Raw genomic sequence first — 57,671 nt, forward strand, 5'->3', positions numbered from 1 at the left:
TCATATTCAAGCAGCGGCTCCGTTGGAGCCTCGGTCTGCGAGGTGGATTTCGAAGAGGCATTTCAGCAGACAACCCCTTCGGGGTTCATGAATACCGAAACGTTATCCGAAAGACTTACAATACTACATTTGAGGATAGAGGTGTAAGTATGTTCTTTTTACAGATGTCAGGATTCCCAGGATAAGGAAAATCAACATTAGCAAGACAGATTAGCCAAGCAACTGGAGCTGTCATTGTCGATCATGACATTTCCAAAACAACAATTTTAAAATCGTTATCATCACAAGGAAACACGATGGAAGGTAAAGCAATAGGACAACTATCCTATGATGTAGATTGGTCGTTGGTGGATTTTCATTTATCGAATGGACACAGTGTCATTATGGATAGTCCTTGTTTGTACAGAAATTTATTAGAAACCGGACTTGAATCAGCGAGAAAACACAAAAAGAGATATAAGTATGTGGAATGTTATATAGAAGACATTGAAATAATACGAAATCGATTAAAAAATCGAGAAAGACTTCTGAGTCAAATCGAAGCACCATCATCAGAAGAAGGATTTTATAGGACTATAAAAAACAGTAAAAAACCAGAAGAAGAGAAGTATATAGTAGTAGATTCATCGAAACCAATCGCAGATTACTTTCCAAAAGTTCTTGGATATATAAATGAATGAAAATAAAAGTATAGATAATGAAAGTAAATTCAAGGTGGCAAGTCCATCGGATAACAAAACATTAACGCATTGGGACATCCGTCCCTTGGTCAGCAGAGGTATTGGTAGAGAAGTAGATCCTGCTGACAACCCTGCGAGCCTAAGTCTGACGACCCGTTGCGCTTCGCTCCACTGAAGGCTCTCGGGTTCATGAATACAGGAACGTTATATGATAGAAATGATGGGCTGAAAATAGAATAAAGGAATAATACAAAAAAATAGATAAGAACACTTGTACGGAGATGTAAACACAGGTAAAATATAGATACAATTGAATCTTGGGTGGGTATGGTTTCCCTTCGAAAGGAGGTGAAACCATGGAAGTGAAAGATGCGATGACTCTAATGCTATTATTCGGTACATTCATTCTTGCACTTTTGACGTATATCAATAACAACAAGAGAAAGTAAAAACCCACCCCAAGGTTGACAGCCGAAGGTGGGTTTTTATCCTGACTTGACTTAAGAAGGGGTAGACCATCCAAGCCAATTGTACTGACCAAGTGTTGACCGCACTTGGTCTTTCTTTAAAAATATGATAACACATGAGAAAAGATGAATCAAAGCTAAAATAATAATGGAAGCGAGTAAAGACATGTTGGTAAGCAATCTCGAAGAAGCATTTCCATCATATAACAATATATTCAAGCGGCGGCTCCGTTGGAGCCCTGGTCTGCAGGAGGTATTTCAAAGAGGTATTTCAGCAGACAACCTCCTTGGGGTTCATGAATACAGGAACGTTATACGACAGAACCTGAAGGGAGAATGGAATGAAAGAGTATTACTACAAAAATTTTAAGTGGTTCGGTTTAATTTTTTCTATTACATTAAGTTATCTGGTTACGTTTACAGCCTTCAATCCGTCAGAATACCTAGATAATGAATATGTTCGTGGGTCATTAATTTGTGCATTTATAGTTTTCATTTTAGCCATTGTCTTTTTTGTTTTTAAATATCTTGTTATATATCCAAGCACATCGGTAACTTTTAGGTTTTTTAATATAATGATTGATTTGTATTTTATTTACTCTTCATTCTCACTGATATCTATAAATTCGATTCAATTTCATATTAATTGGATTGAAGATCTTAGCTATATTTTTTTATTAATAGAATTCTTCGGGATACTTTTATTTAGTCTACTTTTTGTATATTATAATTTCTTTATGTTAATGAATAAATTGCACCCAAAACAAAATAAATCTCATATTAATTCAAATAGACTTATAAAAATGTTTATTTGTTTTGTTGTATTTACATTATTATTGATATTCCTTTTTACATATCACGGAATGATGTTTGATGGAATTCTTGGTGATAAATTGTTGCGATTTATTGATCAGAACAAAAACGAAATTGATCCTGGATTTTGGGAACGTTTTTATTTCCATTTTGTAATATACATGGGGCTAGGTAGTAGTGATCTTATTGCTGTTAACCCAGTAATGAAGATTATCGTCGCATTAGAACTGATGCTAAGTTTTATTAACACTGCTTTATTTCTGGTTATTATCTTAGATAAAACTATCAATTTTATACCATTACGAAAATCGAAAAATGAGAAACTATTTAAAAAACTATTTTTTATAACATCCTTAATTATTTTGATAATGACAATATTGGTCTACATTTTCAATCACTTAAAACCAGCTTGGGCAAGTTCAATGTAGTAGGTTCCGTCGTATAACATAATATTCACGCTGCGGACATTCGTCCTTGATCCGGCATTCGCCGGACACTCGACATGCGTCGGGTCGTGAATACAGGAACGTTAGGCGAAACCATCCAGGAGTAATTGTATAATTGTATAATTGTATGCGGATCAAGGAAGGAGATAAATTGAATGATATTGAATTTGGAACTTGCAGATACTTTAGAAAAATCTGAAATTAATTATATGGTTGATCGAATGACTGCAATCAGAGAACGGGAAGGAAACCCTGAGGGAATTGAAATAAAACGATTCGGGGAGAGCACGGCGTTTTATAGTAAAACCATGCCATGGGGTCTTTTTAATAATGTAAAGGGAAGGATTTCTGAAGATGTCATTGAAGATATCCTAGACTTTTATAATGAGCGGGAAAGGAATTTCGAGATTCAAGTCATCCCGGGTAATATAAATCAAGAAGTTATGAAAAAACTCCATAATAAAAGCTTTTATCAATCAGGATTTCATACAACGCTTTTTTGTGAACCTGGAAATCTAAATTCGTTTGATCATCATAAACTGGAAATTCGTGAACTACTCGAAGATGAGTTCGATACATATGCAGAAATTCATTGTTTAGGTACAGGATTATCTCTTGATGGGAAAGAACACGTAGCTGCAAATAACCGAGTACTGTTTTCCCGTCCTGGATGGCACTATTATTTGGGGTTGGATCAGGGCTATCCAGTTGCAGTAGCTGTAATGTATATAGAGAACAATGTTGCTTCATTAACATTTGCGACAACACTACCTGAATATCGAAATAAAGGATTTCAAACAAATTTATTACTTAGACGAATTCATGATACCTACAACATTTGTAATCTCGTTGTGAGTCAGTGCTCATTTGGCTCGCAAAGCCATCGGAATATGGAAAGAGTGGGTATGAGAATTGGATATACCCGGGCAACATGGACAAGGAATTAATTGTGAAGGGAAATTAAGGTTGGCATCGCCTAACATAATATTCAAGCAGCGGCCCTTCGGAGCCTTGGTCTGCGAGGTGGATTTCGAAGAGGCTTTTCAGCAGACAACCCCGTTGGGGTTCATGAATACAGGAACGTTATGCGTAACTACTGTTAGATCATTGGAGGAGAAGAAGTGGATATAAATAAAGCTCATATACTTTATTCCTTTATTATGGATAATCTCGAAGAATTGGAAGAAGACGGGTCAGGCGGTACAAGCTTTGACATTCCCAGTTTTGATTTACATGCTCGTGACTATTTAGAATTTGCTGAAAATCAACTAAGCATTGGGAATACAGAGTCGTTAATAAATTGTATTTCCAACCTAAAGCGGGCAATTGATTGTCAGGTCGATACCTTTTTAGCAACCCTTAACTTGTATTCAAATTATAAAAAGAAAGGCTTAAAATTCGATAAAAAACTTGAATTCATCGAATCAATAGGAATCTTCAGTTCCAAAGCTCTTTCGAAACTAAATACAATTAGAAATAAAATGGAACATGAATATTCAATTCCGGAGATTAATGAACTGGATCTTTATTTTGATTTAGTTTCGGCTTTTATTTCAAATATTGAATCCGCAATCACTGTATTAATTTGGGATGAAAAGAATTTTGTGAAGAATAGTGAAAATGAAACTGAATATATTTATTTCACAATTAATCTAGATAGAAAAACTAGCCCGTACATGATAGCAAGCTGGAGGAATAGAAAGTGGGATACTATTGAAGAGATCAAAATTAGTTATGAAGATTATAAATTGTTTGGATTCTTCTTGAAATGCCTATATATGTTAAATATTAAAAATGCCTTTGCAAGCAATAAATATATTAAGTTACAACTTACGAAATCTTATAACAAATTAATTGAAAGATAATTCAAAGTTGGCAGTAACTACGCATCGGGACATTCGTCCCTCGGTCCGGACCGGAGTTAGAAGCGGATTCAGGGTGAGATTCCAGTAGCGAGGAAGCAGATTCAGCCGGACACACCCGAACCACCTAACCGCATCGCGGCCGCTGACTTTCGTTCGCTTAAGGTGGTGGGACGTCGTGAATACAGGAATGTTATATGAGACCGGTGTAAAAACCATTATTACAATAAGGAGATAACCCTACTATGATTTTGAAAGAACCTGAGAGTATTCTATATGAAATACTTGAAGATATAAAAACTACTTTCGGGATAAGTATATTTGATGCAGAACCGATATCTTTTGGTTATGCCAATTTAAAGTGGAGGATAAGTACAACTTCAGGAATGCTATTTGTAAAGCAATATCATTATGGCAGATACCCTGAGGAATTATTAAAGCTAGTTGCTGTAGCTTTGGAAGTACAGAACATGTTGTCGCAAAATGGAATACCCTGTCCAAAGTTATTGAAAACAAAGAATGGTTTCATTAACAGAACAATGTCTGGCGAACGGTATGTACTGACTGAATATTGTGAGGGTAAGATGGTGACCCCTGGTAATGTTAGTGCAGATCAGATGAAGCATTTAGGACAAGCAGTCGGTAAGATGCACGATATTCTTAATCGTAAAGCTCCTCAATCTTTACCTTTACATTGGCAACCTAATTCTAAGGAAGTAACTTTGTCTAACTGGGAGAAGAATTGGCAGAAAGCAGTCTCAGTTGGTTCTAATAAATATATAAATGCATTAGAAGTTCAAAAAAAGATTATTGATCAAATTAATTTAGATATATTTTCATCATGTGAGGAAGGGTGGGTTCATTGGGATCTCTTCGTAGATAATCTGCTCTTTCATGATGATAAATTATCGGCAATTCTTGATTTCGATAGACTGAACTATATTTATCAAGAATTTGATATTTCACGTCCACTCTTATCAGGGGCGATTAATAATAATAAGCTGGTTTTCGAATCTGCGAAAGCATTTTTAGAAGGATATAAGGAAAATATGCCGCTCTCGTTAGAGAAGCTGTTAAGATCAATAAAACTAACTTGGTGGAAAGAAGCTGCATGGGTAAATGTTAATTCAGAAAACATTAGGACTCTAAGTAGATTCGCTGATGAATTAATGTGGATTGGAGAGAATTGGACAATATTAGACGATATCTTTAATGACATGAAAGTATTCCGATGAAGCCACCGGCATCATATAACAATATGTTCGCGCTTCGGGACATTCGTCCCTCAGTCGCCAGAGGAATCTCAGGAAGCAAATTCAGCCGGACACACCCGCACCACCTAACCGCATCGCGGCCGCTGACTTTCGTTCACTTAAGGTGGTGGGACGTCGTGAAGATGGAAACGTTAACTGAAATTGCATTACAAACAATTAAAATTAAATATTCGGAGGTACACATTGATAGAAAGACTTATTGAAATATTCGAGAAGGCAAATAGAGATTTTTTAAAAAGTGATCTTGACTTATTTATATCTAAAGTTTCTGAGAGGACGCTTTGTGGTGCACTAATGTTACATATAAATAACATAATAAAAAGAACTGAATTTGCAGAATACAAGGTAGACGTGGAATATAATCGGAATAAAAATGGAAAATTCAAAACAATTGTAAAAACTATTTATGGACCTAAGGATGTTGGAGTTAAGATAAATTGCGATCTTATTGTTCATAGCCGAGGGAATAACATGAATCAAGATAATTTAATAGCGATTGAGATGAAAAAATCCGATAGAACAAAAGAAGAGAAAGAAAGTGACAAAATAAGACTAATTGCTTTGACCAAAGACAGTTATGATGATGTTTGGTCCTTTGATGGAAAGAGATTTCCGGAGCATGTATGTAGATATGCATTGGGCGTTTACTATGAAGTGAATTATAAGAAAAGAAGGATTAACATTGAATATTATAAAGAAGGACATATATTTGATGAGAAGGAAGTCGAGTTTTAAGATAGTATTTTCAATGTATATGTAGCTCAATGATACATACAACTTCAGTTAACAATATTCAAGCTGCGGCTCCGATGGAGCCTGGTCTGCGAATGGATTCCGGAGAGTGATTTCAGCAGACACCCCCTGTGGGGTTCATGAATACAATAATGTTAGGCGAAATCATTGTAAAGAAGGAGTATTTAAAGAATGAATATCAGAGGAATAATTCTTGAAGGGTATTCTAATGCTGGAAAAACATCGGTACTAAGAGCAATAAAACAGTATCAATCGCAAGATGAATCCGCAGAACGGAGTGTAGTTGTTCTTGGAGAACATTACTCACAAATACTAAATAACAATCATGGGGAGTATGTGAGTTTATCTCGAGATGAACATTTGAATTTACTTAAGGAAAGAGTAGAAATGCTAAAGAAACTTAATGATTGGGCAGTACATTTAGGACCAGCATCCAGAAGATCTCGGGGGCTTTTCTTCGTCCTAGAAAGATTCCATCTAAACCATCGTGTCGCTTTCCCAGAATATGATGCTACTGAAATCATCGACATTGAAAAGCAATTAACTGAACTAGGAGCTAAATGTATTCTGCTTACAATATCGGATGAAGTTGTAGAAGAAAGAATAAAGAGTAGAAATCCAGATGAATGGCTCAATAAGTCGAAGTCGGATATTGGACGAGCATGTAATGAGCTTATCGGTACTCAAAACAAGCTAAGATATAATGTAACAAGATCAATAGTGCCTACCTTAGAAATCAACACTGATAATAAAGAATGGAATGAATATGCAAGATTAATCATGAAAGACAATGACTCCGCCTAACATCGTTTTCACGCTTCGTCGCCTGTCGGCTCCTTGGTCTGCTTGATGCATTTCGGGGAAGTGTGGTCAGGCAGACAACTCCTGTGAGGCTAAGTCTTCGACCCGGCGCGCTGCGCCTTAAGCCTCTCGGGTTCGTGAATACAGGAACGTTATATGAAAGGGACGCTAGCTAATATTAAGGGGGAATCAGGGAATGTTTAACTTTTTTCGTAAGAAATCGAAAGAAACAAAGATCTCACTAGAAAACCAAATAGAAGTACTCAAAGATATTGGTATATCTTTCACAACTGATGATAGTGGTGTTGTTAAAGAGTTGTTGCATCATTTTGATCGAGAAACTTACGAAGACGATCCCTATTCTCTCTTACTTTCGATGATCGGTTCAGATCTTATTGATGAAAATGACAATGAAGTTAGATTGTCGAAGGATGTTTGGAGCTTTGATACCGAATGCGTTGAGAACGAAGAGATTTATTCGACAATCATTAATGAACTCGTAAGTTTAACTCGTGGTAAATTGCAAATGCAACAGGTTAAAAGCCATGTAGATTTTGATAATGAAGATGCTAAAGTATCGTTTATTTTAGATGATCAGAAATATGAATGGGAAATACATTTTGAAGATGATTGGATTGACTTTAATTTGCTGAGGAAGATTGGGGAACTAGCTATCAGAAGTGACAAGGAAAATTATTTTATTCATTTTAATGATGGTCAGAATCTTACAATACTATATACAAGTAAAGTCAAACACAAATTAATTAATGGTTTAATAAAAGATCGATTTTCTAAGTTAGTGTAGTCGAGGAAGGCGTCAACATTATATAACAATGTGTTTACGCATCGGCGGACAAGCCGCCTCGGTCGCCAAGAGATAAGTCAGGGAAGTGGATTCAGGCGACACATCCTACCACCCAACCACGGTCGCGACCAGTCGATCGAACTAGTCGTTCGATGAGCAGTTTAGGGTGCCAGGACGTCGTGAATACGTGAACGTTATCCGAAATTCATGCAGGGTATTTAGATAGAGCACTTGGTCCAGAATTAAATATGGAATATGTAGAAGATGAAGATTGGTGGAATTATAACATTAATCAAATCTCTAATCGTATAGAGAGTGGATGGGATCTGCCCCCATTAATTGCTGAAAATAGAGAAGGCTCTTTAAGTGTGAGGGATGGTAATCATCGACTTGGCGCTCTTCAAAAGTTAAATAAAGAAAAGTGTTATGTAATTATTTGGGATGATAGAAGTGTGGGGAATATATTAAAAGTTATAGAAAAGAAATCTAACAAGTAGTATTTGTAAGCTATTCACGAAGGCATGAACATCGGATAACAATATATTCACGTTTGGGGGCATTCGCGCCTCGGTCCGGCAGAGGTTTTTCGAAGAAGAGGAAGCAGCTGGACACATCCATTTCCCTAAGATAAGAGCTTTCTAAGGGGAATGAATGTCGCGAATATCAGAATGTTATAAGAAATCAGTGAAAAATATACAAGTCAAAACAAAAAGTGATTTAAGTTCTACAAGGTATTACATTCCATGAATTAAAAACAGGAGAGTAGTAATGGAAAATAATAAGTATCCCGAGAATTACTTTGAACACTACATTTTTAGTTTTTCAGGCATAGGTTATATGCCAAATGAAGCTGGATTTGAAAAACTAGCAAAGTTGTACATAGATATAGAAGGAATTGACGAATTTTTGAATCTAATAAAAGAGATACAGATCATAAAGACAAATAACGATTGGTTATACTTTAAAAGCATAGCTGAAGGTTTTGAAATAGAAGGCTTAGATATTGTTAAATTAAAAGAAATGGCCGAGGTCGCCATAAATATATTCAACACTATATCTGAAAGCCATGGATCTAGTGGAAATTAAATTGGATGTGAATACTTCAAAGAATGTAAAGTAATTTAAAAGCTATATATACCTTAATGAAGTGCGAAGTGAAGGGTTAAGGTAATTCAAAAAGAACACGGACATCTTATAACAAAATATTCACGCTGCGGACATTCGTCCTTGGTTCGACATGCGCTGGGTCGTGAATATAGGAATGTTATCTAAAACTACTCGAAAGCTGGTGAAAAAATGAACATAAACGAAACGATTGCTTTTATAGATAATGAATTAACTCAAACACTAATTGACTATCAAAACTGGTTTACTTTGAAGTTCGATTTGCTATCCTTCAAGCCTCAAGTTGGATGGAGTATTGAACAAGTATTAGAGCATGTAACATTAACTAATCACTTCTTATTGATTCTAATTAGAAAAGGGAAGAGAAAAGCAATTGAACTATCTGAAAAGAAAGATTTGAATACAATAATTGAATCATATCAAATCAACTTACAAGAGCTCGATGCAATAGCTAAACATAAATCTTTTAATTGGAATAGGCCAGAACATATGGAGCCTAAGGGAGATAGAGAACTAGGACAAGTAAGATCATTACTTAAAGATCAAATTAACGAATGTAAAGAGTTTTTGAAAGAGATGGAAAATGGAGAAGGAATATTGTATAAAACAACAATGACGGTAAATAATTTGGGGAAAATTGATGTTTATCAATACATCTACTTTTTGAGCCAGCATGCAAAACGACACATTGAACAAATGCAAAAAGTAATGGACGAGTACAGCAAATTCAAAGAAGCCGAGTAGCATTAGATAACTTTATACCCACGCATCGGGCCTGGCGGCCCTCAGTCCGCGGGAAGTGGATAGCATTGGAAGATAGTCAGCGGACACATCCGACTTCGTCGGACGTTGTGAATATAGGAAGGTTATCTGATAGGTCAAAGATTATAAAAGAGGTGCGAAATGGACTATATCATAGAGAAGTTCTCAAGTCTTCTTAATGAAAGATTATTATATAACGATATTCGTACAACTGAAGACACAATAAGATATACTTTTTTTGCCTCGCTTATTCTGACAGAACACATTAAACCTCATGAAATCATTTTAGAATATCCACATCCAGGAATAATAAATAAAGAAGTGGATGCTTATATTCCCTCTGTCAAAGAAAAGCAAGGTATTATTGTTGAAATTAAATATGATAGTAATACTCTGGCTCTAACTAACTCTTCGAGAACTATGAAGGCTGGAAAAATAGTTAACGACTTATTTCGATTAGCACATTTTAATATTGATCCTCATGCAAAGAAATGGATGATTTATGTAACAGATGAAGAGATGAACGGGTATTTTTCAAATATTAAAAACGGATTGAATGATTTTTATAGTTTGTCTTTGAGAGAACGCCTTAAAATAGATAAGGCTACATATCTAGCAAAGCTATGACTTTTCAAAAAGCTATTTTAATGAATGGAATAAGAAGCGTAGAAGTTAAAATTGTATATAGTACCTCATTGCCTAGAAAACACCGTTTAAAGATCTTTGAAATTTTAAGTAGTGAGTTCGAAGAAGTCTGACCAATCAAATAACATCATATTCAAGCTGCGGAGGTACGTCCTCGGTCCGGCATTCGCCGGACAACCAGCGTTCGCTGGGGTCGTGAAAACAGAAATGTTATCTGAAATAGGCAGTGAGGAATAATACAAACATAGAAATGAGGAAGACCTATGAAGTCAAGATTGATACTGATAGATGGAATGCCAGGCTCCGGTAAGTCAACGATTGGAAAAGTAATAGGTGCAAAGTTGAATAAAATGAGTATTCAGAATAGGTTTTATCACGAATTAGAAGAGAACCATCCATTGCGAATATACGATAAGACGTTTACTTCCTTTACTATTCAAGATGAAGCGGAGTGGTTTACTACAAAAGTTGAACAGCTATTCACTGATTTTGTCAATGAAAGAGTAGAGCGAGACGAAGTTACAATTATGGAAAGTTACGTTTTTCAGAATACGCTTGGTTTTGCCTTTAATATGCAAATGGACGAACAAAGAATATTAGATTTGACCAAGAAAGTACAACTTATTTTAAGTCGTCTCGACCCGATCCTCATTTATTTTTATCAAACTCATGTAGAACAACATTGGAAATGGATATGTAGTGTTCGTGGACCTGAGTTCACACAAGATCGTTGTGGACTTTATACGGATAATGATTTTATTGAAGCGGGCCATTTTTGGACGAAAAACCAAGATTTCATTTTCAATATCGTTCAGGAATGGGAGATACCAAAATTGGTCATAAAAAACGAAAAGTACAATTGGGAAGACTATGAGAATAAAGTGGATCATTTTTTGGAGAAATTTGAAGAAGATACTGACATCCGATAATTTAAGCAGACAACCCCGGGGTTCGTGAATACAGGAACGTTAACTAAAATTGATAGAAAGAGGAATGAAAATGGAAAACCAAATAAGAATAAGGCACCTTTCAAATCATGAAGAAGTATCTTTATTAAATTTTGAATTTTCAAAAAGATTTCCATGGTACACCTCGAATGACTATTTCTATAAGTGCTTGGAAGAAAATATAGAAGGCAAGAGAGTGACTTTAATGGCCTACTATGGAGATACATTGGCTGGGTGTTGCCACTTAATGTTTACTTCGGATTATCCGTATTTTAAAACAGGTAATATCCCAGAAATAAATGATTTAAATGTTTTTCCAGAGTTCAGGAGGAAGGGAATCGCAAGTAGAATGTTAGATGAACTTGAAAGAATAGCATCCAAGAGATCCAGACTAATTGGCTTAGGAGTAGGGCTCTATAAAGATTATGGTAATGCTCAAATGATGTACAACAAACGCGGGTATTACATGGATGGTCAAGGAATCGTCTATAACAATATTGAAGCAAAACCCGGAGAGAAAGTGATGGTAGACGACGACTTACTGATATATCTAACTAAAGCATTGGATAATGAGCTGTGAATGTAAATTAAAGAAGTGTCGAGATCAATTAACATTCTATTCAAGCTTTGGGCATACGCTGAGGCCGTGATTACAGGAACGTTAAGTAAAATTACCAAAGAGGAGTGAGCTTTTGATCCTGGAGTACTTAAAGAAGTATGCTCAAAAAGCATACGGAGAAGTTCATTCGATAACGACTTCCCCCGTTTTTTATTTGCTAATGATCCCAAGTTAAGGGAGAAGGAACTTTATCATAACTATTTCTACATCCATGGATTCAACCGATTGATAAAGCATAATCGAATATCATCAGAGAAATTAATCGAAACCTTTTTTATCTAGAGGAAGAGATTGAGCAGTATCTTAAAACATATTATAAGAGTAAAAACTTTATTTTGTATTTGAAAGCGGATTCCTTAGTGCCTGCATTTACAGTGACATTGCTTTCTTATTATGAAGACGAGGGTTTGAAGGAAAGTTGCTCCTTGCCTGAACTAATGGATTGGTATAAAGAAAATGCTTGTTTTGATGGATTGAAAATCATAGAGAATGAAACAAGCGAAGACCATGTAGAAGTACAGTCTGAAGATGTTTTTCCTATTGTTGAAAAGACATATATAAAGATCATAAGGACCTAGTCGGGTCGTGAATACGGGAACGTTATGTGAAATTACTGAAATGAGGTGCAGTAAATTAATTCCAAAAGCTTAATTGAATGGGCAGAGAAGTATGCGGTTATAGAGCGGACTAAAGAAGGATTTATAGCATATATGGAAAATTGGAAAAAAGAAAATAGAGGTGATTTCTGGGACACTTTTAAGGGAAAGTCAAATTTAAAGTTAATCCATTCAGAATTTTATTCTTTGCAACTGACATACATTAATGAATCTAATGACTTTGTGTATTGTAATTTAAATATCATGTACATTGGAGAGTATGTAGGGTGCTATAGAATGGTCTTTACAATGGATGGTGAAGTCGCAGACGTTTTAATTGATTTCGACAGATTTATGGATAAGACTATCAATGAAGGTACTACAAGAGTAGAGATTATTAAAAAAGCTATACAACAAGGATATTCAATAGATGAAATAGCTGTACTTGTAGAGCTAGATAAAGATTTAATAAAACCGTTATTTAAAAGTTAATCAAAACGTTAGACGAAATAACCTTAACCCCAGAAAGGATGATAAAAATGAAATTAGAGATTTTAAATGTACCTTCATTTTGGGGAGTGGAGATGAAGCAAAAATATTATCAAAATCACGAGGGAAATAAAAAGTTAGTTGTTCTTTTTCCTGGGCAAAATTATCCGTGTAATAAACCAACCTTGCATTTTGCAGGAACTTCCGCTATACAAAGTGGTTTTGACCTCCTGATCTTGGAGTATGGATATCAAGCTGCGCGAGCAGATCTTAATCGTGATGAGGTGCGAAGAGTCGTAGAAGACAGCTATGTGTCAGTCAAACAAGTCGTACATGAATATAATCAAGTTGTTTTTATTAGTAAGAGTCTAGGAACAATAATAGCTGGAGAAGTTCATGAAAAACTTGACGTGCCAATTAAGCATATATTTTTAACACCTATTAAAGAGACTATTCCTTACGTGAACAAGTTCAACGGAATTGTAGTATATGGGACGAAAGATCAAGCATTTAACGAAGAGCTGGCAAGTGAAATTAATAAAGAGAATGAAATCATTGCAATCATTAATGCCAATCATTCTTTAGAAACAAATGATGTCGAAGAAAGTATTGGAATTCTAAAAAAACTTGTAAAAATCTACATGCATTTTTTGAAATAATAAGTATTCAAGAAATTAAAAGGTAATTCCGTCTAACATAATATTCACGCTGTGGGCATATGCCCCAGGGCCGGCATTCGCTGGACACACAGCATACACTGTCGTGAATACAGGAACAATACAGTAACGTTAGATGAAAAGGATGTAAAGAATATAAAAAAGAGGTGTCATTTCAAATGGATATTGAGATTACAAAAATAACAAAAGATCAAGCAGATACTTTTTTGAATTTGTATAATTTATATTTGTATGACTTATCAGAATATAACTTTGAAGATCCAAAAGATGATGGGAAATTTGATCCAACAAATACTTACTTATACCTAGAGAGAGAAGAGTTGCATCCATTTTTTGTTATGCATCTAGGTAAACCAATTGGCTTCATATTAGTTTGTTCCCCTCCCTTTGTTCCAGAAGGAGTTGACTTTACAATACAGGAATTATTTTTATTAAGGAAATATCGCGGTACTAGAATTGCTTCGTTAGGAATAGAGAACATATTTAAGCAATTCAAAGGAAAAATAAGTATCGGTCAACTGGTGGAAAATAAACCAGCCGTGAGATTTTGGAAGAAATATTATGAAGAACATAATATTGATTTCTTCGAAGAACAAGAGACTATTGAGATTGATGGCATAGGATTACAAAAAGTGATTTCACAAACTTTTGAGATTCCAAAAAATTGCTAAGTAATTCAAAGCACGCGGACACATCCGCACCGACTAACCGCATCACGGCCGCTCCCGTTGGTCCGCTTAAGGAGGTAGTGAATACAGAAACGTTATAGTAATCAGCGCTAATTCAGAGACACATCCCATACTTTGTTTTTTATTAAACTAGTTGCTTAGTTGAGAAGAAATTCAAAATAAAAAATTAGCGAAAATACTGCCAGTAACATTAGAGATTAACATAAAAATTAAAGGAGAATGCTTGATGTTTTATGTTAATGCAAGAGCAATTGTTGAACGTAAAGGAAGCGATAATACAGAAATAATTATACAGACCCGAAATAAAAAGAATGAGGAATCAATAGAATTGCCAGGTGGAAGATTAGAATTATTCGAATCAATATTAGATGGCCTGAGACGAGAAGTATTTGAAGAAACAGGTTTAACTGTTATAGAGGTGGAAGGTAGTCAAAAGCGCATAGATACACGTGGGATTAACTCCGATTTTGAAGTTGAGTGCCTAGAACCTTATTGTGTATATCAAACAATAAAGGGTCCAGTTGATTCTATGGGTATGTATTTTATATGTAAGGTTGACGGCAATCTGTTAGAAACAGGAGATGAAACTACAAATATCAGATGGGAAACTGTTGAAGAAGTCTATAAATTGATGATAGAAGACCAAAAACAGTTTTCTGATGTGGATCGCGCGGGGTTAAAGTACTATTTAAAACACAGATTTGGAAAGCAAATCTAGGCAGGCAGCATTACATAACAAAGTATTCACACGGTGCCTACCCCTTAGTAAGCAGAGGGGTTTAGGATGTTATCGCTGATTGATGTGTATCAATATATTTATTTTTTGTGTCAACATGCAAAACGTCACCTAGTACAAATACAAAAAGTAATGGATGAGTATCGTTTGATTGAGTCAGAGTCACATCAGATAACATAATATTTACGCAGCGGCTCCTGTGGATCTTAGGTCTGCTAATTGGATTTCGAAGAGAGATTTCTGCAGACACCCCCGTCGGGGTTCATAAACACAGGAACGTTAAAGGGGTTCAGCAATACAAATTAAAAAGTAGGAAAAGAGTCATAAAATGAATGATTCCTATCATTTACAGTTTGGAAAATTGTGTGAGAAATTAGGGCTTGGTGAATTGGTGACGACTCCGAAACCGATATCAGGTGGTCTTTTACATCGGATATTTGCAATCAAAACGACCAAAGGGAAATTCGCAGTTAAAGCATTAAACCCACAAATCATGGCAAGACCTACTGCACTGAACAATTATATAGAAGCAGAAAGAATTGTGAGTATTTTATCTTAGCGAATATCTGTTCAACCCGCTAATGTATACGAAGACACATTTTTGCAGGAGCTTGATCAACAATTTTATATGGTATTTGATTGGATTGAAGGGAGAAGTTTAGAGCCTTTCGAAATTACGGAAGCACACTGCAAGAAGATTGGTTTTATGCTTGCGGAGATTCATCAAACAAAGTTTGCGCAGGTCGAACGTATTCCAAGCACTCCTAAAGGCGAAAAGCAAATTCCCTGGGAGTTTTATCTACATAATGGTGTTGCGGAAGGGGCTGTTTGGACAAACCACTTATCTAATAGTATCAAGCAGCTGTCATTCTGGACCGAACAAACTAACCGATCAGTCAAGCTGTTTGAGGCCGAACAAGTATACTTAGTCATCGTGATCTGGAACCTAAGAATGTCATGTGGGGCCAAAATAAACCCATAATTATTGATTGGGAGTCGGCTGGAGAAATCAATCCCAAACATGATCTCATAGAAACGGCAATTTATTGGTCGATCGATGAGTTGGGCCAACTAAACAAAAGCAAGTTCAAAGCCTTCTTAAGCGGATATCGGTCAGCTTTATGGAAATCTAGAAGCAGATTGGAAAGCTGTGTTGGAACTGGGCTATTTAAGCAATCTGAACTGGTTAGAATACAGCCTTAAGCTTTCATTGTGGATTGAATGTGTAGATGTTATTGAACAAGAGATGGGAACCGAACAAGTGATACACACCCTTAGTGCACTTGAAGAATATCAAAAAATGACTGTTGTGCTAGAAAACCGGCTGAATGATGAGGATGTTTCGAGGATTTATTCGAAATAGGCTGACATCCTATAACATAATAAGCACGCTTGCGGGAATACGTCCTTGGCCTCTGCATTCGCTGGACACTCGGCATACGCTGAGCCACGAATATAGAAACGGACCGTAAATTAAAACATGATTTGGGGGAACTCATGGAATATCAAATCATTGACTTGAGAGATCATTCAAATCTTCTAAAAGAAGCTATCGAGTATGTTGTGAAAAGATGGGGATTACATAGAAGAATATTCGAGGAATGTATAACTTCCAGTATGACAACAACAAGTCCATTACCTCGATGGTATTTTATGATAAATGGAGATGAAATCATTGGTAGTTACTCGTTAATGAATAATGATTTTGTGAGTCGACAAGATTTATGGCCGTACTTATCAAATCTATATATTAGTGAAAAGGAACGAGGGAAAAATCTTGGGTCAGTCATGATGGCGCATGCAAGACACGAAGCTTATAAATTAGGATTCAGTAAATTGTATTTATGTACAGATCATATTGATTATTATGAGAGGTATGGCTGGCTTCATTTATGTAATGGGTATCACTCTTGGAATAGGGAGTCAAAAATTTATGTAATTGATACAGATCAGAAATCCAAATGAAGGGTGGACCAAAATGCATATTGAGTTTAATGAATTTCTTATTTCTGATAACAAATCCTTATTAGATTATGAAACTATATGTGGCTTCTTATCAAGAAGTTACTGGGCTAGTAAAAGACCTAAAGAAAAGATTATACGATCATTCCAATCATCAGAATGTGTTGGTGTATATCATGACAATAGGCAAGTCGGCTTCGCGAGGTTAGTTACTGACTATGAGACGGTTTATTATTTATGTGATGTATATATAGACGAAGATTATCGCGGTAGAGGTATAGGAAAGAAATTAATCGAAAGTATAACGACGTCGGATAAGTATAAGAATTTATCTGGTATTCTCAGAACGAAGGATGCTCATGGATTATACGAAGAATATCAATTTGTAAAAGACAATGATAAATACATGGGGCGAATGCCTGATTTTTTAAGGGAAAAACCATAAAGTAGATTGTGAAAGTACACAGGAACAAACATAAGGAAATATAACTGGTCAATAGGAGGTTGTAAAATGGGATTTCCAACACATATCGTATCAGCGGGTGGAATTGTAGAGGACGGAAACGGAAATATACTTTTGGTAAAAGCTCATGATGATGGATGGGTATATCCTGGTGGTATTACTGAGGTTGGGGAAAATCTGATTGATGGTGTGATTCGTGAAATCAAGGAGGAAAGTGGAATAGATGTGACAGTAAGTCATTTAATTAACATTGTATCCAGCACGGGAGTACATAAGTGGTATGACGGAGTGACTGATGTTCCTACGAAGGTTATGTTTGATTTTGTATGTAAAGCTGAGGGAGGAGAGTTAAGTACTTCTGAAGAAACAAGTGATTGTCGTTGGGTTTCAAAGGACAGGGTTTTGGATTTTATTACTCTGCCAGCCATTCGAACGCGTTACGAAGCTTATTTAAATTATAGTGGATCGGTGAATTATATTGAGTATATTACCCCGACCACGACAGAATGTAATGTAAAAGTTCAAAGGCATCTATAATTTCTAAAGCACATCTTGTTTAGATTTATGAACGATGGGAATAGGAAGTATTTAACTTAGTATATCAAAAAAGGCGCTGACATTTTAATATAGCATCGTATCTTATTGCGGGTCTTGCCCTTGGTCTGCAAGAGGGAGTTCAAAGAAATGATTCTTGCAGACTATCCTGTGTGGCTAAGTTCATCAGCTCGGCGCGCTGTGGCTTAAGTCTGTCGAGGTTTATAGATACAAAGGCGTTATATGCAATCATAGCAATATATTTGAGTTCTATTCAAGGAGGAACAATGAATACAGAACTTAGAAACACAATGCAGAATACAATTGATCGTTTCGTATCGCCTAATGCTGAAATATTGAGTATTAAAGATTTTGACCTGGCTTACGGTACCTCAGCTGTAGAACTTAAAAGACATGAAATATTACTTAGAAATGATATTCATGATTGGAGTATCAATCTTATTTCAAAGAAAGCGTCACTCATTGAAAGGCGTACATTAAATTATCTTAATGATCAATCAGCAAATGTTCCATTTAGTTTTACATTAAATATGACAAGTAACAGCCGAGAATATCTTTGCATGCAGGATGTAGATTATGAAACAGATTACAATAATTTAGATATCGAACTGCTTCAAAAAAATGAACAAGCTGCTCTGGCAGATATACATGCGTTCAACTTTAAAAAATATTATAAATTGAAATGGCTTCCATTGCTTGATTCAGAATATATTCAATCCGTACTCAACGAGAAATGGGGACCGAATTGGAACAATGCAAAATCTGATCCGGATTTTATAAGTCATTTTGGTGATCTTATTCCAGAGATTGATAAGATTGCGGACCATATAGTTAAAGACATGGATAAAGTTCTCAAGGATGAACGTTCACATACCCTTATACATAACGATCTACATCCGGGTAATACATTAGTTTACAAAAATAGAAAGGTGTATTTCATTGATTGGGAAGAAGCACATTATGGTTCCTTATACTTTGATGTAGCACTTAGATACAGAGCGTTTTCTCAAGCCGAGAACTACAGAATCTTGCTGAATTCGAGGGGAATAAATCTATCAGAGGATAAATTCAAGCTGAATTATACAATTACGTCCAGATACTTGGGGTTACGATATATGTCATGGTTTTTATCCAAGTGGAAGGATGATAAGATAATGCTGGATGAATTAAATAAGTATATAAACATGACTGTATCCTAGATAAGAGATGAAACGACTTTAGTGAAGGGATATAACGTAATATTTATGTTGAGGACATTCGTTCTTGCTTCGCATTTGCTGGACAATTAAGATTACTGAGCCGTGAATACAGGAATCTTATACGAAATACCGAAAACGGTTTTTATTTTATCACTGATGTTAACTCAATAAATTTCATTGAGGTGTGTTTACATGATAGTTGATAATTTACTTGAAATAGTAGAAGAAAGTGATGAACGATACAAATGCTACGCTTTTAGTATTCCTATACAGATTTTTAAGAATATTATGAAAGGTGAGGAATTAGAAGAAGTACGAATATATTTATCTATTGATCTCCAGTTCGAAACGATAAAAAATATGATTGAGAGTTATATTCATTGGTTTACTATGTGTGAGACTGTACTACGTAACTATTATGAGAATGAACTTGGAGAAAGGTCGGCTCCTGCCTCGTGAATACAGAAGAATTATTATAAATCTCTATTTTGAAACCTCTCCAGAAAAACTTAACACCTAAAATGAATGAAGAGAAGAGGGTTAACTGATGACTTATAAATCCATTTTAATAGATCAAATATCGGCATGTTATAACGATAAGAGCTGGTTTATTCCGCTTGAGGACATATTGGAAGACGTAACAATGGAAGAAGCACTGACTGAGGATGACAATAAACAAACCATTTGGTCCATCGTGAATCATCTTATTTATTGGAATGAGAAATGGCTTGAGCGTTATAAGACAGGGGAATTTGTATTAAATCATGGGATCAACAATGATGAAACTTTTGCTTTGAATAAAGATCAATTGAATGATACTGGCTGGAAGGAAACATTAAATAGACTTGAGAATGTTTTTATCAGTTGGAGAGTTGTTTTAGAAGAAACAGATGAATCTAAACTCACGAAGCAACTTCCAGAATATTTTAATGCTCCTTGGTGGGGAGTTGTTTCTAATCTAAGCATTCATAATGCATATCATATAGGACAAATTATGTTATTAAAGAAACAAATTCGAGCTGGAAATAAAAATTATCGAGAATAATAAACAACGAGAAACTCGTATCTTCTTCATATGGATTTAACGGTTGGGTAAAAAGGATAGGTGAGATGACATCAAATTACTGTTTATTTGCAGCCGGAATAAATGGCGTAGCTTAACTGCTGAGAAAATTTTTGAAGGATACAATGGATATGAAGTAAGGTCGGCAGGAACCGAAACGGGAGCAAGAATCAAGGTTACGGAAGGGCACATTGGATGGTCAGAATTAATTTTTGTTATGGAGAAGAAACATGCGAGAAGATTAAAGGATAAATTTTCAACAATTCTAAAAGATAAACGTTTAATCTGTCTGGATATTCCAGATGATTATCAATTTATGGACGAAGAATTAATAGAAATGTTGAAAGCAAGAGTATCTGAATATATTGAAGTGCCTATCTAAATAAGGAGTTGATTATTTTGGACATTGAATTGGCTATATCTGTCGCGTTACAAGCTCATAAAGGGCAGCTTGATAAAGGTGGGCACCCGTATATTTTACATCCCTTAGCTGTTATGAACAGAGTGGAAAGTATGGAAGAGAAGATTGTGGCTGTTCTCCATGATGTCATTGAAGATTCAGAAGTCACAATTGAAGAGTTAAGAGGGTTGGGATTTTCGGAAGAAATTTTAACAGCCATTCAGTTGTTGACGAGATCAACAGAGGATAGTTACGAAGAATTTATTGAGAAGACAACAACGAATCGAGTTGCGAGAAATGTGAAAATCGCTGATATTAAAGAGAATATGGATATATCAAGAATAAAGAATCCGACGGAGGAAGACGTTCATAGACTTGAGAAATATAGAAAGGCATTGGAAAGATTAGAGCGTGAATAACATGTGAAAGAAACTAAAAAGAGGTACGTTATGTCCCAGACGATGACAATTCGTAGAATACAGATAAAATTCCAAAGTTCTGTTTTCACAGCAGTAGCCTTAAGACAGAAGGATATAAATATCAAAGTAAGAGAAGAGCTGGGTCATCTACTGTTAGTAGATGCTAAGGACTGTTCTGAAATGTTTTTATTAGCGAGTTTATTTCAGCACGCTATGTGTACTCACGACATTATCTATTTTGCGAGAGAAGATGAATCAAGTTGTGATTTACTGGTATTTAACGGTGCGATAACTCCAATAAATCAAAAAGATATAAAACATCTGAAAATAGCGATAAAGTATACTCAGCCAGGAACTTATACAATTCCGTTGATAGATTCTCACGATGAATCAATATGGATGACGTGGCAACATTGAAATACGATGAACAATTGAGAGTCATGGCGAACAAAGATTTAGCCGTGATTAATGCATAAGGCCAAATCAATAAAATGAGGTATGTCATATGACTGAGCCAGTGCAGTTTTTTTATATTGATGATCTTATAGGAGTGTGGTCTTCTGAAGCCTTTTTTTATGATGCATTTGAAGATACACAGTTAGAATTTCATGCGGATGGCACAGGATGTCATGCCTATTTAAGACCTGATGGTCAAGAGATTACCTTATTCAAATGGAAGTTAATGAATGATCGAATTGAATTTGAAGAATATCTCAGGGTATCCATTGAAGTGAGTGAGGTTATAGGAGAAGAAATATATTCGGCAGATCGATTTGAAAATAAATATTCAGCAAGGTTTTTCAAAGCTAAGGGATTAGATGTGGCTAATGAAGAGATCAATGTGATCGTATTCTATTCTCCTTTGATTGAAGGAATTAATTCACAATCATTTGGAAGGATATCAAAAACATTGGATAGATCACTTATTGATGTAGCCATGAGGTATGAGCAGGATATGTAATAGATACTGGAAGCTACGCTGCTCAGAGTAACATATACAAATACTCGATAATTGGAGTTCAGGATGAGTAAATTAATTGTTATATTGATAGGTATCCTTCTACTTATAACTGGTTGCAGCACTACACATAAGATCAATACCGATTCAACCAAAGAATTAACAAAAGAGCTGAAGGAAATTTTTCCGTCGATTGAAAGAGTTCATTTTACGTTTACCCGCCCAAATCTCTCTTGCAGAATAGACATGAGCAAAGAACCGAGTAAAGAAGAACTGGAAGCAATTCTTACAGAAATCGAGAGATTTACAACAATGGATAACATGAATGAGATTGCTCGCAGCGTTAAATGGGGACTGGAAATATCCAAAATTTATCTGGATATGAATACGGACAAGGATAAGAAAACAATTGAACATGCTTATTATGCGAGATATTTCAAAACATCCAACGCTAGTGACCATTCAGAATCAAACATTGAGGGCTATAAAATTTGGTATGAAATAAATGAAAAATAGTGGCGATTGTAACCTATTAGATTTCCAAATTGAGCGGAGGGTAATCTTGGGAGCGTTATCAAATGGGTCGATGATTCTTTTGGAATGAAGTAGTCCAGTCAATCACTGTACTACTTTTTATTATTTATGGGTTCAGAAATGGAACAAGTTGGGTTATATTAATTACAGTTGGGATTAGGAGGGAGAAAAAAAGAGTACAGAACAAAAGATGTGACAGTTTAACTCGAATTCAATTTTACATGGTCATAAGGAGAGAAAATGAAGAAAAATATTGGAAGCATTGTATTAACGGTTGGTCTGATTATAAGTTTGTTTTATAACTTTCAATTGAAAGAATATAAGGAAGTTCAACAGCATAATTACAATCTAAAATTAAATCATGGTCTTCAAATTGGAATAAAAGAATCCATTAATAATCTGGATGTTGTCATAAAAACGTTGAAGGATAAATCCCCAAAGGAACAGATCATTCGTTCATTAGGAGATTTAATAGTGTCATTGAAAGTAGGCGAAGAAGCATTTACCTTTCTAGATTCGGATTTTCAGGAAGAGGGGCAAGCATCAAGTTACCTTATTTATAATACCTTCAGAGATTTTTATGCATATGCAAAAGTAGATTTAATGGGTGACATTGCTTCAAATCAGTTCTCGCTTGATCTGGATTCCAGGAATAAACTGGTTAATGACATAGGTATTCTCAAAAAGGATCTAGAGTATATCGATAGTCAATTTAACGAGGATGTTCTGAAAGATCAGAGCCCTAAGTGGATTGAGGATAAATGGAAAGAGTTAGTTACAGAGCGTATAAACCAACATCCTGACTTCAAATTATATGAGAGAATGAAAATGGAGTATAATTTGTAAACGGAGGGGCGAATGAATGGCATTTTGTATCGATTTTAAATTGATTTGTATCAATGACGATATTGCAATATATGCTTACGGAGACTGCTCTGAGAAATTAGAAGGGCGGTTTGAATTGAATTTAGGACGCCTGCTCTCAGGTGAAATGAGCATGGATACAGATATAAAAGAAGTTGTTAGGGTAACCAAGCCGTGTTTAAGTGATGGAGAACATCAACACAAAGCAAACCGGGCATTCAGTAAGATCTATAAACATTACGTAAAAACGGACACGTATCTAAAAGAAGGAGGGTACTATGCCTGATTTTACTATATAAAACGAAGTCATTGAAGCTAGCCGTTAGAACAAGGCTGCTTCTTTTTTTATTTTTCACTTCGCAAATGGAACATTGTGGGTTATATTGGATATGATTTGATCCTGTAGTAGACGAATGGAGCGGTGCTTAAGATGAATTTAGATGAAAAGATTCGTTTTCCGATCGGACGCTTTGAGCCCCATTTTGAATTTACTGATGAGGATCGTAAACACATATTGGATCAAATTCCCGAGATTGCGAAGACCTTGAGAGAGAGTGTACAAGATCTTAAGGATGAGGAGCTTCGTACTCCTTATCGTAGAGGTGGATGGACGATCACACAGATTGTACACCATCTTGCAGACAATGATATGAACGCGTACATAAGATTCAAAAGAGCATTAACTGAAGAGGAACCGCTCGCAAGCTCGTATCGCGAGGATTTGTGGGCATCGTTACAGGAGTATAAAGATTTGCCATTGGAAGATTCCATACAGTTGCTTGAAATACTGCACAAACGATTTCTCACGCTGCTACGCGGCTTACAATCGGAGCAATTCAATCGGAAACTGCGAACAGAGGTATTAGGTACCATTTCGCTGGATGTCGCCATTCAACGATTGGTCTGGCATGGACAGCATCATGTTGCTCAGATTAAATCTCTGAAAAGTGTCACAGAAATAGGAGTGCTTAACCAAGAAGGAATTTACCCTCATTGTCCCATGGAAATAAGAGTCGTCGAAGTTGGAGGAGTAAGCAAACCGCAGCTTAAACATAAATTACAGCAGTGTTCAATTCGAATGAATGAATACGGAAATAAACTGTTTGATGATGAGAAATTTGTCATTTCTCCTACCAAGAGGCGCCTAGAGACGGTCGAGTTATCAGTTAGAAATCTAGGATTTTCGGATGGAGCTACGACCTTACAACTCTTTCAAATGGCAGATACTCTTGGTTTGAAGTTATGTCCTATTGATTTGGGTCCCTTTCTTAGAATTCAGCATTTGGATCAACCTGAGACATGCACATCAAGCCCTGAAAAAGGAAACCAAGCACCATCGGGTTCACTCACAATAGCCTCTGAACCTCTTCATGAGGATGATCATTTTCCAAAAGGCTTTTATCTCAGAAATATAGAAGACGAGTTGTGGTTACGAGGTTACATTGCGGATGATCTGCATGTGTGGAACCCTCACGACCGTATTATCTTTTGTAGAACTTGACTGTGTTTGATAGGAGAGTTGCATATGTACCATTACCGAAAGGGGCAAAAGAAAGATCTTACGCACATTATTGAACTCTCAATGCTCTGGCAAAAGGAAGACATTACAGTAGGCTATGAGAATGTAGCCTGGACCCCAGAAAAATTAGAAAAGAAGATGAATGATTACTTTTATATTGTGGAGTTGCGGGGTGTGGTTATGGGTTATGCCTTCGGAGAGATTAGGTGCGGAAACGCAGAGCCGGTCATTCCTCATGCTGATAGTTATTTGGAAATTCATGAGGTGTATATCCATCCTGAACATCGGAGTAAAGGAATCGGCAAAGAACTCATTAAGTGTTTAATCGATAAAGCAAGTGAGCACCAGATTGAGAGGGCTTTGGTTGGATCATCCAATCGAAGATGGAAAGATACGGCGTCATTTTACGAAGAATTAGGATTCCATATGTGGTATATCCAGATGTATAAATAGAAGGTGAGCACAACATGAGCCGAACAGTATATGTGATCTCGGGGCCGGCTGGGGTAGGAAAATCGACAACATCGCAACAGCTTGTTCAGGCTTTAAGTAAAAGTGCATACATTTCGGGAGACGCAATCAGTCATATTCCAGTGAATGGACGAGGTGAACCATGGTTATGTAAAGTTGGTAGATCGACCCACCCTGATAGCCAGGCATCAATGGAGACCCACGGATGCACAGATGGGTGAGCGCAGTTTGGTTTTGTTGGAGGAATTTGAAGCGTGCTCAGATTTAAAAGAACAAAATAAACTCTATACGCAACACTTACAGCCGAGAACAAGTGTCTGAAATCGTTGAAGAGTTACGAAACAATCCGAGATTTATCTGGAAAGGAGATTACCTAAGTTGAAGCAACTCCCCCAAATATTTTCTTTATTATAATTATTGTAGGAATCAGTATAGTCATACTTACTAAAACGATTGAACAGGTCATACCAAAATTGGGATATGCCGCGTTTCAGTCCGCAGTAGCAGGAAGTTACAGCCCGATTAACTATGAGATGAATTTGGATCTGAACTACTGGGTGGGAGGCATCTGCATCCTGGTGGGAGCAATTTACTTCATTCGTCACATCGCTTTCTTTCAACATTCGATTACCGAAATGAAAAAGAGAAACAAAGAGTTTGAGGATAAATATAAATAATATCAGGTAATCGTACGCTGAAGTTAATTATACTAATTTTCAGGTGGGTGATCGGAATGGAAGATCGAAGTCTCTTGGATTTTTATTTACGTATGAAGGAGACGGAAGCATATCAGTGGAATCTCTCGCCTGCAAGTTTGTATTTGGAATTGGAGACCAGAGATTTTTTAGCAAAATACTTTGACGTGTTCAGTGGCATGAATGCGCTTAACGTTGGCATTGGAGTATTGGGATGATTATATCGGTTACTTGTTGAATGGTGCGGGTTGTTTAACAAGTATTGATATTAACAAGGATATATGTGACGTATTCAAATACCGACAAACAAAGGAAGGCCATCCTAATGCCTCTGCTGTTATATGTGAAGACTTTTTAACATGTGAATTACCTCAGGATCATTATGATCTGGTCACCATGATTGGTTCTGCTCTTCAAGAGACAGGCGCATACCGGAAAGGTTTGCAGAAAATATCAGAGGTGTTAAAACCGAATGCTCAATTCATTTATATGGATTTTGATAGATACCACAAAAAAGAAAATCTATTCGAACTATTGCCTGAATTGAAGTTTGAGCTAATACATATCGGAGAATATAATCGATTTTCAAATGTCAGTTTTTATTGCATGAAAATCAAAAAGGAGGAGGGTGTATGAATCGAACTCTCATGATTAGTGATATTCATGGTTGTATTGATGAGTTTAATCAATTGTTACTTAACGTAGACTACAATTCAAAATATGATCAGTTGATCCTGCTGGGAGATTACGTAGATCGAGGTGCTAATAGTAGAGAAGTCGTTGATAAGGTCATGGAATTAGTACAAGAACATCACGCCATCGCATTAAGAGGAAATCATGACCAAAGATTTGCTGATCTCATATATGAGGGGACTTCCTCTATTCAATCAAAGTTTATGGAACATGGAGGACTTCAAACGCTTGAAAGTTACTGTCGACTGAACGATCAAGATTCAAGTGAAGACATAGAAACGGCAAGGAAAATTATAAAGTTGAATTATAGTCGTCATATTAATTTCTTGAGCAACCTACCTTTATTCTATGAGGATGAAAACCATATTTATGTTCATGCTGGATTGAATCCAGATTACAGTGAATGGAAGCAACAACCGGAGTATGATTTTATGTATATTAAAGATAAATTTATCCATAATGCATTCGAAGATCTACACAAAAAAGTTATCTTCGGACACACAAAAACAATAGACATACATGGATCAGCAGACGTTTGGTTTGCTGAAGACAAGATCGGCATTGATGGTGGATGTGCCTTTGGAATGCAGCTTAATTGTTTAGTTTATCAGAATGGGACTTACTTGGTAGAGCATGTGTAAAGTGTTGTGAACGGTCTCGCTTGAATGAATGATCGTTGGAATGAGTTTTAGTAGAAGCTGTAAAATATTTATAAATTCATACTTTAGCAAAGGAAGATATCATAATGGATAGAGGCAGAATTATATTTTTGAATGGTGTAACGAGTTCGGGGAAAACGTCTATAGTCGAGGCGATGCAATCTTACGATGATCCGTTTTTCTACGTGGTGGCGAATGATTTATTTGAAAATACGATCGGTGATAAACATCTGCAGACTGATTATTGGAAGTACCTAAGTGAAGCCATCATCATGATGTATCACACGGCTAAGGTATTCTCAGACCATGGCAAGCATGTGCTGATCGATGGGATCTTGGTGGAGAGACCGGAGCTTGCACCGCATTATGAACAAGTGAAAATAATTTTCGAAGGATACCCGCTGGAGATGGTGGAGCTATACTGTCCCCTTGATATCTGTCGTCAGCGTAACATTGAGCGGGGAGACCGCAGAGAAGACCAGTCTGAAGAGCAACATCGTATGATGGCGTCCGACATTCAGTACACATACTCGGTAGATACAAGTCTGCGTACGCCTGAAGAATGTGCCGAGATGATTATAAACAAGTTATTTAAAAGTGAATAGTATCTTCTATAGTATGAAACGAAGAGATAAGAAATGAAGCTGGGACGTCTAAAGTACGATGTTCCAGCTTCTTGACTATTTCAGTACGACAAGCAGAGAGGGCGAACAGAAATGCAAATTGCCAAACATAAAGAGCGCTCGAAAAAAGAAAGATTGCTTCTTCAATATATTACGTTGCGATGGGAAAAGGAAGTAAGAGGAGCCCCTTTTACGACTGCGCGAAATGATATGGAGAAAGCCTTCCGTTTACCGGATACGCTGTTCAGTTACGACACGTCCTATGGTCTGCCTTACCACCGAATGCTCATTTTGCAGAACAAGAACGGTTTTGAGAAGATTCAAGATAAAAGTGTCATTCTGAAACCTACTGCAAAGAATTTCAAATTGGGTTGTGTTTTGATTGATAGTAAGGAGCCCGAATCTGAAACTTCCGAATATGATGTAACCTTTACCTACTTCCCAGAGTGTGGGAAACCAATCCGATATGACAAGCGATATCAGCCTTTGACAGAGCGGGCATTTGGATTGACTTCAAACGAATATGGAAGAGTGGTGTACAACCGAAGGCATATCTATCAGGATACCGGAGAATGGTACTACGAGTTAAATATATTGAATATGTTACTTACCGAGCAGAAAGACCCGAATGTGTTGATTGATCAGGAGCCGCTGAACGTATACAACCAGATTGAGATTTTATATTAATGTAATTTAGATACGAATGATTGATATAAAATGAGCGTTAGGAGTGGGACACATAATGATGAATCCTCAAGAGATTTTACCGTTAGTCAAACGTTTAGAAGCGAATCATATTGCATATTCACTGGGTGGAAGTGCGATGTTGTGTTTTCTTGGCTTGGTTGATTCCGTGAACGATTGGGATCTGATGGTCGATTGCTCAAAATTCAAATTTATAGAAGCGATTGCTGGATATGAGTGGATCGAGAAGGAAAGCGGCGACAAAACTTTTGCAAGTAAATATAGAATGGAAATTGGGCCGTTAAATGTGGATGTCATTGGCGGATTTGCTTTTGATGTAGATGGAAGACGACTGGAGTTACCTATATCGCCTATTCGAAATGTAAAATGGCACGGAATGCATGTTTCAAGTCCTGAAGTGTGGTACGTTGCTTATCAGATGATGGGTAGACATGAGAAAGCGGATTTGATTTTAGATTATTTGCAAACAAGCAATGAGTATGTGAATCAGGATCTGATTAAGAGCTTGTTAGCGAACGACATTTTAACGTATGGGATTAGAAAAGGATTGAACACACTGCTTGAGACTTAACTTCACGAACAGAGGTGTATCAAATGCTATATCATTTCAGTGAAGAATCTGATATTCATATCTTTATACCAAGAGCGAAGCAGAATCGGCCTGAGTTTCCGGCGGTTGTCTGGGCGATTGATGAGCAACATGAATTCAGTTATTACTTTCCGAGAGATTGTCCTCGCATTGTTATTCGAAGAACGAACGACATTAGTGATGAGCATCATGAGTTGTTTTTTAAACACTCAAATGCAGACCTCATTGTAACGGTTGAGAACGAGTGGTACTCCAGGATCATGCAACAAACGTTGTATCGGTATCATCTGGATGCAGCGTCGTTTAAACTTTTTGATGAAACCGCAGGGTACTATATTTCTGATCAGGTGGTTACACCAAGTTACATAGAGAAAATAGATCATCTGCTAGAGAGGCTTTTGGCCAGAGGGGTTGAGTTGCGATTCACGACAAATCTATATCCTCTGAGAGATGCTGTGTTACAGTCAGACTTCCAACAATTCGGAATACATCGTTTCAATCATGCTAAACCATTGTAGAGGGCGGGGAATAGCCAGCTGGGGGGATGACCATGCTTTCTGCCTATTGGAGGTATTTCTTATATGTAACTGAACATAAGTTGAACGTTTTCATTGAGTGCTGGCATGAAGGGTTATATTTACAAGGGATATTTCATGATTTAACGAAATTTTGTCCTCACGAATTTTTCCCTTATGCAATCAAGTTCTATTCGGACCGTAAAGATGAAGTCACAGAACTAAGGTGGAAGAAGGCATGGCTTCATCATCAGAATCATAATAAACATCATTGGGAGTATTGGATCGTGAACAGAAATACAAAAGAAGCTCTGCCTATGCCGCAAAAATATATTATAGAGATGGTATGTGACTGGAGAACTTTTACGAGAAAATGGGGTCGTAGAGTCAAAGATTCCAATCTGGCAGAACGTATGATGAACTCGGAAGATATTATTTTGCATCCAAAGACGAGAGAATCGCTTGAACAGTTGCTTACTAGAAAGGGCGAATCGTGATGATTCATCTTCTACAAAGAGAAGGGGGAAATTTGTTGTGAATAAAGAAATGGAACATTTGCTTCAAGCTTTTGAAGAATGGACGCTATTTGTCAAAACGTTGAGTCGTCTCGAAGAAAAGACCTGGAATTCCAGTCTAGAAAAAGGAAAGTGGACGATCAAATCCATCGTAAGCCATATGATGTTATGGGATCGATATTTTTACAAGGAAGCGATTGAGAAGATTGCCCTGAATCAGCAGATTACGTTGAAGCTTCTGGATTTTGATGAGTTTAATCGCAAAGCTGTGGAGTACGGGAACCGCACAGAGCCGTCCGAAATTGTCGACAAGGCGATCACTTACCGTCACAAAATTATGAATGATATTCGAGGGTTATCGGAGGAACAGCTTTATCAACGATATGTGGATCCAGAGAACAAAGATAATGTATTTTACATTCCCCAATACCTTAAAGATTTTATATGGCATGACCAGCATCATATGGAGCCGTTAAAACAATATCTGGCCGGGGAGGGATTGTTGTGAGTATTCATACGATTACATTGGCTCAGGAAAATCTGATTGGTTCATTCTCCAATGTGGTTACGCCGATTTTAAAGATCAAGTCAGGTGATTCCATACGTTTTCAGACGCTGGACGCAGGTTGGGGCACGGGAGTAAGTTATGCGAAACGGATCAAACCTTTTCCACGACAAGGTGAAAAAGATGGAGGGCACGCCTTAATCGGCCCAATCTATATTGAAGAGGCGAAGCAGGGAAAGACACTCGAGATCATTTTCAATGAGATTATACCAGGCAGTTACGGGTTTACTTCCGCGGGTGGATATCCCAACTGGCAGAATCAGAAATTGCATCTAACAGAGGTCGAAGAACTGTCTCTAAATTGGACACTTGATCGACATGCGATGAGTGGCTCTTGTGAGGTACGGGACAAGTCATACAGCGTATCCTTAAATCCATTCATGGGTGTCGTGGGCATGCGGCCAGAATCAGGAGGGATTCATACGACATGGCCGCCGCGATATTGTGGAGGGAACATCGACTGCAAGGAACTAGTACAGGGAAGTAAGTTATATCTGCCTGTTCCTGTAGATGGGGGTTATCTGGCGATTGGTGATGGTCATGCACGGCAAGGGGATGGGGAAGTCAGCTGTCAGGCGATTGAATGTGCCATGGAGCTTGTAGATATCACAGTGAATGTCACAGATGATATAAAGCTGACCAATCCACGTGCGCATACGCCTTCTGGATGGATTACCTTTGGTTTTGATGAGGACTTGAATGAAGCAACGGTTCAAGCGTTGGATGGCATGTTGGGCCTGATGGGCGAGTTATATGGCCTGGAGCGGGTAGAAGCGATTGCGCTGGGAAGCGCAGTGATTGATCTGCGTATCACGCAAATTGTGAATGGTGTGAAAGGCGTGCATGCCTTTTTGCCCCACGATGCTTTTATAAGTGATTCAAACTAGCGGCAACTCTGAAAAATTTGCATTCTGCTAAACCAGATTATATGAAGCCCTCTACGATGTCATTTAGTCTGATGTTAGAGGGTTTTGAAGATTTATCCCCTTTAAGTGTTATGTTTTCCTGAAATTGTGCGGAATGAAATAGTGGTGATCAAAATATTCTAAATAATAACAGAATATGTATTGACCCAAAGCTTTTCATGATACTATAATGAAATGGGTTTCATGAAATCCGTTTCATTATCTCCTGACAACTTAGTAAGCGCTTTCTGTTGCAGGGGGAAGGCAGGTTTTCAAGTTCCCATCCGTGACAGCCTTGTGATGAGTTAAGTCATTCGAGGAAGTCATCCAAGCATGCTGCAAGCTTGATTCATCTTTATCTAACTTTGAGGGGGAGCGTGTGAAAGATGAAGTTTGTGAGAAAGAAGAGGTTCAGCCTGTTGGTGATATTCACCTTACTGGTAACCATTATTGCTGGTTGCAGTGGTGGAGGTACACCATCTGACACGGCGACTCAGCCACCAGCGGATAAAAACAAAGAAGCGGCAGTCGAACCTGTAGAGGAAAAACAGGAGCCTAAGGTAGATTTGAACGGCAGAGCAATCCGTATATCGAACTGGTGGGATGCATCTCCCAAAGGAGATTCGGAGGCAGATGAACGCGCTCGTGAACGTATCAAAAATGTAGAAGAGAAATACAACGTTAAAATTTCCTATTTGAATACAGATTACGGAGCAACGTCCGAGAAAATTTCTTCATCCGTGATGGCAAATGAACCTTTTGCAGAGATTGTACGTGTGCCTGACGGCAATATTTGGGGTCTCATGCAGGGGGGATTCCTCACACCATTGGATGATTATCTGAAGGATACACAGATCAAGCCCGATGTCATCGATTCGATGCGATTCGGCAGTGATAAAGTATACGGGCTGACGGGTTGGTATACCCCGAATGACAGCGGAATGTTTTACAACAAACGAATATTCAAGGAAGCTGGTTTGAAAGACCCGCAGCAATTGCTGGAGGAGGATAACTGGAACTGGGATACGATGCTGGATGCGGCCAAGAAGCTAACCGTGGATAAAAACGGTGACGGCAAGATGGATCAGTATGGCCTGTCGGGCGCGTATTACGTACTTCATGAAATGCTGATTGGAAGTAACGGCGGCAAGATGTATGACGAGGCAACGCAGAAGGCAGCGTTTGATTCACCCGAATCTTTGGAAGCGCTTAACTTTTTGTATAGTCTGTACAACGACCACAAAGTTGTGAAGGCTAACGCCGGTAATGATTGGGAAGATCCATCCAAGTTTTTCTCAGAAGGCAGCATTGCGATGTACCCTGGCGGATTATGGGAAGTAGAAGGTCGTATTCTGGATAAGTTAAAAGACGACTGGGGTTATGTTTACATGCCTAAAGGTCCAAAAGCAAAAACGTATCTGGATACAGTCAACAGTACAGAAAGTTTTGTTATTCCCAAGGGTGTGAAGGATGCCGATATCATCGTGAAAATTTGGGAAGAGCTTCAGGACTTTGACAACTGGCAGGATAATCACCGTCTGTGGTTAGAAAACATTTTGCCTGACGAAGCTTCAATTGCTAACGCGATGAATGACAATGGTCAGGTTGAACGTGTATACGGTGCTCGTGCTGGAGGATTAGGTGTTAAGGAAGCTCTCGGCAGTGTAACCGAAAAGTTTGTGAAAGGTGAAGTGACTCCATCTACAGGTGTTGCTCAGGTCATCGGACCTGCACAGGCAGGAATTCAGAAAGTACTGAAGGGCGAAAAAAGCAAGTGAAGTAAAATCATTTACTTAAGGGAGGCAACCCATGTTGAAAAAATTGATTTCTAACCAAATCATGTTCATCGTTTTGTTTGCCGCTTTGATTACGCTTTTGTCTGCATGTAGTGGTTCTAATGATAAACCAGCCGAGCCTGTTGCGACTAAACCAGCTGAGACGGAGACTAACACCACACCTGCCAAGGAAGAAAAGAAGGAAGAGGCTGCGCCAGCTCCTGATTTGAACGGGCGGGTTATTCGCATATCTCACTGGTGGGATGCCACTCCCAAAGGGGATTCAGAGTCAGATGAACTGGCACGTGAGCGGATCAAAATGGTGGAAGAAAAGTATAACGTGAAAATAAAGTATTTGAACACCGAATACTGGTCTACTTCTGAAAAACTGTCTTCCTCCGTGCTTGCGAACGAACCTTTTGCGGAAATTGTCCGTATTCCAGATGGTTTCATCTGGGGACTAATGCAGGGCGGATTCCTGACCCCGCTGGATGATTATCTCAAAGACACTCGAGTAGAGAAGGATGTTGTGGACTCGATGCGCTTTGGTGGAGACAAGGTGTATGGTCTCGAAAGCTGGTATTCACCGAATGACAGCGGCTTGTTCTATAACAAACGTATTTTTAAAGAAGCGGGATTGAAAGACCCACAGCAGTTAATGGCTGAGGATAACTGGAACTGGAATACGATGCTGGATGCAGCCAAAAAGCTAACCGTTGATCGCAATGGCGACGGTAAAATGGATCAATACGGTCTCGCTGGAGCACATTATGTGCTTTCAGAAATGCTAATTGCGAGCAACGGCGGCAAATTATACGATGAGCAGTCAGGCAAAGTGACGTTTAATTCTCCCGAAGCTATGGAAGCGCTTAACTTCCTGCATAGCCTGTACACCGAGCATAAAGTGATCAAAGCCAACGGAGGCAACGACTGGGAAGATCCAGCCAAATATTTCGGAGAAGGCACGATTGCAATGTATCCCGGTGGACTCTGGGAGGTTGAAGGCCGGATTGTAGATAAGCTGAAGGATGAGTGGGGATATGTTTATATGCCGAAGGGTCCTAAAGCGAAGTCTTATTATGAACCATTCGGTCAGACGGCAGCTTATGTTATTCCGAAAGGTGTAAAGGATGCAGATGTGATCGTCAAGATCTGGGAAGATCTGCAAGACTTTGATAACTGGCAGGATAACCGCAGACTGTCTCTTGAAAATATTTTACCGGATGAAACTTCAATCGCGAATGCGATGAATGATGATGGTAAGGTACAACGCTTGTTTGGCGGACGCTTTGGCGGTCTGGGTATTAAAGAGCAATTGGACAGCGTAACCGAGAAATTTGTTAAAGGTGAAATTACACCTTCCACAGGTATTGCACAAGTTATTGCACCAGCTCAAGCTGCAGCGAAAAAAGTATTAAGCGGAGAGCAAGACAAGAAAAAATAATGTATATAAGTTGACGGCCTCATTGCTGTTCTCGGTTAGCCGGGAAACAAATTTGTGGGCCGTCCATCTCATTACGTTTACCAGAGTCAGTTAAAGGAGGGGCATTGGGTGAAATTCACATTATCCCGAGTGACGATTGTTGTCGTCATGGTAATGCTCGTCGTGGTGTATGCGATATTCAGTTCCGGTGCAAGCGGTAGTTCGAAAACCGGAAATCGAACATCAGATCCGAGCCGTGTGATGCCGATATCGGAGTCTGCTGCGGAGGGTAGCTATGATTATTATCTGCAGCAATACCAGAACGAGAAGCGGCCTTCCAGTGAAATTGTCATTCAGGGAGCAGATTACACAGCTGCTGAAGGAATGAAACCGGAGATGATCACGGAACTCGGCGGCGAAACGGGCAAGTTTATACGAACTGAGGAAAGTGGTTCCGTGCAATGGGATGTAGATGTTCCGGAATCCGGCATGTATCACATGACGTTGCGCTATTACCCGATTCAAGGAAAGAGCTCTGCCATCGAACGTGAGTTATGGATTGATGGAGAGATCCCTTTCAACAGTGCACGCAACATGAGCTTTCATCGGGTTTGGGTCAATGAAAAATCCGAAATTGAGCAGGACAACAGAGGCAATGACCTGCGTCCGCGTCAGATCGAAGCACCGATGTGGCAGGAGTCCATCCTGAGAGATAAAGAAGGCTATTATGAAGAGCCGTACCAGTTTTATTTTTCAGCAGGGAAACACTCCATAAAGCTTGTATCGACCCGGGAACCTATGGTTATTGATTCGATCAAGCTGCATCATTACGAAGAACCGCCTTCCTATGCTGAACTGAAGCAGGAGTACGAATCGAAGGGATACGCGGAAACCAGCGGGCACTTGATCAAAGTTCAAGGGGAGCAGGCCGCATACAAATCATCACCGACATTGTATCCGATTACAGATCGATCCAGCACATCAACAGAACCGTATGATGTTTCTAAAATCAGAATGAACACCATTGGTGGAAACAACTGGCGAGTACCGGGGCAATGGATTGCATGGGAAATGGATGTACCGGAGGATGGCTTATATAAAATTGCGATCAAAGGCAGACAGGAATTGCTGAGAGGCATTTACTCCACGCGCTCGCTGCAGATTGATAACCAAACGCCATTCAAAGAGATGATGCAGGTTCCATTCTTCTATGATTCGGATTGGCAGATGCATGTGCTTGGTAACGAAGAAGAGCCGTATTTATTTTATTTAACCAAAGGAAAACATGATTTGCGGCTTGAGGTCAGTCTTGGAGCCATTGCGCCTTTGATCCGTCAGGTTGAAGCCAGTGTGCTTGAGATCAATGCGATGTATCGAAAAATTCTGATGATCACAGGCAATGTGCCTGACCCGTATCGCGATTATCAATTAGAGAAGCAAATTCCAGATATGGTGGATGTTTTTCATAAGCAAAGTGACATTTTGAATGCGGTCTCTGAAGAACTAATTCGTCTAACAGGAGAAAAGAGTGATAAAACCGCGATTTTGAATAAAACAGCTTATCAACTGGCTGATCTTGCCGACAAACCGGAAACGGTTCAGAAGCGATTGTCTCAATTCAAAATTAACGTCGGAAGTGTCGGTTCTTGGCTGCTGGAAGTACGGGAGCAACCGCTGGAAATTGACTATCTGCTCTTAGCTTCTCCTAATGAGAAGTTGCCAAAAGCAAATGATTCGGCCTTCCGCAAAGCAGGGCATGAGGTTTCGTCTTTCTTCCATTCTTTCTTCGAAGATTACGACACCATCGGTAGCACAGCGGATGAAGATAAATCCGTTACCGTCTGGATTGGTACAGGCCGCGACCAGGCGCAGGTATTAAAAGCGATGATTGATGATACGTTTACGCCGCTGACAGGCATTAGCGTCAATCTCAAGCTGGTCAATGCCGACGTGTTGCTTCGTGCGTCGCTTGCAGGAGAAGGGCCGGATGTGGCGATGCAAGTAGGCAATGATGTGCCGGTTAACTTCGGGATGCGGCATGCGGCAGAGGATCTGTCGACGTATCCGGGGTATCACGAGTTGATTAAACAGTTCAGGGCCAGTGCCATGGTTCCTTATCAATTTGAGGATCAAGTATTTGCGCTGCCGGAACAGCAAATCTTCAACATGTTATTTTACCGGAAAGATATATTGGAACAGCTTGATTTGGAGCCGCCGCAGACGTGGGAGGATGTGTATGCCATGATCCCGGTGCTGCAGAAGCACAACATGGAAATGGCACTGCCGCTTGCTCAAACTACGGGTGTACCGGTACTCGAAGTGAACCGGGCCTATGCGATGCTGCTCTATCAAATGGGCGGTTCATTCTATCTAGACCATGGTGCGAAAAGTGGTATGGATACGGAAACGGGACTGGAAGCATTCAAAGAATGGACGGATTTTTATACCAGCTATAAGCTTCCACTAACGTTTGATTTCCCGATGCGTTTTAGAACAGGTGAAATGCCAGTGGGCATTATGGATTACACTTTCTACAACTATTTGTCTGTATCTGCGCCAGAGATTAAAGGACTATGGGAGTTCATTCCGGTTCCAGGAATCAAGCAGAAGGACGGAAGCATCAAACGGGATGTGGCTAGTGGTGGCACGGCGACAGTCATGCTGAAACAATCCAAACATAAGGATGCCGCATGGGAATTCATGAAATGGTGGGTTAGTAAGGATGCGCAGGTTCGATTCGGACGGGAAATGGAAGGTCTGATGGGAGCTGCGGCGCGATATCCGACAGCCAACATCGAAGCATTACAGGAGTTGCCTTGGCCAATCCGCGATTACCGCAGTTTGGAAGAACAGTGGGAGTGGGTGCAGGGTGTTCCGGAGGTTCCTGGAGGTTACTTTACAGGTCGCCATCTGGACAATGCCTTGCGTGAGGTCGTGAATAACGGTACCAATTCCACGGATGCCATCTACGATTATGTGCAGGAAATTAACTACGAAATTCAGCAGAAACGAAAAGAGTTTAAATTGGACGGAATGCGCTAGGGAGGGACTCTTTTGCAAAAGACAGAAATGGTGAACAAAACCGGTTCTCAGCCCAAGCGCACGCCTGCCGGCATGCCGGGGAAATGGGAACTCTTTGTCAGAGATATGAAGCGGGATAAACATCTTTATGTTCTATTATCTCCGTATATGTTGTTGTTTTTACTATTTACAGTGTTTCCCGTCATCATATCCATTTTCTTCAGCTTTACCAACTTCAATATGCTGGAGTTTCCGCAATGGGTCGGCTGGGAGAATTACTCCAAGCTGCTTTGGAATGATGATGTGTTCTTGATCGGTCTCAAAAATACAATTATTTTCTCGGTGGTCACCGGCCCAATCAGTTACATCGCTTGTTTTGTATTCGCATGGCTGATCAATGAGTTGAATCCCAAGGTGAGAGCCTTTATGACCCTGATCTTTTTTGCACCTTCAATTTCGGGAAATGTGTTCTTTATTTGGCAAATTATTTTCTCGGGAGATTCGTACGGCATTATGAATGGTTTCTTGATGAAAACAGGCATTCTTTATGAGCCGATCCTGTGGCTACAAGATCCGAAATATATGCTGGCAATCATCATGCTTGTGCAGCTGTGGCTCAGCTTGGGAACCAGTTTCCTCGCGTTCATTGCCGGTTTGCAAACCGTGGATCGTACGCTGTATGAAGCAGGAGCAATCGATGGGGTACAAAATCGCTGGCAGGAACTATGGTACATTACGCTGCCTTCGATGCGGCCTCAGCTGATGTTTGGTGCGGTCATTCAGATTACAGCATCTTTGGCGGTTGCCGAAGTCGCTACGGCGCTGGCCGGTTTCCCAAGTGTGCAGTATGGTGCGCATACGATCGTCACTCACTTGATGGATTATGGAACGATCCGCTTCGAAATGGGTTATGCGTCTGCCATTGCAACGGTGTTGTTCGGTCTGATGCTGGGTTCCAACCTCCTTGTACAAAAGCTTCTGAAGAGAGTGGGGGAATAGCAGATGAAAATAGCCCTGCGTATGAAACGAAAAATTAACCGATCCTGGCAGGTCGACATCCTGCTGTTCCTGCTACTTGGCGGATTTGGCGCATTTATGGCGGTTCCGCTCATCTATGTCATCAATAATGCGTTTAAACCGCTGGATGAGCTGTTCATTTTCCCGCCAACCCTGTTTGTTCGCAATCCGACGTTCGAAAATTTCTCGGATTTGTTTCAGGTGATGAAAAATTCATGGGTTCCCTTTTCCAGATACATTTTTAATACCGTGTTTATTACCGCGGCGGGTACGTTCGGTCATATCATTCTGGCCTCGGCGGCGGCATATCCGCTGGCGAAACATAAATTTCGCGGACACAAGGTGCTGTTTACAGTCATCGTATTGTCGCTGATGTTCTCGCCGCATGTCACAGCGATCCCGAACTACATGATCATGTCGACCCTGGGGTGGCTCGACTCATATCAAGCGATTATTATCCCGGCCTTTGCTTATCCACTCGGCTTGTATCTGATGAAGCAGTTTATGGAGCAGATCCCGGATGCATTGCTTGAGGCGGCGAAAATGGATGGTGCGAGCGAATACCGGATTTTCTTCCAGGTCGTTATGCCACTCGTTAAACCGGCTTGGTTAACGCTGTTGATCCTGATGATGCAGATGTTATGGGGAACGGATGGCGGCAGCTTCATCTACAGTGAGCAACTCAAAACGATGCACTATGCCATGGGACAGATTGTGCAAGGAGGAATTGCCCGGGCAGGGGTAGGAGCTGCAGTAGCGGTCATCATGATGACGGTGCCGATCGTGACGTTTGTATTGTCGCAGAGCAATGTCATTCAAACGATGGCTTCATCCGGCATGAAGGATTAAGGGAGAGGGTGTTACAGATGAGATTGAAATCATGGCTAATCGTTCTGGCAGCTTCCCTGCTGATTGCCGGACTAGGACATAACCAGGCTCATGCGGCACCGTATGAGGGATATACCTACAACTATTGGGGAGATTCGGTGAAGTCACCGATTGCGTTTCTTCCCTCCAGAGTAATCACAGGGGATGAGGCCGGAACAGGAGCATGGCAGTCTCCGCTGGATATATATGCTGCGAAAGATGGCTTGCTCTATATTCTGGATTCAGGCAATGGACGGATCGTTGTCTTAAACGAGAAATGGGAAGCGGTTCGGGTCATTCAAGATTTTAAACATGACGGTAAAAAGGACAGTTTTAACAATCCTGAGGGGATCTTCGTGACGGAAGCAGGTCAGATCTACGTTGCGGATACCGAAAACAGACGGATCGTAGAGTTGAATCAAGATGGTACTTTTGTGCGTGCCATCGGTGCACCAGAGTCGGATGTGCTTAGTGATAACTTTGAATACTTTCCTCGCAAGGTTATCGTGGACAAAGCTGGACGGATCTATGTGGTTGGCCGTGGTGTCTTCGAAGGACTGATCGAGTTTGACAGTGACGGACGTTTCACAGGATTTATGGGTACCAATCGTGTGCAATTTGATCCGGTCGACCTGTTCTGGAAAACCGTATCTACCAAGGAACAACGTGAGAAAATGGTTCGGTTTATCCCGCTGGAGTTCAACAACGCGGACATCGATGATGGCGGTTTTATCTACACCACAACAGCGGACAAAAACTCGCTTTCTTCCGTCAAAAGATTGAATCCGTCCGGTATTGACGTACTTCGGGTCAACGGTGAATTTGCACCGGTCGGAGACTTGACCTTCAATCGCTCTTCCTTCGTGGATATCAAGGTGTCCAGTAACGGTGTCTATCGTGCGCTGGATTCAACAAGAGGACGGGTGTTCACGTATAACGAGGACGGTAATCTGCTCTATGTCATAGGTCAGCTTGGCAACCAGATCGGTACATTTAAAAATCCGGTCGCCATCGAAAGCTATGGGGACGCCATCTACGTACTGGATCGAGATCTCGGTCGGATTACGGAGTTCAAGGCAACAACGTTTGGAAGCCTGGTTAATGAAGCAAACCGCTTGTACAGTTCAGGCAAACATACGGAAGCGGCAAAATTGTGGCAAGAGGTACTGCGTCTTGATGCCAACTACGAGATGGCCTATATCGGGATCGGTAAATCAATGCTTCGAGAAGGAAAATACAAAGATGCAATGACCTACCTGAAGCTGGGAAACGATCGCGAATACTATTCCAAAGCTTTAGCGAAGTATCGGAGAGAATACATGCGTGAATATTTCGGGATGTACATGACTGTAGCAATTGCATTGTTAATCAGCGTCATCGTCTGGCGCCGGATCGTCAGAACAAGGAATGAGAGGGGGGTCAGAGATGTCGCTAATTAAGGAACTCAAATACTCTCTGCATGTTGCGGTACGCCCTTTTGACGGATACTGGGATTTGAAATATGAAAACAAAGGCAGATTGCGCGTTGCATTGCTCGTGCTTCTGGCTGTCACGGTAACGATGATCTTGAAGCGACAGTTTGCCGGGTATGTTGTCAATGATAACTATCCACTTTCACTTAACAGTATTAACGAGTTCAAGTACATCGTGCTTCCTTTTCTGCTCTGGTGTATTTCCAATTGGTCGCTGACCACGCTGATGGACGGGGAAGGCAAGTTCAAAGACATCTTGATTGCCACAGGATATGCGATGCTTCCGCTTATTCTGGTCAACATTCCTAATATTTTGCTGAGTAATGTGATCACGCTGCGTGAATCTTCTTTTTATTACTTGCTTGATTCGTTCGGTGTCATCTGGTTTGTGTGGCTGCTTTTTATCGGAACCAAGACGGTACATCAGTATTCAGTCATGAAAACAATGATGACGATGTTGCTTACGCTGGTTGTGATGGGTGTTGTAATCTTTCTGGGCTTGCTTTTCTTTAGCCTGATCCAGCAAATTATCAGTTTTGGTTATACCCTCTTTCAGGAGATTACACTGCGCGAATAGGAGAAGAAAGGAGGTGCCTGATATGAGAAAAAAGCGTACTGCGTTTGCAGCGGTCATTCTCATTGCAAGCTTGTTCATGTCTCAAAATGTCAACTATGCGGAGTCCGTATCGGAACGTGTGGTAACCACATCCGGAGATTCACAAGAGGCGGATCAGAGCAAGGCTGCTGAGTCGTCTGCAACACAACAAACTTCAACGGATCAAAAATCTACGGCGGCGGATCCTGAACGTGAGGGAAAAGAGCAATCCGCTGCGACCAGCTCTGAACCGAAGGCAGCATCTGCAAATCAAAAGAATAACAAAGCGGCGGCTGCTCCTGAGGGGATGGAAGCTGTTGCAGAAAAGGATGGCTTGATTCTATATCTGAAGCCGGAAACCACAGAGATTGCGGTCAAGGATCAGAAGAATGGTGCGATGTGGTTTTCTAACCCGCAGGATCGTGATCAGGATAGCATTGCGACGGGTTATAACAAGTCCCAGCTGAATGTGCAATTTGAATTGACGTATTACGATAATACGGGCAATGCGCTCAAATACGATAATTTTACGCACAGTGTAGAGAGTGGTCAGTTTGAAGTTGAAAAAGTAAAGGACGGTCTCAACGTTGTATACACGCTGGGTGAAGTCAAAAGTGATATTGAAGCCATCCCTAAATATATTAGCGAGGAACGCTTTAACACGTTAATTCTCGGGAAACTGGAAGAAAAAGACCAGAAAGAAATTGAGAAGCGCTTTAAGTATGATGCGCAGAACAAACGTTATGAAAGACGGGATTCATCTCTAAAAGGCGTAGGTTTGTCCAAAGTAACCCGAATTTTCGAATCCATCGGCTATGATGAGGCACAGATCGCCATAGACAAAGCGGCCTACGGTGAAGAGGAAAACGGGAACGCAAGTGTCGTTGTGCCTGTCCACTATCGGCTGGAGCAAGGACGTCTGCGTGTATCCATCCCGGAGAACGGTATCCAATACCCGGATACGATGAAAATTCAATCGTTGTCCCTGTTGCCGTTTTTCGGAGCGAGCGGTCCAAAAGATAAAGGATACAGTCTGGTGCCGGACGGATCGGGATCTCTGATTTATTTTAATAATAAAAAAACGTCTGTGTCCCCATATAGTACAGCTCTGTATGGAAGTGATCATGCTGTAAACCAACTCTCCCAGATTCAGAAGGAACAGAAGGCGAGAATGCCGGTGTTTGGCATGAGTTACGGAGACAAAGGATACCTTGCGGTCATTGATAAGGGTGACGCGGTTGCGTCTGTTGAAGCGGATGTCAGCGGCAGGTTGAACCAGTACAACACGGTGCATTCCAGTTTTTCGCTCAGCAGTATGGAAGAGGTTACCCTGACTAATGGCTGGCGTTCGAGCACAGTCAAACGGTTTCAAGCACAGCCTTTTCATAATGAAATGGCCGTTGTGTATGAATTCCTGGATGCAGATGATGCGAGCTATTCAGGTATGGCCTCGACTTATCGGGATTATCTGACGGAGCAAAAGAAACTCACCCGTTTAGGTGATGATACAGAAATGCCATTTTACGTGGAACTGATCGGCGGCATTCCGAAGAAAAAGTTTTTCCTCGGCATCCCTTACAATGCTTACGAGTCGCTTACCACGTTTGAAGAGGCACAGGATATTTTAAAAGAGATGCAAAGCCTTGGTGTGGAGGACATCCAGCTTCGGTACTCGGGGTGGTTTGGCGGAGGTATCCACCATGATATACCGAAGTCGATCGATGTTGATAAAAAGCTTGGTGGAGCTAAAGGTTTGCAAAGCCTGCAAGCTTATATACAAGAGAATGGCTTTGGATTATACCCGGACGTATCCTTCCTGGAGGCATTCCCAGAAGCGAAGGGATTCAAAAAAACGTATGCTTCACGCCAAATTACGGGTAAACTTGCGCAGTTGTTCCCGTACTATATCTCCTCCTTTACACGGGATGATGAAGCATCTCCGGGCTATGTCCTGAGTCCGGAATCGGTGCCGGGCATTGTGAGTGGATTTTTACAAGATTATAAAGAGACTGGACTTACAGGTCTGTCGCTTCGAGACTTAGGCGACCAGCTGAATTCCGATTTCAACCGCGCTAATGTGATCAATCGCGAGCAGGCCAAAGAGGTTGTGATGAAGCAGCTTGATCAGGTGCGCAGTTCCGATGCATCGCTTCTTGTAGAGGGCGGCAATAGTTATGCAAGCCCCTATGCCAGACATATCGTGGATGCACCTGTGAGCAACAGCGGGTTTAACATCACCGATGAAGCGGTTCCCTTTTTCCAACTGGTCTATCACGGCTTCGTGCAATATACAGGGCAGGCCTGGAATATGGCGGATGATCAGGATTCCCATGTACAGATGCTGCGGGCGATCGAAACCGGATCGGCGCCATATTACACGTGGTTCTACGCAGATCCATCTGCGATCAAACTGACGAGTTTTGACGCGTTATATTCAGCCGATTATCGGCGCTGGATTCAGGAATCAGCAGAGCGATACAAGGAACTGAAGAACGTGCTCCAAGATGTACAGAATCAAACGATTGTTAAACATGAGAAGCTGAGTAAGGGTGTGTATCAAACGACTTACGAAAAAGGTAAAACGGTCATTGTGAATTACAACGATGCTGCTGTGGAGTGGAATGGCACACGTGTGGCAGCGAAGAGCTACTGGGTAGGAGGTGACATGCCGGAATGAAACTTAAGAAATTATCCCTAGAGCAAAAAAACAGATATTACGGTTTGTATTTCATCCTGCCTTGGTTCATCGGTTTCCTGCTGCTTTTCATGGTGCCGCTGATCTCTTCGTTCCGATACAGTCTGAGCAATCTGCAGGTGTCCAATGAAGGATTTACGCTGGAGTTTATTGGGTTGGCCAATTTCCGTGAGGCGTTATTCTCTCATGAATCCTATGTCAGGATGTTGACGGAATCTGTAATCAATATTGTCGTCAATACACCGTTAATTATTATTTTCAGCCTGTTTTTTGCGGTGATTCTGAATCAGAAGTTTCATGGAAGGGTGCTGGCAAGAGCGATTTTTTTCCTTCCGGTTATTCTGGCTTCGGGTATTATTGCGAGTATCGAAAACGGGGATTTGATGCAATCCGTTGTGCGCAGTGCCAACGACATGACGGGCGGTGGACTGTCTGTGATGAAAAATCTGGATCTGACGATAATGCTCCTTGAATCAGGTATGAGTCCGATTCTGGTTGAATATTTGACAGGTGCGGTTAGCCGGATTTACGAGATTGTCAGTCAATCAGGCGTTCAGATTTTGATTTTCCTTGCGGGTTTGCAGTCGATTTCTCCATCGCTGTATGAGGCAGCCAAAATCGAAGGATCTACAGGTTACGAAGCCTTTTGGAAAATTACGTTCCCGATGCTGAGCCCATTGATTCTGACGAATCTGGTGTATACCATCGTGGACAGCTTCATCAGTGATCAGACGAGTCGGCTTGTGGTGGACACGGCCTTCAAAAGCTTTAACTTCGGGCTCAGTGCGGCGATGTCATGGATGTATTTTGCCGTGATTGCACTAATCCTGTGGGTAACGACCGCCCTGGTATCCCGCAAGGTCTTTTATCAAAACTAGTAATTCTGAAGGAGGCCTGACATGAAGACAGAAACCGCAGCAGGGCAACCGCCAGCGAAAAAGGAATGGATGCATCGCCTGGGATCCACGGCCTACTGGTTTGAAGCGATCAAGAAGTGGGCGTGGATTCTGGTTCGGTTTGTCTTGATCTTTGGCATTTCATTTGTCATTCTTTACCCGATTTTATTGAAAATATCGATATCCTTTAAAAGCATGTCCGATCTGTATGACCCAACGGTGATCTGGATTCCGCGTACGTTTACGCTCGAAAACTTTAAACTGGTCTTCACGGCGATGAACTATCCCAGCGTGCTGATGAACACCTTATGGTTATCCTCTGCGGTTATGCTTCTCCAGACGATAACCTGTGTGCTAGCCGGCTACGGGTTTGCAAGAATCAAGTTCAGAGGTAGCGGTTTGTTGTTTGCTGCCGTAATTTTTACCATCTTGGTGCCTTCACAGACGATCATGATTCCGCTCTATCTAAATTTTAAGAACTTTGATGTGATGGGCTTAATCGAGCTGTTTCGTGGCAGTCCTGCTAATCTCATCAACACATACTGGCCATTTCTGATTTCCGCAGCACTCGGCATGGGTGTGAAAACAGGTCTGTACGTCTACATTTTTCGCCAGTTCTTCAGAGGTATCCCACGTGAGATTGAAGAGGCAGCCTACGTGGACGGTGCTGGATATTTCAAAACGTTTGGACGTATTATTTTGCCTAACGCGATACCTTCAATGGTTACGGTTATGCTGTTCTCGTTTGTATGGCAGTGGAATGATTCTTTCTTCACCAATATGTATTTAAATGAACCTAAAGTCATGTCCTCGATGATGTCGTCCTCGGGCTTTACCATTGCGACGTATCTGACGGGCGGAGGTCAGGCCGCGGCATCTTATACACAAGATCCGTTTTTCATGTCCATGATGATGAATACGAGTGTACTGATGGCCATTTTGCCGCTGATTATCATTTATCTGTTCGTTCAGCGTCATTTCGTGGAGAGTGTGGAACGTTCCGGTCTTGTAGGATAACAGGATTGGAGCAGTGAACTGAAGGGGAATATGTCCTTCATAACTTGAGAAGGACACTGAATTTGGAAGCTTATAAGAGGCTGCCTACGTAGATGGCAGTCTCTAACCCATAGCTATTTTAACGGCTTATCGGCAGAGGAGGATTAGGAATGCAAAGAGATAACCCACAAGCAATAGATAGGCTGGATGCACAAGTCACGATTGATGGAAATAAATGTTATCAGAGCATAGACAATTTTGGCGCGTCGGATGCGTGGTCGATGGAACCGCTAGGGAAGTATTGGAGTGAGGAAAATAAAGCAAAGATTGCCGATCTGTTATTTTCCAGGGAGCGAGGAATCGGGTTGTCCGCGTGGCGTTTTAACATAGGCGCAGGTTCAACAGAAACCGATCAGGATCGAATACCCGACCCCTGGAGAAGAGCCGAAGCTTTCAAAATATCAGAGGAGCACGAGTATGACTGGAGTAAACAGTCTGGCCAACAGTGGTTCCTTCAAGCCGCGCGTGAGCGGGGAGTTGGGACACTAATCGCTTTTGTAAATAGCCCACCGGTATGGATGACCAAAAATGGGCATGCCCAGCCTGATCTTGAAGTGGGTTCGACGAATCTGAAACCAGGTTATAATGGAAAGTTCGCGTCTTATCTGATTGATGTTTTATCCTATTTCAAGGGAAAAGGACTCGCTTTTGACTATATTAGCCCGATCAACGAGCCGACTTGGGATTGGAATCAGTCTTGGCAGGAGGGGAACCGTTACAATAATGATGATCTGAAACAAGTAATTCTGGAATTATACCGCCAGTTACAGCATACCGGTCTACAGACACGGATCAGTGCACCGGATGGCGTGGAAATTACGTCGCTCTTGGACGATGAGTACTATCGCCAGTTTGCGGGAAGTGGCACGTATTCCAGCGGCGCTAACAAGCTGGGCACAGGGAAGTATAGGGAATACATAAAGGATATGATTGGTGATCCTGAGGTGAAAGAAGCGATAGGGAATAAAATGGCTTCCCATTCATACTGGTCCGACTACAGTAATCCCGGAGACGATCGGTTAGTCAGATTGAGGCAATTGCTGCACACCAACATGAAGCATTACGATGAAGAGAGCAAGTACTGGGTGACGGAATATTGCATTCTGGGGGATTATGGTCCCGGACGTGATTTAGGGATCGAGCCTGCGCTTCATGTGGCAAGAACGATTCATTTTGATCTGGTAGAAGCGAATGCGGCAGCATGGCAATGGTGGACAGCGGTTTCCAAAGTAGATTACAAAGATGGATTAATCTATACGGATTTTAATGAAACCGGCGATGAGCAAAATATTCTTACTTCGAAAATGCTGTGGGTACTCGGTAACTATAGCCGATTTATTCGGCCTGGTGCGAAGCGAATCGACTTGACCGGACTTGGTGAGGAAGCCGACAGCGGTTTGTTAGGTTCTGCCTATGTCCATGAGGGAGAGCAAACCGTGACAGCTGTTTTTGTGAATCATGGTGAACAGGACAAATGCATTCAACTACACCTCCATGAGCTGGGATTAAATGAACGAATTACCACAATGCAGTCTTACGTAACCAATGCGGAATTGGATCTGGTTTGTCAGGAGAGAGTACCCGAAGCGGAAGAAGAGCAGACTTTTATCGTAAACATTCCAGGAAAATCGGTTGTGACCCTCACTGGCGGCGCACAGAAAGTGGAAAGTGGCGAGTAAGAGCTTCACTTGATATTGCCCATGACACTTGAAGCTTGAACCATGCAGAAATGTGTGATAAAGCGGAATGTTGTCATGGGCTTTTTTTCGATCATGGGATCTGTCGCGGCTGGATAAGACTCTACATTTAAACTCCAAATTGCTTTAGATGATGGTCCAGATGTTTATAGATTCCTTTTCCCCATTGCTCAGGTGTTAGTTTTCCGAAGAAAGGGTGGGGATGATGGGAACATTGATCTGGGCCTCTTACTTGAAAAGTAGTGATCTGCTCTTTTAGTTTTTCTTTCTCGGTCTCAAACACTCGATCATCATCAATAACGATGGTTGGAATGGTCGACATATTTTGTGGTAAAGGTTTTTCATTGTAAAACATCGGTTTGGCAAACCGTCCAACAAGTCTTCCTAGCAATCCTCTTGGCGGGAACGTATTACCCAAAGGGATATCATGAAAAGCTGCACAGTGAGCTAACATTTGAGAAACCTGCATGGTTCCCCACAGAGGTGTGGAATCTTCACGGAGTCGATCAATACGATCTGTAATTTCAGTAGCATGTCTTGTTTCAAAAATACTTTTCATCGAAGCACCCCGATCTATTATAGTAACTGTTGAACTGGAGACAGTATTATTCCATTATTGAGAGGTTTATTCGGATATGTTCAACAATAATAAAATATGGTAAGTTTAGTCAATGAAATGAGAAAAATAATGTTAGCAAATTTGAGGTGGATATTTATGGAAAACAAGGAAACATTCAATCTCGTAGCGATTGAATATGAGCGTTACAGACCCGTCTATCCGAGTGAAATGTTTGATGATATTTTTACATATGCGAAGCTTGATAAGCAAGATTCTATTCTTGAAGTTGGTTGCGGAACAGGGCAGGCCACTGGTGGTTTGGTAAGTAAGCACTACACCAACATAACGTGTATTGAATTAGGTAGCAATTTGGCACAGTTTACCGCAGATAAATTCAGATCGTATCCATCCATTCAAGTGATCAACACTTCGTTTGAGGAATGGAATGAAGAAGGAAAGCTTTTCAAGTTGATGGTGTCAGGGACAGCCTTTCATTTTATTGATCCAGAGATCGGTTACCGCAGGGCCTGGGAAGTGCTTGAGGATGAGGGATGCATAGGTTTTTTTTGGACAGTTCATGTTCCTGGCTACGACCAGCTGCATCGAGAAATCCGTGCGCATTACATTGCGCTAGCCTCTCATTTGGATGATTCTCAATATCCTTCGCCCGATGAAGTCATTCAGGAGCGCAAAGAAATAACGGAGCGTTCGGGCTTGTTCACAGACATTAAGGTCAAGGAATATAACTGGATACAGTCCTGTTCGAGCGATGAGTATGTCGCACTTTTAAATACAAATTCCAAGCATCAGCAGCTTTCTGAGGATGTTCGGAGTACGCTTTTGGAGAGAATTAAACGTTCAATAGATCATGCAGGTGGAACGATAGACAAACATCACAAGGTTGCTCTTTTTTTAGGTAGAAAAAAAGTGTGAGAATGCAGGTTCTATCATTTTAATCAACAGGAGATGAAGAAATATGACTGACACGCGTTCAACTTACAATATCCAAACCGCAGTATTAAGTTTCAATGAGGAACTAGAGAGGTTAAAGATGCAAGCGGTCATGGGATGGTCCAAAGAATTTCGTAATCTGTCGTGGTATGGGCTCAAAAATGGAATGCGTGTATTAGAGGTCGGAAGCGGACCAGGCTACATCACAGAACAATTATTGAACAGTCTACCGGGCAGCGAGATCACCTCGCTTGAGATTGATCGTACGTTACAGGCACAAGCCAAAGAACGGCTGAAAGACGTTTCTTCCGAGCGACTGCAGTTTGTGGAATCTTCCATATATCAAATGGATCTGCCAGATGACTCCTTTGATTTTGTGGTGGCTAGACTGATCTTTCTTCACCTGAACAATCCGATCGAAGCTGCGCAAGAAATTTATCGTGTGCTCAAGCCTGGTGGCCGGCTGGCCATTATTGATGTTGACGACGGTATTTTTGGGGCGGTGAATCCGGATATACCGGCGTTGCATAGCGTATTAATGAAAATCGCCGACTATGTAGCCCAACATGGCGGTAATCGGTTAATTGGCAGAAGTTTGCCGCGGCTCCTTGCTGAGAGTGGATACATTGATGTTGACATTGATGCGGTTGTTCAACACAGTGACATCATCGGTATAGAGGGTTTCAAGCAACAATTCAATCTCCAGCGTTTTGTACATTTTGTTGAAAAGGGCATCATTAGCCCGGAGGAGTTTGCCCAGTTGCAGCGAGCTTTTGAAGCTATCAATCATTCGCCAGAAGCCTATGCCATGATGAATTTTATTACTGCTTGCGGTACGAAGCCATTGTAAGGGCTATGAGGGACGGAGGATGAGGAAGAATATCGTTCATGCTTTTCGGGAAACAGTGGTGCGAGGCGATCATCAGGAGATGATTAACTTATTAAAAAAATACGAGCAAACCGGCGAACTCGCTGTGAATGAACGCGGCTGGGTATACTGGAATATTTCAGATGGCTACGCCCTGTTAAGAGAGCCGGAGCTACTTTATGCCAATCATCTGGCATTTTACGAATGGGGGAAGGAGACTCTTCTCCCTGAACAGTATCATTGGGTCGTTTCCGATTCCACACAGGCTTTGTCATTGTCTCTGGGGAATTACTTCGAGCATTGGATTGTCTGGTATCGATATGCTTGCGATCATGCGCCAAAATTGGATTCCAATCGCGCCGTTCGTTTTGAGAGCCACCGGGCCTTGGGCGGTACGTTCTGGGCATTAGAGAGATACAGCGAGATGCCGGAAGTCTTAGAACATATGAAACAGCTTACCTGGGAAGATCAGCAGTGGGACAATCTTCTTTTCGCCCGGATTACATATAACAAACAGCGTCTAGCTTATCTGTATCACTCCAGAGACGAAAGAGAAGTAGATTTACTTATGCATGAAACGATGCATTTAATAGATAACATTGATTGGGCTTCCTTAGAGCCCATGAAAAAAGAAGAAGTTGTCGGCAGCTGGGAAGATGTGAATTCATGTAGAAACTCACAGCGAGATATTCATATTGCGTTAAATAATCTGGCTTGTATTCTAGCGGATATTGAACAGTCTGAAGAAAGTGCGAAATTGTTCAGACAGCTACAAGATAGGGGGTACGTCTTGAATGGATATGCTTTTTCCAAATATATTTATTCGGTTTGGAAGTCAGAAGGGGCAAGTATCGCTCGAACAGCGTTGGCTGCCAATAAATCTTTTGAGCTCTCTGAATTGACTAAACATAGTCCTGTTCTTGTCGAGATCGGAGATCAGATTTGAGTACGCGTTAGTGAATAGCACTTAATGGAAATAAGAAAGAAGGAATCATAAAGTGATACATGACACCTTGTTAAATCGATTCCCAAATGTAAAAATCGTTGGATTAACTGGCGGTTATACGAATACGACCCTCTTACTTGAGGGAACTGACATGAAGAGGGTTGCCAAAATCTATCATGTGAATAATTCAGATGCAAAGACAGAAATAAGTGCACTGACGCTGTTAACTCATTCTGGGGTGACTCCTCGAGTGTATGATTATTTTGAGCAAGATGAACGGCTATTTGTAATGATGGACTATGTCACGGGCGTAAATGCACAGAAGATTTTGGATCAAGATAGACTTGACCAAGGCAGGAGAATGTATGAGCAACTGGGTAAATATCTCGCCAAAGAGGTGCACTCCGTCAAACGAGACGACCAAGAGACAGAGTTGCCTGTTATCATGAAATCCGCTGTTGCTGTGGATGGACTTAAGTTCATGCCTACTGGAATCAAGAGCATGGCAAAAGAAGTATTAAGCATTCCAGATCATGGGGAACAAACTCTGATTCACGGGGATTATGGACCGCATAATGTAATGTTATGCAACGATTCCATGTTCATTTTGGACTGGGAGTGGGCAGGCTGGGGGAACCCGTTATTTGATGTGGCATGGGTTGTCTGGTTTGTGCATTTACATTATCCTAATATGGCCAAGGAACTGTCAGGAGCCTTCTTAAGTACATATACAGAACATACAAATGTCCAAATAACACATGATTTAATCCGAGCTTACGCCACATCCAAAGTAATACAGATCATGAACCGCATCAAGAATGCCCACCCGGATGTACAGAAGGAATGGTTGCGAAGATTAGAATGGACGCTGCAAACGAACTTTTGTGTAAATGAATAGTGAGATGAATCACACCGAAATACCTAAGCCAATGTGAAAGGAGTGATGCAGTATGAGAAAACAGTTGAATACGTGCATTAAAAAACGAAGAAAACCATTAGGAGGAATTTTAAATGACTATTCAGGTGAGACCTGTTTCGATGGATGATTGGTTTGCTTGTACTCAATTGCAGGTAAGTGAAGAACAGAAATCAACGTTCCCTGCACCGGTTGTATACTGGTTGGCTGAGTCTAGGTTTGTCAAAGATTTTCAACCTATGGCAATTTACAACGATTCAGATTTGGTAGGTTTTGCGGTGTACTCCGATCAAGAGCCTGACGAGGGTGATTATTGGCTGCCTGCACTGATGATCGATAGCAAATATCAGGGCAGAGGATATGGAAAAGAAGCACTCCGTGCTTTGATTCAAAGGATGCAAAAGGCATTAGACTGCAAACGCATCCTGATTGGACACAGACCTGATAATCACGTTGCAGGTGCCTTGTACGAATCTCTCGGTTTCCAGCGGATCAGTGAGGAACTTATTGATGGAGAGGTTGTTCGAGCTTTGAAATTAGAATACAGAGGGATTGAATAACTTCTCTATGATGGATTGAGTCCGCTGAGCATGGCTTGTTTAGAAGGAGGTATAGACGAAGATGAACATATTCAAACGGCTGACCTTTTGGTTAGTCCTTTTCTCATTACTGGTGTGTTTCAACAACCTATCTGGTAATGATGATAAAAACATTTTGATATATTTAACGAATCCATTCAATCCGCTATTAAACCGCTGGCTAACAGACATCAATATGAACCCGGAGACAACGTACTTGTTTAAACCTCTCATTTGTGGATTACATCTGCTCTTTTGGACAGCATTGGGTCTGATTATTGATAAATTAATAAAGAAGGATAAGATCAGGAAACAAACCGGGAGGTAACGGATATGGCTCGTATATATGGAGAACGAATCGTACTCAGAGAGTATCTCCACCACGTCGTAGACTAAGAGCTATGGCGTGTTTTTTTATTTCCAGCATTTAGATGGTTGAGATCCTTTGAAATCATTTGCAACAATTGTGATCAACAATACAGCAATATAGTTCATATTAGTTCGAAATATCTGTGATACAATTCATTGTAAAGCGCTATCATTACAAATGATTAAACTATATTGCTATTTATATTCAGAGAAGGGAGATCTTTATTGATGTTAACTATACACACCCCGACGAATATGGCATTGCAGGAAAATGAAATTTATGTGCGCTCGGAAGCTGACAATTTTCAGGATGAATGGCCCATTCATACACATAACGGGTATGAGATTCATTATTTTATCCAAGGGGATGCAACCTTCTTAATCGGTGATCGAATCTATAAGCCGAAGCCCGGGGATATGTTTATTTTCAGAGGCGGAGTCCCTCATCGGATCAATCCTTCGAGAGAGATTGTGTACAAGCGAAGTTTTGTTAATTTTACGGAAATATTGCTATTAGATATGCTTGAGCTTAGTCAATTAGAGAATCTGATGTCTATTTTCCGTCACCCCGACGGTTTATTGGTACATTGGTCCCCGGAGGAGCGTGAATACATCTCAAGTACATTTAAAGGGATTAAAGAGGAGATGGATGCCCGAAGTGCGGGATGTAAAACGATGGTTAAATTGATTCTTACTCAGTTGCTACTGCGGATTTATCGAAAAATGACTACGGAGCAATCGGTCGATCCGATTCTGATTTCCTCACAGAAGCAGTCCAGTGTGAGCCGAGTTCTTCATTATTTGAACCAAAATTATGCGGAAAATGTTTCACTCGATGAACTGTCCAAAACGCTGCATTTGAACAAATATTATATTTGTCATTCTTTTAAAGAAACTACGGGATATACGATCAGCAATTATGTCATACGCAAAAGGGTGGCAGAGGCCAAAAAGCTGTTGCTTTCTACCGATGCACCGATTTTGTCCATATCCGAGACATTAGGCTTCAATACACCTGTGTATTTCAGCAGAGCATTCAAACAATACGTTGGTGTTTCACCACAGTTGTTCCGTAAAAATGAATTGCTTCATGTATCCCAAAATCATTAATTCTTCTTAAGGAGAGGTTAAAATGACAAGAAAAACATGGTTTAAGATGAGCATCAGCGTGTTACTGACAGCTGTGCTCATCCTGCTGAGCGCTTGTGGAAGTGCGGGTAACAACGCTAGTGGGAAACAAAAATCTCTTGACTTCTTATGGTTCTCTGATGGGAAAGAAGGAGAAGTCATCAAGGAGATTATTAAGGAATACGAGCAAAGTAATAGCAACGTAAAAATCAATCTGATTGAAGTTGGCTTCAAGGATATTCAAACCAAGTTGAAAACGATGTTGTCTGGAGGGAAACCACCAGCCTTGAGCCGGGTGACGGATACGGGGTCTTTTGCCAATCAGGCTGTTGATCTTACCCCTTATGTAGAGAATGCGGAACAATTCCAGGATCAATTTATCGACTCCCTTAAACCTTACTATGTTATGGACAACAAACTGGTAGCCGCGCCGATGGACGTTACAGCGAATGGATTGATTTATAACAAAACCTTATTTGATAAAGCCGGTGTCAAGGTGCCAACTTCTCCAGATGAAGTATGGACTTGGGACGAATATATCGCTGCATTAAAGCAGGTGATGGACAAAGGCGGAGCGCGATATGGCATGGTTTGGGATGTCACTCCCCATCGTTGGTCTACGTTGTTGTACCAGAATGGCGGAAGCATCTTGACAGAGGATGGCAGTGCTGCCGCGATTAACAGTGAAGCTGGAATTCGCTCCATGGAGATGTTCAAGCAGCTTCATCAAGAGGGTATCATGCCTGAATCGGTATGGCTCGGCGGAGAAAATCCGAACAATTTGTTCCGTTCCGGAACTGTAGCGGCGCACTGGGCTGGCAACTGGATGATTAGCAATTATAAGGATATTACCGACTTCGAATGGGGTGTCACCTACATGCCAAAAGGAACGCAGCGTTCTTCCGTACCAGGAGGGAAGTTCCTTATGGCCTTTAAGGGTAGCGGGCAGGAAGAGGAAGCTGCAAAGTTTATTGAATATTTGACGTCCAAGGAAGTGAATTCCAAATATAATCAGGAGTCCTTGTTCATGAGTCCGAGGAAGGACAGCTCCACACTGAATTATGAATTTGGAAAGGAGATGTTTGAAGTTTTCTCGGATGAACTGAAAAATAGTTCTCCGCTTGCAGCGAATGATTGGTCCAGGCAAACGCTTATATCCAAGATTTCTACGGATTTGAAAAATCATATTATGGACGTGTTATCCGACAAAGCAACCCCGCAGGATGCATTGGATCAGATGGCTAAGCAGATTAATGAAGCCATAGGCAGTCAATAAGGTCTAACCAAACACAAAGTTAAACGCAAAGCCAAATGTTCATCACGACCGGGGGCTTACCGATTCCTGTTAGGCCTCCCTTTCGTTTAATTTATAAGGAAGGGGCATGCAGATGAGTGAAGCACAACGAACAAATCATAAAACATTAAGCAAACAGAATAGGAAACTCGTGATCGCTCCGTATCTGTTCATACTTCCAAACCTCCTGATCTTTAGTACATTTATCGTCTTCCCCTCTTTATTGGGTCTGTACTATTCATTCCATGTCTATGATGGGTTAAATCCGATGAAATTTAATGGGCTGGACAATTATATGAAGATTCTGACGGATCAGGAGTTTTGGTCAACCATAGGAAGAACAGGCATTTATGCTGTGATTGTTGTTCCATTAATTTATGCAGCAGCTTTGGGCATTGCGTTGTTGCTGGCGCGAGAGATTCGAATGCGCGGTTTTTTCAGAGCCATCTTTTACTGGCCGACCATGATTTCTTATATCATTGTTGGTTTAACCTGGAAATGGATTTTCGGAGATTCCTTCGGCATTCTGAATCATCTGTTAACGATGGCAGGCGCAGAACCTGTAGGCTTTCTAACCTCATCTTTCTGGGCCAATACGGCTGTAATTGTGGCGACGGTATGGTCACGAGCAGGATTTTTCATGGTCGTTTTTATCGCAGGTTTACAGGCTATACCTACAGATTATTATGAGGCTGCCCGTTTGGACGGGGCAACAGGAACCAAGGTGTTCCGCTATATTACCCTTCCGCTGTTGAAGCCGACAAGTTTACTTGTGGTTATGCTTTGTCTGATAGACGCGTTTAAAGCGTTCCCACTTATGTTTGCGCTTACAGGAGGTGGGCCAGGTAAAGAAACGACCTTTATTGTTCAATATATTTATGAGATTGGATTTAACAGGCAGGAATTAGGTCTTGCCAGTGCCATGTCTGTCATTCTATTTATGCTCATCGGCGGATTCTCGGCACTTCAATTCCGCCTATCGAAAGGAGGGGCTGTCTGATGGTCATGAAACCTATGGTTAAAATCACCATCTACGGTATGTTAAGTGTGGCCGCAGTGTTGTGGCTACTACCTGTGTTATGGGTTGTAATTTCTGCCCTAAAGACAAATAGCGATCTGTATAGCTTTCCTCCTAAATTGTGGCCAGATCCAGTGACCTTTGAACATTTCAAGGCGGCATTCAAAAAAGGCGATTTTGGCTTGTATTTTATGAATAGTACGATCGTCACGCTCTCTTCAACGTTGCTACTGTTATTGATCAATTCCATGGCAGGCTTTGCACTCGCAAAGTATCGCTTCCGTGGAAGCTCCATTATACTCATTGCTTTTATCTCAACACTTATGATCCCGATTGAGGTCATTATGATCCCGATCTTCAAAGTGTTAAGTGCACTCGGTTTATATAACAGCCTGCTTGCCATCATCATTCCGCCTGCAGCAACGCCGACGGGTGTGTTCCTTATGCGGCAATATTTGCTGACCGTACCGGAT

At 40.5% G+C, this 57,671-nt stretch carries 68 protein-coding genes and 2 pseudogenes (1 of these 70 running past the window's edge); 69 read left to right on the forward strand and 1 reads right to left on the reverse strand.

What is annotated here, in order from left to right; genetic code table 11:
- The first annotated feature begins 149 nt into the window (after positions 1-149).
- From ABIE27_RS16440 to ABIE27_RS16735, 60 genes and pseudogenes are all read left to right on the forward strand, one after another.
- A pseudogene (locus ABIE27_RS16440) lies at positions 150-680 on the forward strand (AAA family ATPase).
- A 356-nt stretch (positions 681-1,036) separates the two neighbouring features.
- On the forward strand, positions 1,037-1,129 hold the full coding sequence (locus ABIE27_RS16445) for a putative holin-like toxin (RefSeq protein ID WP_007431380.1): 93 nt from the start codon (positions 1,037-1,039) through the stop codon (positions 1,127-1,129).
- A gap of 359 nt (positions 1,130-1,488) precedes the next feature.
- On the forward strand, positions 1,489-2,388 hold the full coding sequence (locus ABIE27_RS16450) for a hypothetical protein (RefSeq protein WP_123066794.1): 900 nt from the start codon (positions 1,489-1,491) through the stop codon (positions 2,386-2,388).
- Positions 2,389-2,561: 173 nt separating this feature from the next.
- Positions 2,562-3,353 (forward strand): GNAT family N-acetyltransferase, encoded by a 792-nt coding sequence (locus ABIE27_RS16455; RefSeq protein WP_123066793.1) that lies wholly within the window; start codon positions 2,562-2,564, stop codon positions 3,351-3,353.
- A 174-nt stretch (positions 3,354-3,527) separates the two neighbouring features.
- Positions 3,528-4,271 (forward strand): hypothetical protein, encoded by a 744-nt coding sequence (locus ABIE27_RS16460; RefSeq protein WP_123066792.1) that lies wholly within the window; start codon positions 3,528-3,530, stop codon positions 4,269-4,271.
- A 242-nt stretch (positions 4,272-4,513) separates the two neighbouring features.
- The gene (locus ABIE27_RS16465) at positions 4,514-5,503 is read left to right on the forward strand and encodes a phosphotransferase (RefSeq protein ID WP_123066791.1); all 990 of its coding nucleotides are present in this window, start codon (positions 4,514-4,516) and stop codon (positions 5,501-5,503) included.
- Between the two features lie 222 nt (positions 5,504-5,725).
- The gene (locus tag ABIE27_RS16470) at positions 5,726-6,277 is read left to right on the forward strand and encodes a hypothetical protein (RefSeq protein WP_240037201.1); all 552 of its coding nucleotides are present in this window, start codon (positions 5,726-5,728) and stop codon (positions 6,275-6,277) included.
- A gap of 189 nt (positions 6,278-6,466) precedes the next feature.
- On the forward strand, positions 6,467-7,099 hold the full coding sequence (locus ABIE27_RS16475; protein WP_123066790.1) for an AAA family ATPase: 633 nt from the start codon (positions 6,467-6,469) through the stop codon (positions 7,097-7,099).
- Positions 7,100-7,292: 193 nt separating this feature from the next.
- The gene (locus tag ABIE27_RS16480; RefSeq protein ID WP_123066789.1) at positions 7,293-7,901 is read left to right on the forward strand and encodes a hypothetical protein; all 609 of its coding nucleotides are present in this window, start codon (positions 7,293-7,295) and stop codon (positions 7,899-7,901) included.
- Positions 7,902-8,149: 248 nt separating this feature from the next.
- Positions 8,150-8,398, forward strand: coding sequence for a ParB N-terminal domain-containing protein (locus ABIE27_RS16485; RefSeq protein WP_123066788.1), 249 nt, complete (start codon positions 8,150-8,152; stop codon positions 8,396-8,398).
- Between the two features lie 271 nt (positions 8,399-8,669).
- Positions 8,670-8,987, forward strand: coding sequence for a hypothetical protein (locus ABIE27_RS16490; protein ID WP_123066787.1), 318 nt, complete (start codon positions 8,670-8,672; stop codon positions 8,985-8,987).
- Positions 8,988-9,197: 210 nt separating this feature from the next.
- The gene (locus ABIE27_RS16495; RefSeq protein WP_123066786.1) at positions 9,198-9,770 is read left to right on the forward strand and encodes a DinB family protein; all 573 of its coding nucleotides are present in this window, start codon (positions 9,198-9,200) and stop codon (positions 9,768-9,770) included.
- A gap of 159 nt (positions 9,771-9,929) precedes the next feature.
- Positions 9,930-10,415 (forward strand): hypothetical protein, encoded by a 486-nt coding sequence (locus ABIE27_RS16500; protein ID WP_123066785.1) that lies wholly within the window; start codon positions 9,930-9,932, stop codon positions 10,413-10,415.
- Positions 10,416-10,696: 281 nt separating this feature from the next.
- A complete protein-coding gene (locus ABIE27_RS16505) occupies positions 10,697-11,362 on the forward strand; it encodes a hypothetical protein (RefSeq protein WP_429350996.1) in 666 nt (221 codons plus the stop codon).
- A 70-nt stretch (positions 11,363-11,432) separates the two neighbouring features.
- Complete coding sequence (locus ABIE27_RS16510; protein WP_429350997.1) at positions 11,433-11,960, forward strand: GNAT family N-acetyltransferase; 528 nt, start codon at positions 11,433-11,435, stop codon at positions 11,958-11,960.
- A 749-nt stretch (positions 11,961-12,709) separates the two neighbouring features.
- Positions 12,710-13,087, forward strand: a complete 378-nt coding sequence (locus ABIE27_RS16515) for a hypothetical protein (protein ID WP_123066782.1) — start codon at positions 12,710-12,712, stop codon at positions 13,085-13,087.
- A 47-nt stretch (positions 13,088-13,134) separates the two neighbouring features.
- Positions 13,135-13,743: an alpha/beta hydrolase gene (locus ABIE27_RS16520; protein WP_123066781.1), complete on the forward strand. Its 609-nt coding sequence runs from the start codon at positions 13,135-13,137 to the stop codon at positions 13,741-13,743.
- 176 nt (positions 13,744-13,919) lie between these two features.
- Entirely contained in the window at positions 13,920-14,432 is a 513-nt protein-coding gene (locus ABIE27_RS16525) for a GNAT family N-acetyltransferase (protein WP_429350998.1), read from the forward strand.
- 244 nt (positions 14,433-14,676) lie between these two features.
- A complete protein-coding gene (locus tag ABIE27_RS16530) occupies positions 14,677-15,168 on the forward strand; it encodes an NUDIX hydrolase (RefSeq protein ID WP_123066779.1) in 492 nt (163 codons plus the stop codon).
- 346 nt (positions 15,169-15,514) lie between these two features.
- The gene (locus tag ABIE27_RS16535) at positions 15,515-15,745 is read left to right on the forward strand and encodes a hypothetical protein (RefSeq protein ID WP_240037196.1); all 231 of its coding nucleotides are present in this window, start codon (positions 15,515-15,517) and stop codon (positions 15,743-15,745) included.
- A 42-nt stretch (positions 15,746-15,787) separates the two neighbouring features.
- Positions 15,788-16,168 (forward strand): hypothetical protein, encoded by a 381-nt coding sequence (locus ABIE27_RS16540; protein ID WP_429350999.1) that lies wholly within the window; start codon positions 15,788-15,790, stop codon positions 16,166-16,168.
- Entirely contained in the window at positions 16,144-16,389 is a 246-nt protein-coding gene (locus ABIE27_RS16545; protein ID WP_429351000.1) for a hypothetical protein, read from the forward strand. Before ABIE27_RS16540 ends, ABIE27_RS16545 begins: the two co-directional genes overlap by 25 nt.
- Positions 16,340-16,549 carry a hypothetical protein gene (locus ABIE27_RS16550; RefSeq protein WP_429351154.1) on the forward strand — a complete coding sequence of 70 codons (210 nt, stop codon included), beginning with the start codon at positions 16,340-16,342 and terminating at the stop codon, positions 16,547-16,549. The genes ABIE27_RS16545 and ABIE27_RS16550 overlap by 50 nt, the downstream gene beginning before the upstream one ends.
- A gap of 134 nt (positions 16,550-16,683) precedes the next feature.
- On the forward strand, positions 16,684-17,151 hold the full coding sequence (locus ABIE27_RS16555) for a GNAT family N-acetyltransferase (protein ID WP_429351001.1): 468 nt from the start codon (positions 16,684-16,686) through the stop codon (positions 17,149-17,151).
- Positions 17,152-17,164: 13 nt separating this feature from the next.
- The gene (locus ABIE27_RS16560) at positions 17,165-17,593 is read left to right on the forward strand and encodes a GNAT family N-acetyltransferase (protein WP_429351002.1); all 429 of its coding nucleotides are present in this window, start codon (positions 17,165-17,167) and stop codon (positions 17,591-17,593) included.
- A 66-nt stretch (positions 17,594-17,659) separates the two neighbouring features.
- The gene (locus tag ABIE27_RS16565; protein WP_123066776.1) at positions 17,660-18,148 is read left to right on the forward strand and encodes an NUDIX hydrolase; all 489 of its coding nucleotides are present in this window, start codon (positions 17,660-17,662) and stop codon (positions 18,146-18,148) included.
- A gap of 284 nt (positions 18,149-18,432) precedes the next feature.
- Entirely contained in the window at positions 18,433-19,365 is a 933-nt protein-coding gene (locus tag ABIE27_RS16570; protein WP_429351003.1) for a phosphotransferase family protein, read from the forward strand.
- Positions 19,366-19,912: 547 nt separating this feature from the next.
- The gene (locus ABIE27_RS16575; protein WP_429351004.1) at positions 19,913-20,410 is read left to right on the forward strand and encodes a DinB family protein; all 498 of its coding nucleotides are present in this window, start codon (positions 19,913-19,915) and stop codon (positions 20,408-20,410) included.
- Between the two features lie 70 nt (positions 20,411-20,480).
- A complete protein-coding gene (locus tag ABIE27_RS16580; RefSeq protein WP_123066772.1) occupies positions 20,481-20,810 on the forward strand; it encodes a low molecular weight protein tyrosine phosphatase family protein in 330 nt (109 codons plus the stop codon).
- Positions 20,811-20,827: 17 nt separating this feature from the next.
- On the forward strand, positions 20,828-21,247 hold the full coding sequence (locus ABIE27_RS16585; protein ID WP_345789284.1) for a GTP pyrophosphokinase: 420 nt from the start codon (positions 20,828-20,830) through the stop codon (positions 21,245-21,247).
- A gap of 3 nt (positions 21,248-21,250) precedes the next feature.
- A complete protein-coding gene (locus ABIE27_RS16590; RefSeq protein WP_429351005.1) occupies positions 21,251-21,664 on the forward strand; it encodes a hypothetical protein in 414 nt (137 codons plus the stop codon).
- 88 nt (positions 21,665-21,752) lie between these two features.
- Positions 21,753-22,208, forward strand: a complete 456-nt coding sequence (locus ABIE27_RS16595; protein ID WP_123066770.1) for a hypothetical protein — start codon at positions 21,753-21,755, stop codon at positions 22,206-22,208.
- Positions 22,209-22,271: 63 nt separating this feature from the next.
- Entirely contained in the window at positions 22,272-22,721 is a 450-nt protein-coding gene (locus ABIE27_RS16600; RefSeq protein ID WP_123066769.1) for a hypothetical protein, read from the forward strand.
- 258 nt (positions 22,722-22,979) lie between these two features.
- Entirely contained in the window at positions 22,980-23,585 is a 606-nt protein-coding gene (locus tag ABIE27_RS16605; RefSeq protein WP_429351006.1) for an oxidoreductase, read from the forward strand.
- Positions 23,586-23,601: 16 nt separating this feature from the next.
- On the forward strand, positions 23,602-23,889 hold the full coding sequence (locus ABIE27_RS16610; protein ID WP_123066767.1) for a hypothetical protein: 288 nt from the start codon (positions 23,602-23,604) through the stop codon (positions 23,887-23,889).
- 144 nt (positions 23,890-24,033) lie between these two features.
- Positions 24,034-24,540, forward strand: a pseudogene (locus tag ABIE27_RS16615) (YfiT family bacillithiol transferase); the annotation flags it as partial.
- A gap of 63 nt (positions 24,541-24,603) precedes the next feature.
- Complete coding sequence (locus tag ABIE27_RS16620) at positions 24,604-25,104, forward strand: helicase (RefSeq protein WP_429351144.1); 501 nt, start codon at positions 24,604-24,606, stop codon at positions 25,102-25,104.
- 24 nt (positions 25,105-25,128) lie between these two features.
- The gene (locus tag ABIE27_RS16625) at positions 25,129-25,575 is read left to right on the forward strand and encodes a GNAT family N-acetyltransferase (RefSeq protein ID WP_429351007.1); all 447 of its coding nucleotides are present in this window, start codon (positions 25,129-25,131) and stop codon (positions 25,573-25,575) included.
- Between the two features lie 14 nt (positions 25,576-25,589).
- Positions 25,590-25,814, forward strand: a complete 225-nt coding sequence (locus ABIE27_RS16630) for a hypothetical protein (protein WP_429351008.1) — start codon at positions 25,590-25,592, stop codon at positions 25,812-25,814.
- A gap of 512 nt (positions 25,815-26,326) precedes the next feature.
- Positions 26,327-26,506: a hypothetical protein gene (locus tag ABIE27_RS16635; RefSeq protein ID WP_123066762.1), complete on the forward strand. Its 180-nt coding sequence runs from the start codon at positions 26,327-26,329 to the stop codon at positions 26,504-26,506.
- Positions 26,472-26,924 (forward strand): methyltransferase domain-containing protein, encoded by a 453-nt coding sequence (locus ABIE27_RS16640; protein WP_429351009.1) that lies wholly within the window; start codon positions 26,472-26,474, stop codon positions 26,922-26,924. The genes ABIE27_RS16635 and ABIE27_RS16640 overlap by 35 nt, the downstream gene beginning before the upstream one ends.
- Entirely contained in the window at positions 26,921-27,622 is a 702-nt protein-coding gene (locus ABIE27_RS16645; protein ID WP_429351010.1) for a metallophosphoesterase family protein, read from the forward strand. The genes ABIE27_RS16640 and ABIE27_RS16645 overlap by 4 nt, the downstream gene beginning before the upstream one ends.
- A gap of 104 nt (positions 27,623-27,726) precedes the next feature.
- Positions 27,727-28,245 (forward strand): phosphotransferase-like protein, encoded by a 519-nt coding sequence (locus ABIE27_RS16650; RefSeq protein ID WP_123066759.1) that lies wholly within the window; start codon positions 27,727-27,729, stop codon positions 28,243-28,245.
- 111 nt (positions 28,246-28,356) lie between these two features.
- Positions 28,357-28,950 (forward strand): hypothetical protein, encoded by a 594-nt coding sequence (locus ABIE27_RS16655; protein ID WP_429351011.1) that lies wholly within the window; start codon positions 28,357-28,359, stop codon positions 28,948-28,950.
- A 55-nt stretch (positions 28,951-29,005) separates the two neighbouring features.
- A complete protein-coding gene (locus ABIE27_RS16660) occupies positions 29,006-29,539 on the forward strand; it encodes a hypothetical protein (protein ID WP_123066758.1) in 534 nt (177 codons plus the stop codon).
- A 23-nt stretch (positions 29,540-29,562) separates the two neighbouring features.
- Positions 29,563-30,075, forward strand: a complete 513-nt coding sequence (locus tag ABIE27_RS16665; RefSeq protein WP_123066757.1) for a DUF6886 family protein — start codon at positions 29,563-29,565, stop codon at positions 30,073-30,075.
- 32 nt (positions 30,076-30,107) lie between these two features.
- Positions 30,108-30,569: a DUF5662 family protein gene (locus ABIE27_RS16670; RefSeq protein WP_192895157.1), complete on the forward strand. Its 462-nt coding sequence runs from the start codon at positions 30,108-30,110 to the stop codon at positions 30,567-30,569.
- 37 nt (positions 30,570-30,606) lie between these two features.
- Entirely contained in the window at positions 30,607-31,095 is a 489-nt protein-coding gene (locus tag ABIE27_RS16675) for a DinB family protein (RefSeq protein WP_123066756.1), read from the forward strand.
- Positions 31,092-32,039, forward strand: coding sequence for an acetamidase/formamidase family protein (locus ABIE27_RS16680; RefSeq protein ID WP_429351012.1), 948 nt, complete (start codon positions 31,092-31,094; stop codon positions 32,037-32,039). The genes ABIE27_RS16675 and ABIE27_RS16680 overlap by 4 nt, the downstream gene beginning before the upstream one ends.
- A gap of 404 nt (positions 32,040-32,443) precedes the next feature.
- Positions 32,444-33,835, forward strand: a complete 1,392-nt coding sequence (locus ABIE27_RS16685) for an extracellular solute-binding protein (RefSeq protein WP_429351013.1) — start codon at positions 32,444-32,446, stop codon at positions 33,833-33,835.
- Positions 33,836-33,869: 34 nt separating this feature from the next.
- The gene (locus ABIE27_RS16690; RefSeq protein ID WP_429351014.1) at positions 33,870-35,276 is read left to right on the forward strand and encodes an ABC transporter substrate-binding protein; all 1,407 of its coding nucleotides are present in this window, start codon (positions 33,870-33,872) and stop codon (positions 35,274-35,276) included.
- Positions 35,277-35,423: 147 nt separating this feature from the next.
- Positions 35,424-38,297: an extracellular solute-binding protein gene (locus tag ABIE27_RS16695; RefSeq protein ID WP_192895159.1), complete on the forward strand. Its 2,874-nt coding sequence runs from the start codon at positions 35,424-35,426 to the stop codon at positions 38,295-38,297.
- Between the two features lie 72 nt (positions 38,298-38,369).
- Positions 38,370-39,275, forward strand: coding sequence for a carbohydrate ABC transporter permease (locus ABIE27_RS16700; RefSeq protein WP_240037208.1), 906 nt, complete (start codon positions 38,370-38,372; stop codon positions 39,273-39,275).
- 3 nt (positions 39,276-39,278) lie between these two features.
- A complete protein-coding gene (locus tag ABIE27_RS16705; protein ID WP_123066752.1) occupies positions 39,279-40,142 on the forward strand; it encodes a carbohydrate ABC transporter permease in 864 nt (287 codons plus the stop codon).
- Between the two features lie 17 nt (positions 40,143-40,159).
- Positions 40,160-41,599, forward strand: coding sequence for a gluconolactonase (locus ABIE27_RS16710; RefSeq protein ID WP_123066751.1), 1,440 nt, complete (start codon positions 40,160-40,162; stop codon positions 41,597-41,599).
- On the forward strand, positions 41,586-42,209 hold the full coding sequence (locus ABIE27_RS16715; protein WP_123066750.1) for a Yip1 family protein: 624 nt from the start codon (positions 41,586-41,588) through the stop codon (positions 42,207-42,209). The genes ABIE27_RS16710 and ABIE27_RS16715 overlap by 14 nt, the downstream gene beginning before the upstream one ends.
- Positions 42,210-42,231: 22 nt before the next feature.
- Positions 42,232-44,904: a DUF5696 domain-containing protein gene (locus ABIE27_RS16720; protein ID WP_123066749.1), complete on the forward strand. Its 2,673-nt coding sequence runs from the start codon at positions 42,232-42,234 to the stop codon at positions 44,902-44,904.
- Positions 44,901-45,800, forward strand: a complete 900-nt coding sequence (locus tag ABIE27_RS16725) for a carbohydrate ABC transporter permease (RefSeq protein WP_090920925.1) — start codon at positions 44,901-44,903, stop codon at positions 45,798-45,800. The genes ABIE27_RS16720 and ABIE27_RS16725 overlap by 4 nt, the downstream gene beginning before the upstream one ends.
- A 21-nt stretch (positions 45,801-45,821) precedes the next feature.
- Positions 45,822-46,835: a carbohydrate ABC transporter permease gene (locus ABIE27_RS16730; protein ID WP_123066748.1), complete on the forward strand. Its 1,014-nt coding sequence runs from the start codon at positions 45,822-45,824 to the stop codon at positions 46,833-46,835.
- A gap of 149 nt (positions 46,836-46,984) precedes the next feature.
- A complete protein-coding gene (locus ABIE27_RS16735) occupies positions 46,985-48,553 on the forward strand; it encodes a glycoside hydrolase (RefSeq protein ID WP_123066747.1) in 1,569 nt (522 codons plus the stop codon).
- A 127-nt stretch (positions 48,554-48,680) separates the two neighbouring features.
- Here the strand turns inward: ABIE27_RS16735 and ABIE27_RS16740 are convergent, their stop codons facing one another.
- Positions 48,681-49,130: a DUF1569 domain-containing protein gene (locus ABIE27_RS16740; protein WP_123066746.1), complete on the reverse strand. Its 450-nt coding sequence runs from the start codon at positions 49,128-49,130 to the stop codon at positions 48,681-48,683.
- A gap of 96 nt (positions 49,131-49,226) precedes the next feature.
- Here ABIE27_RS16740 and ABIE27_RS16745 point away from each other — a divergent pair, with 96 nt between their 5' ends.
- From ABIE27_RS16745 to ABIE27_RS16785, 9 genes are all read left to right on the forward strand, one after another.
- Positions 49,227-50,063 carry a class I SAM-dependent methyltransferase gene (locus ABIE27_RS16745; RefSeq protein WP_123066745.1) on the forward strand — a complete coding sequence of 279 codons (837 nt, stop codon included), beginning with the start codon at positions 49,227-49,229 and terminating at the stop codon, positions 50,061-50,063.
- 43 nt (positions 50,064-50,106) lie between these two features.
- Entirely contained in the window at positions 50,107-50,931 is an 825-nt protein-coding gene (locus ABIE27_RS16750; protein ID WP_123066744.1) for a methyltransferase domain-containing protein, read from the forward strand.
- A 19-nt stretch (positions 50,932-50,950) separates the two neighbouring features.
- A complete protein-coding gene (locus tag ABIE27_RS16755) occupies positions 50,951-51,895 on the forward strand; it encodes a hypothetical protein (RefSeq protein WP_123066743.1) in 945 nt (314 codons plus the stop codon).
- A gap of 67 nt (positions 51,896-51,962) precedes the next feature.
- On the forward strand, positions 51,963-52,793 hold the full coding sequence (locus ABIE27_RS16760; protein WP_161557034.1) for a phosphotransferase family protein: 831 nt from the start codon (positions 51,963-51,965) through the stop codon (positions 52,791-52,793).
- A gap of 113 nt (positions 52,794-52,906) precedes the next feature.
- Positions 52,907-53,371, forward strand: coding sequence for a GNAT family N-acetyltransferase (locus tag ABIE27_RS16765; RefSeq protein WP_123066741.1), 465 nt, complete (start codon positions 52,907-52,909; stop codon positions 53,369-53,371).
- 615 nt (positions 53,372-53,986) lie between these two features.
- Positions 53,987-54,868 (forward strand): AraC family transcriptional regulator, encoded by an 882-nt coding sequence (locus ABIE27_RS16770; RefSeq protein WP_123066739.1) that lies wholly within the window; start codon positions 53,987-53,989, stop codon positions 54,866-54,868.
- Between the two features lie 22 nt (positions 54,869-54,890).
- Positions 54,891-56,162 carry an ABC transporter substrate-binding protein gene (locus ABIE27_RS16775; RefSeq protein ID WP_123066738.1) on the forward strand — a complete coding sequence of 424 codons (1,272 nt, stop codon included), beginning with the start codon at positions 54,891-54,893 and terminating at the stop codon, positions 56,160-56,162.
- Between the two features lie 112 nt (positions 56,163-56,274).
- On the forward strand, positions 56,275-57,180 hold the full coding sequence (locus ABIE27_RS16780) for a carbohydrate ABC transporter permease (RefSeq protein ID WP_429351015.1): 906 nt from the start codon (positions 56,275-56,277) through the stop codon (positions 57,178-57,180).
- Positions 57,180-57,671 carry the 5' portion of a carbohydrate ABC transporter permease gene (locus ABIE27_RS16785; RefSeq protein WP_123066736.1) on the forward strand. Its footprint extends 333 nt past the window's final position, so the window shows 492 of its 825 coding nt (coding positions 1-492); its start codon is at positions 57,180-57,182; its stop codon lies off the right edge, out of view. The genes ABIE27_RS16780 and ABIE27_RS16785 overlap by 1 nt, the downstream gene beginning before the upstream one ends.

Origin of the sequence: Paenibacillus sp. 4624, from assembly GCF_050435065.1 — a bacterium.
Taxonomy (GTDB): domain Bacteria; phylum Bacillota; class Bacilli; order Paenibacillales; family Paenibacillaceae; genus Paenibacillus; species Paenibacillus amylolyticus_D.

What these genes read in the sequence shown, in the direction of transcription:
- ABIE27_RS16755 (WP_123066743.1), top strand. Translation starts at nt 50,951, where the DNA reads ATGAGGAAGAATATCGTTCATGCTTTTCGGGAAACAGTGGTGCGAGGC.
- ABIE27_RS16650 (WP_123066759.1), top strand. Translation starts at nt 27,727, where the DNA reads ATGGATAGAGGCAGAATTATATTTTTGAATGGTGTAACGAGTTCGGGG.
- ABIE27_RS16445 (WP_007431380.1), top strand. Translation starts at nt 1,037, where the DNA reads ATGGAAGTGAAAGATGCGATGACTCTAATGCTATTATTCGGTACATTC.
- ABIE27_RS16645 (WP_429351010.1), top strand. Translation starts at nt 26,921, where the DNA reads ATGAATCGAACTCTCATGATTAGTGATATTCATGGTTGTATTGATGAG.
- ABIE27_RS16775 (WP_123066738.1), top strand. Translation starts at nt 54,891, where the DNA reads ATGACAAGAAAAACATGGTTTAAGATGAGCATCAGCGTGTTACTGACA.
- ABIE27_RS16515 (WP_123066782.1), top strand. Translation starts at nt 12,710, where the DNA reads ATGGAAAATTGGAAAAAAGAAAATAGAGGTGATTTCTGGGACACTTTT.
- ABIE27_RS16570 (WP_429351003.1), top strand. Translation starts at nt 18,433, where the DNA reads ATGAATACAGAACTTAGAAACACAATGCAGAATACAATTGATCGTTTC.
- ABIE27_RS16730 (WP_123066748.1), top strand. Translation starts at nt 45,822, where the DNA reads ATGAAGACAGAAACCGCAGCAGGGCAACCGCCAGCGAAAAAGGAATGG.
- ABIE27_RS16635 (WP_123066762.1), top strand. Translation starts at nt 26,327, where the DNA reads ATGGAAGATCGAAGTCTCTTGGATTTTTATTTACGTATGAAGGAGACG.
- ABIE27_RS16545 (WP_429351000.1), top strand. Translation starts at nt 16,144, where the DNA reads ATGTGGGGCCAAAATAAACCCATAATTATTGATTGGGAGTCGGCTGGA.
- ABIE27_RS16725 (WP_090920925.1), top strand. Translation starts at nt 44,901, where the DNA reads ATGAAACTTAAGAAATTATCCCTAGAGCAAAAAAACAGATATTACGGT.
- ABIE27_RS16505 (WP_429350996.1), top strand. Translation starts at nt 10,697, where the DNA reads ATGAAGTCAAGATTGATACTGATAGATGGAATGCCAGGCTCCGGTAAG.
- ABIE27_RS16665 (WP_123066757.1), top strand. Translation starts at nt 29,563, where the DNA reads ATGCTATATCATTTCAGTGAAGAATCTGATATTCATATCTTTATACCA.
- ABIE27_RS16610 (WP_123066767.1), top strand. Translation starts at nt 23,602, where the DNA reads ATGGCATTTTGTATCGATTTTAAATTGATTTGTATCAATGACGATATT.
- ABIE27_RS16575 (WP_429351004.1), top strand. Translation starts at nt 19,913, where the DNA reads ATGACTTATAAATCCATTTTAATAGATCAAATATCGGCATGTTATAAC.
- ABIE27_RS16705 (WP_123066752.1), top strand. Translation starts at nt 39,279, where the DNA reads ATGAAAATAGCCCTGCGTATGAAACGAAAAATTAACCGATCCTGGCAG.
- ABIE27_RS16520 (WP_123066781.1), top strand. Translation starts at nt 13,135, where the DNA reads ATGAAATTAGAGATTTTAAATGTACCTTCATTTTGGGGAGTGGAGATG.
- ABIE27_RS16495 (WP_123066786.1), top strand. Translation starts at nt 9,198, where the DNA reads ATGAACATAAACGAAACGATTGCTTTTATAGATAATGAATTAACTCAA.
- ABIE27_RS16780 (WP_429351015.1), top strand. Translation starts at nt 56,275, where the DNA reads ATGAGTGAAGCACAACGAACAAATCATAAAACATTAAGCAAACAGAAT.
- ABIE27_RS16620 (WP_429351144.1), top strand. Translation starts at nt 24,604, where the DNA reads ATGGAAATAAGAGTCGTCGAAGTTGGAGGAGTAAGCAAACCGCAGCTT.
- ABIE27_RS16450 (WP_123066794.1), top strand. Translation starts at nt 1,489, where the DNA reads ATGAAAGAGTATTACTACAAAAATTTTAAGTGGTTCGGTTTAATTTTT.
- ABIE27_RS16455 (WP_123066793.1), top strand. Translation starts at nt 2,562, where the DNA reads ATGATATTGAATTTGGAACTTGCAGATACTTTAGAAAAATCTGAAATT.
- ABIE27_RS16525 (WP_429350998.1), top strand. Translation starts at nt 13,920, where the DNA reads ATGGATATTGAGATTACAAAAATAACAAAAGATCAAGCAGATACTTTT.
- ABIE27_RS16735 (WP_123066747.1), top strand. Translation starts at nt 46,985, where the DNA reads ATGCAAAGAGATAACCCACAAGCAATAGATAGGCTGGATGCACAAGTC.
- ABIE27_RS16710 (WP_123066751.1), top strand. Translation starts at nt 40,160, where the DNA reads ATGAGATTGAAATCATGGCTAATCGTTCTGGCAGCTTCCCTGCTGATT.
- ABIE27_RS16640 (WP_429351009.1), top strand. Translation starts at nt 26,472, where the DNA reads ATGCGCTTAACGTTGGCATTGGAGTATTGGGATGATTATATCGGTTAC.
- ABIE27_RS16480 (WP_123066789.1), top strand. Translation starts at nt 7,293, where the DNA reads ATGTTTAACTTTTTTCGTAAGAAATCGAAAGAAACAAAGATCTCACTA.
- ABIE27_RS16740 (WP_123066746.1), bottom strand. Translation starts at nt 49,130, where the DNA reads ATGAAAAGTATTTTTGAAACAAGACATGCTACTGAAATTACAGATCGT.
- ABIE27_RS16565 (WP_123066776.1), top strand. Translation starts at nt 17,660, where the DNA reads ATGGGATTTCCAACACATATCGTATCAGCGGGTGGAATTGTAGAGGAC.
- ABIE27_RS16555 (WP_429351001.1), top strand. Translation starts at nt 16,684, where the DNA reads ATGGAATATCAAATCATTGACTTGAGAGATCATTCAAATCTTCTAAAA.
- ABIE27_RS16715 (WP_123066750.1), top strand. Translation starts at nt 41,586, where the DNA reads ATGTCGCTAATTAAGGAACTCAAATACTCTCTGCATGTTGCGGTACGC.
- ABIE27_RS16695 (WP_192895159.1), top strand. Translation starts at nt 35,424, where the DNA reads ATGGTAATGCTCGTCGTGGTGTATGCGATATTCAGTTCCGGTGCAAGC.
- ABIE27_RS16720 (WP_123066749.1), top strand. Translation starts at nt 42,232, where the DNA reads ATGAGAAAAAAGCGTACTGCGTTTGCAGCGGTCATTCTCATTGCAAGC.
- ABIE27_RS16530 (WP_123066779.1), top strand. Translation starts at nt 14,677, where the DNA reads ATGTTTTATGTTAATGCAAGAGCAATTGTTGAACGTAAAGGAAGCGAT.
- ABIE27_RS16535 (WP_240037196.1), top strand. Translation starts at nt 15,515, where the DNA reads ATGAATGATTCCTATCATTTACAGTTTGGAAAATTGTGTGAGAAATTA.
- ABIE27_RS16625 (WP_429351007.1), top strand. Translation starts at nt 25,129, where the DNA reads ATGTACCATTACCGAAAGGGGCAAAAGAAAGATCTTACGCACATTATT.
- ABIE27_RS16605 (WP_429351006.1), top strand. Translation starts at nt 22,980, where the DNA reads ATGAAGAAAAATATTGGAAGCATTGTATTAACGGTTGGTCTGATTATA.
- ABIE27_RS16765 (WP_123066741.1), top strand. Translation starts at nt 52,907, where the DNA reads ATGACTATTCAGGTGAGACCTGTTTCGATGGATGATTGGTTTGCTTGT.
- ABIE27_RS16500 (WP_123066785.1), top strand. Translation starts at nt 9,930, where the DNA reads ATGGACTATATCATAGAGAAGTTCTCAAGTCTTCTTAATGAAAGATTA.
- ABIE27_RS16685 (WP_429351013.1), top strand. Translation starts at nt 32,444, where the DNA reads ATGAAGTTTGTGAGAAAGAAGAGGTTCAGCCTGTTGGTGATATTCACC.
- ABIE27_RS16465 (WP_123066791.1), top strand. Translation starts at nt 4,514, where the DNA reads ATGATTTTGAAAGAACCTGAGAGTATTCTATATGAAATACTTGAAGAT.
- ABIE27_RS16490 (WP_123066787.1), top strand. Translation starts at nt 8,670, where the DNA reads ATGGAAAATAATAAGTATCCCGAGAATTACTTTGAACACTACATTTTT.
- ABIE27_RS16630 (WP_429351008.1), top strand. Translation starts at nt 25,590, where the DNA reads ATGAGCCGAACAGTATATGTGATCTCGGGGCCGGCTGGGGTAGGAAAA.
- ABIE27_RS16600 (WP_123066769.1), top strand. Translation starts at nt 22,272, where the DNA reads ATGAGTAAATTAATTGTTATATTGATAGGTATCCTTCTACTTATAACT.
- ABIE27_RS16750 (WP_123066744.1), top strand. Translation starts at nt 50,107, where the DNA reads ATGACTGACACGCGTTCAACTTACAATATCCAAACCGCAGTATTAAGT.
- ABIE27_RS16485 (WP_123066788.1), top strand. Translation starts at nt 8,150, where the DNA reads ATGGAATATGTAGAAGATGAAGATTGGTGGAATTATAACATTAATCAA.
- ABIE27_RS16770 (WP_123066739.1), top strand. Translation starts at nt 53,987, where the DNA reads ATGTTAACTATACACACCCCGACGAATATGGCATTGCAGGAAAATGAA.
- ABIE27_RS16510 (WP_429350997.1), top strand. Translation starts at nt 11,433, where the DNA reads ATGGAAAACCAAATAAGAATAAGGCACCTTTCAAATCATGAAGAAGTA.
- ABIE27_RS16475 (WP_123066790.1), top strand. Translation starts at nt 6,467, where the DNA reads ATGAATATCAGAGGAATAATTCTTGAAGGGTATTCTAATGCTGGAAAA.
- ABIE27_RS16745 (WP_123066745.1), top strand. Translation starts at nt 49,227, where the DNA reads ATGGTAAGTTTAGTCAATGAAATGAGAAAAATAATGTTAGCAAATTTG.
- ABIE27_RS16660 (WP_123066758.1), top strand. Translation starts at nt 29,006, where the DNA reads ATGATGAATCCTCAAGAGATTTTACCGTTAGTCAAACGTTTAGAAGCG.
- ABIE27_RS16595 (WP_123066770.1), top strand. Translation starts at nt 21,753, where the DNA reads ATGACTGAGCCAGTGCAGTTTTTTTATATTGATGATCTTATAGGAGTG.
- ABIE27_RS16700 (WP_240037208.1), top strand. Translation starts at nt 38,370, where the DNA reads ATGCCGGGGAAATGGGAACTCTTTGTCAGAGATATGAAGCGGGATAAA.
- ABIE27_RS16560 (WP_429351002.1), top strand. Translation starts at nt 17,165, where the DNA reads ATGCATATTGAGTTTAATGAATTTCTTATTTCTGATAACAAATCCTTA.
- ABIE27_RS16670 (WP_192895157.1), top strand. Translation starts at nt 30,108, where the DNA reads ATGCTTTCTGCCTATTGGAGGTATTTCTTATATGTAACTGAACATAAG.
- ABIE27_RS16655 (WP_429351011.1), top strand. Translation starts at nt 28,357, where the DNA reads ATGCAAATTGCCAAACATAAAGAGCGCTCGAAAAAAGAAAGATTGCTT.